48 protein-coding genes and 1 riboswitch (2 of these 49 only partly in view) are annotated in these 57,671 nt (G+C 54.7%); of the genes, 14 read left to right on the forward strand and 34 right to left on the reverse strand.

The features are described from left to right. Positions 1–235, reverse strand: the 5' portion of a protein-coding gene (locus LOS79_RS18065; RefSeq protein ID WP_315411449.1) for an amino acid ABC transporter permease. Its footprint begins 431 nt before the window's first position; the window shows 235 of its 666 coding nt (coding positions 1–235); it begins with the start codon at positions 233–235; the stop codon falls past the left edge of the window. Between the two features lie 325 nt (positions 236–560). Here LOS79_RS18065 and LOS79_RS18070 point away from each other — a divergent pair, with 325 nt between their 5' ends. The 4 genes from LOS79_RS18070 to LOS79_RS18085 are packed head-to-tail and all read left to right on the forward strand — an operon-like array spanning position 561 to position 3,885. Then, complete coding sequence (locus LOS79_RS18070; RefSeq protein WP_315411450.1) at positions 561–1,085, forward strand: hypothetical protein; 525 nt, start codon at positions 561–563, stop codon at positions 1,083–1,085. A 23-nt stretch (positions 1,086–1,108) separates the two neighbouring features. Continuing rightward, entirely contained in the window at positions 1,109–1,510 is a 402-nt protein-coding gene (locus LOS79_RS18075) for a hypothetical protein (protein WP_315411451.1), read from the forward strand. 60 nt (positions 1,511–1,570) lie between these two features. Continuing rightward, positions 1,571–2,140: a TetR-like C-terminal domain-containing protein gene (locus LOS79_RS18080; protein ID WP_315411452.1), complete on the forward strand. Its 570-nt coding sequence runs from the start codon at positions 1,571–1,573 to the stop codon at positions 2,138–2,140. Further along, positions 2,137–3,885 carry an oleate hydratase gene (locus LOS79_RS18085; RefSeq protein WP_315411453.1) on the forward strand — a complete coding sequence of 583 codons (1,749 nt, stop codon included), beginning with the start codon at positions 2,137–2,139 and terminating at the stop codon, positions 3,883–3,885. Before LOS79_RS18080 ends, LOS79_RS18085 begins: the two co-directional genes overlap by 4 nt. A 104-nt stretch (positions 3,886–3,989) precedes the next feature. Here LOS79_RS18085 and LOS79_RS18090 read toward each other — a convergent pair whose 3' ends face one another. The 3 genes from LOS79_RS18090 to LOS79_RS18100 form a co-directional block, all read right to left on the reverse strand. Then, entirely contained in the window at positions 3,990–4,541 is a 552-nt protein-coding gene (locus tag LOS79_RS18090) for a dihydrofolate reductase family protein (protein WP_315411454.1), read from the reverse strand. Between the two features lie 305 nt (positions 4,542–4,846). Then, complete coding sequence (locus LOS79_RS18095) at positions 4,847–5,569, reverse strand: DsbA family oxidoreductase (protein ID WP_315411455.1); 723 nt, start codon at positions 5,567–5,569, stop codon at positions 4,847–4,849. A 342-nt stretch (positions 5,570–5,911) separates the two neighbouring features. Next, positions 5,912–7,195 (reverse strand): glycosyltransferase family 4 protein, encoded by a 1,284-nt coding sequence (locus tag LOS79_RS18100; RefSeq protein WP_315411456.1) that lies wholly within the window; start codon positions 7,193–7,195, stop codon positions 5,912–5,914. A gap of 233 nt (positions 7,196–7,428) precedes the next feature. Between LOS79_RS18100 and LOS79_RS18105 the strand changes: the two genes are divergently transcribed. After that, on the forward strand, positions 7,429–8,361 hold the full coding sequence (locus LOS79_RS18105) for a glycosyltransferase family 2 protein (RefSeq protein ID WP_315411457.1): 933 nt from the start codon (positions 7,429–7,431) through the stop codon (positions 8,359–8,361). A gap of 113 nt (positions 8,362–8,474) precedes the next feature. Here the strand turns inward: LOS79_RS18105 and LOS79_RS18110 are convergent, their stop codons facing one another. The 3 genes from LOS79_RS18110 to LOS79_RS33075 form a co-directional block, all read right to left on the reverse strand. Further along, a complete protein-coding gene (locus tag LOS79_RS18110; RefSeq protein ID WP_315411458.1) occupies positions 8,475–10,571 on the reverse strand; it encodes a YhgE/Pip domain-containing protein in 2,097 nt (698 codons plus the stop codon). 98 nt (positions 10,572–10,669) lie between these two features. After that, positions 10,670–11,266, reverse strand: a complete 597-nt coding sequence (locus LOS79_RS18115; RefSeq protein WP_315411459.1) for a TetR/AcrR family transcriptional regulator — start codon at positions 11,264–11,266, stop codon at positions 10,670–10,672. Positions 11,267–11,473: 207 nt separating this feature from the next. Further along, positions 11,474–12,400 carry a collagen-like triple helix repeat-containing protein gene (locus tag LOS79_RS33075; protein WP_397386660.1) on the reverse strand — a complete coding sequence of 309 codons (927 nt, stop codon included), beginning with the start codon at positions 12,398–12,400 and terminating at the stop codon, positions 11,474–11,476. A gap of 447 nt (positions 12,401–12,847) precedes the next feature. Between LOS79_RS33075 and LOS79_RS18125 the strand changes: the two genes are divergently transcribed. Further along, positions 12,848–13,966 carry an FAD:protein FMN transferase gene (locus LOS79_RS18125; protein WP_315411460.1) on the forward strand — a complete coding sequence of 373 codons (1,119 nt, stop codon included), beginning with the start codon at positions 12,848–12,850 and terminating at the stop codon, positions 13,964–13,966. A 694-nt stretch (positions 13,967–14,660) separates the two neighbouring features. Here the strand turns inward: LOS79_RS18125 and LOS79_RS18130 are convergent. From LOS79_RS18130 to LOS79_RS18165, 8 genes are all read right to left on the reverse strand, one after another. Then, positions 14,661–15,371: an HAD family hydrolase gene (locus LOS79_RS18130; protein WP_315411461.1), complete on the reverse strand. Its 711-nt coding sequence runs from the start codon at positions 15,369–15,371 to the stop codon at positions 14,661–14,663. Positions 15,372–15,381: 10 nt separating this feature from the next. Beyond that, positions 15,382–15,855 carry a GNAT family N-acetyltransferase gene (locus tag LOS79_RS18135; protein ID WP_315411462.1) on the reverse strand — a complete coding sequence of 158 codons (474 nt, stop codon included), beginning with the start codon at positions 15,853–15,855 and terminating at the stop codon, positions 15,382–15,384. 117 nt (positions 15,856–15,972) lie between these two features. After that, a complete protein-coding gene (locus LOS79_RS18140) occupies positions 15,973–16,479 on the reverse strand; it encodes a metallophosphoesterase family protein (protein WP_315411463.1) in 507 nt (168 codons plus the stop codon). Between the two features lie 104 nt (positions 16,480–16,583). Beyond that, positions 16,584–17,780, reverse strand: a complete 1,197-nt coding sequence (locus tag LOS79_RS18145) for an anti-sigma factor (protein ID WP_315411464.1) — start codon at positions 17,778–17,780, stop codon at positions 16,584–16,586. Continuing rightward, a complete protein-coding gene (locus tag LOS79_RS18150; protein ID WP_315411465.1) occupies positions 17,773–18,276 on the reverse strand; it encodes a sigma-70 family RNA polymerase sigma factor in 504 nt (167 codons plus the stop codon). Before LOS79_RS18150 ends, LOS79_RS18145 begins: the two co-directional genes overlap by 8 nt. 252 nt (positions 18,277–18,528) lie before the next feature. Beyond that, a complete protein-coding gene (locus LOS79_RS18155) occupies positions 18,529–19,815 on the reverse strand; it encodes an AAA family ATPase (RefSeq protein WP_315411466.1) in 1,287 nt (428 codons plus the stop codon). A gap of 2 nt (positions 19,816–19,817) precedes the next feature. Then, the gene (locus LOS79_RS18160; RefSeq protein WP_315411467.1) at positions 19,818–21,266 is read right to left on the reverse strand and encodes an RtcB family protein; all 1,449 of its coding nucleotides are present in this window, start codon (positions 21,264–21,266) and stop codon (positions 19,818–19,820) included. Between the two features lie 360 nt (positions 21,267–21,626). Next, positions 21,627–21,887 (reverse strand): YqkE family protein, encoded by a 261-nt coding sequence (locus LOS79_RS18165; protein WP_315411468.1) that lies wholly within the window; start codon positions 21,885–21,887, stop codon positions 21,627–21,629. A gap of 90 nt (positions 21,888–21,977) precedes the next feature. Here LOS79_RS18165 and LOS79_RS18170 point away from each other — a divergent pair, with 90 nt between their 5' ends. Beyond that, positions 21,978–22,322, forward strand: coding sequence for a winged helix-turn-helix transcriptional regulator (locus LOS79_RS18170; RefSeq protein WP_315411469.1), 345 nt, complete (start codon positions 21,978–21,980; stop codon positions 22,320–22,322). 44 nt (positions 22,323–22,366) lie between these two features. On the opposite strand, the gene LOS79_RS18175 is transcribed toward LOS79_RS18170, so the two are convergent. Next, positions 22,367–22,870, reverse strand: coding sequence for a GNAT family N-acetyltransferase (locus tag LOS79_RS18175; RefSeq protein WP_315411470.1), 504 nt, complete (start codon positions 22,868–22,870; stop codon positions 22,367–22,369). A gap of 27 nt (positions 22,871–22,897) precedes the next feature. Next, positions 22,898–23,740, reverse strand: a complete 843-nt coding sequence (locus LOS79_RS18180) for an SDR family oxidoreductase (protein ID WP_315411471.1) — start codon at positions 23,738–23,740, stop codon at positions 22,898–22,900. A gap of 207 nt (positions 23,741–23,947) precedes the next feature. Here LOS79_RS18180 and LOS79_RS18185 point away from each other — a divergent pair, with 207 nt between their 5' ends. Next, positions 23,948–24,679: an MBL fold metallo-hydrolase gene (locus LOS79_RS18185; protein WP_315411472.1), complete on the forward strand. Its 732-nt coding sequence runs from the start codon at positions 23,948–23,950 to the stop codon at positions 24,677–24,679. 296 nt (positions 24,680–24,975) lie between these two features. Here the strand turns inward: LOS79_RS18185 and LOS79_RS18190 are convergent, their stop codons facing one another. Further along, positions 24,976–26,292: a PQQ-dependent sugar dehydrogenase gene (locus LOS79_RS18190; RefSeq protein ID WP_315411473.1), complete on the reverse strand. Its 1,317-nt coding sequence runs from the start codon at positions 26,290–26,292 to the stop codon at positions 24,976–24,978. A 186-nt stretch (positions 26,293–26,478) separates the two neighbouring features. Between LOS79_RS18190 and LOS79_RS18195 the strand changes: the two genes are divergently transcribed. Continuing rightward, positions 26,479–27,573: a M24 family metallopeptidase gene (locus LOS79_RS18195; protein ID WP_315411474.1), complete on the forward strand. Its 1,095-nt coding sequence runs from the start codon at positions 26,479–26,481 to the stop codon at positions 27,571–27,573. A 76-nt stretch (positions 27,574–27,649) separates the two neighbouring features. Here the strand turns inward: LOS79_RS18195 and LOS79_RS18200 are convergent, their stop codons facing one another. After that, positions 27,650–28,375 (reverse strand): queuosine precursor transporter, encoded by a 726-nt coding sequence (locus tag LOS79_RS18200; protein WP_315411475.1) that lies wholly within the window; start codon positions 28,373–28,375, stop codon positions 27,650–27,652. A gap of 11 nt (positions 28,376–28,386) precedes the next feature. After that, a riboswitch (PreQ1 riboswitch) is annotated at positions 28,387–28,432 on the reverse strand. A gap of 330 nt (positions 28,433–28,762) precedes the next feature. On the opposite strand from LOS79_RS18200, the gene LOS79_RS18205 reads away from it, so the two are divergent. Continuing rightward, on the forward strand, positions 28,763–30,451 hold the full coding sequence (locus LOS79_RS18205) for a methyl-accepting chemotaxis protein (protein ID WP_315411476.1): 1,689 nt from the start codon (positions 28,763–28,765) through the stop codon (positions 30,449–30,451). A gap of 138 nt (positions 30,452–30,589) precedes the next feature. Here the strand turns inward: LOS79_RS18205 and LOS79_RS18210 are convergent, their stop codons facing one another. From LOS79_RS18210 to cobD, 13 genes are all read right to left on the reverse strand, one after another. Further along, positions 30,590–30,916, reverse strand: a complete 327-nt coding sequence (locus LOS79_RS18210; protein ID WP_315411477.1) for a YnfA family protein — start codon at positions 30,914–30,916, stop codon at positions 30,590–30,592. A gap of 2 nt (positions 30,917–30,918) precedes the next feature. Next, positions 30,919–32,457 (reverse strand): cobyric acid synthase, encoded by a 1,539-nt coding sequence (locus tag LOS79_RS18215; protein ID WP_315422311.1) that lies wholly within the window; start codon positions 32,455–32,457, stop codon positions 30,919–30,921. 249 nt (positions 32,458–32,706) lie between these two features. Beyond that, a complete protein-coding gene (gene cobS, locus LOS79_RS18220) occupies positions 32,707–33,519 on the reverse strand; it encodes an adenosylcobinamide-GDP ribazoletransferase (protein WP_315411478.1) in 813 nt (270 codons plus the stop codon). Beyond that, entirely contained in the window at positions 33,516–34,073 is a 558-nt protein-coding gene (cobU, locus tag LOS79_RS18225) for a bifunctional adenosylcobinamide kinase/adenosylcobinamide-phosphate guanylyltransferase (RefSeq protein WP_315411479.1), read from the reverse strand. Before cobU ends, cobS begins: the two co-directional genes overlap by 4 nt. Further along, positions 34,070–35,131, reverse strand: a complete 1,062-nt coding sequence (cobT, locus tag LOS79_RS18230) for a nicotinate-nucleotide--dimethylbenzimidazole phosphoribosyltransferase (protein ID WP_315411480.1) — start codon at positions 35,129–35,131, stop codon at positions 34,070–34,072. The genes cobU and cobT overlap by 4 nt, the downstream gene beginning before the upstream one ends. A gap of 232 nt (positions 35,132–35,363) precedes the next feature. After that, positions 35,364–36,596 carry an aminotransferase class I/II-fold pyridoxal phosphate-dependent enzyme gene (locus LOS79_RS18235; RefSeq protein WP_315411481.1) on the reverse strand — a complete coding sequence of 411 codons (1,233 nt, stop codon included), beginning with the start codon at positions 36,594–36,596 and terminating at the stop codon, positions 35,364–35,366. Beyond that, positions 36,593–37,561, reverse strand: a complete 969-nt coding sequence (locus LOS79_RS18240; protein ID WP_315411482.1) for a D-alanine--D-alanine ligase — start codon at positions 37,559–37,561, stop codon at positions 36,593–36,595. Before LOS79_RS18240 ends, LOS79_RS18235 begins: the two co-directional genes overlap by 4 nt. 13 nt (positions 37,562–37,574) lie before the next feature. Next, positions 37,575–39,035, reverse strand: coding sequence for an aminotransferase-like domain-containing protein (locus tag LOS79_RS18245; protein WP_315411483.1), 1,461 nt, complete (start codon positions 39,033–39,035; stop codon positions 37,575–37,577). Between the two features lie 1,096 nt (positions 39,036–40,131). Continuing rightward, positions 40,132–41,037 (reverse strand): histidine phosphatase family protein, encoded by a 906-nt coding sequence (locus LOS79_RS18250; RefSeq protein WP_315411484.1) that lies wholly within the window; start codon positions 41,035–41,037, stop codon positions 40,132–40,134. A gap of 625 nt (positions 41,038–41,662) precedes the next feature. Further along, on the reverse strand, positions 41,663–42,628 hold the full coding sequence (gene cbiB, locus LOS79_RS18255; RefSeq protein WP_315411485.1) for an adenosylcobinamide-phosphate synthase CbiB: 966 nt from the start codon (positions 42,626–42,628) through the stop codon (positions 41,663–41,665). Continuing rightward, complete coding sequence (locus LOS79_RS18260) at positions 42,625–43,374, reverse strand: adenosylcobinamide amidohydrolase (RefSeq protein WP_315411486.1); 750 nt, start codon at positions 43,372–43,374, stop codon at positions 42,625–42,627. The genes cbiB and LOS79_RS18260 overlap by 4 nt, the downstream gene beginning before the upstream one ends. Before the next feature lie 197 nt (positions 43,375–43,571). Further along, positions 43,572–48,542 carry an S-layer homology domain-containing protein gene (locus tag LOS79_RS18265; protein ID WP_315411487.1) on the reverse strand — a complete coding sequence of 1,657 codons (4,971 nt, stop codon included), beginning with the start codon at positions 48,540–48,542 and terminating at the stop codon, positions 43,572–43,574. 1,085 nt (positions 48,543–49,627) lie between these two features. Beyond that, positions 49,628–50,719 (reverse strand): threonine-phosphate decarboxylase CobD, encoded by a 1,092-nt coding sequence (cobD, locus tag LOS79_RS18270; RefSeq protein WP_315411488.1) that lies wholly within the window; start codon positions 50,717–50,719, stop codon positions 49,628–49,630. 619 nt (positions 50,720–51,338) lie between these two features. On the opposite strand from cobD, the gene LOS79_RS18275 reads away from it, so the two are divergent. After that, on the forward strand, positions 51,339–52,343 hold the full coding sequence (locus LOS79_RS18275) for a lipoate--protein ligase (RefSeq protein WP_315411489.1): 1,005 nt from the start codon (positions 51,339–51,341) through the stop codon (positions 52,341–52,343). A gap of 295 nt (positions 52,344–52,638) precedes the next feature. Here LOS79_RS18275 and LOS79_RS18280 read toward each other — a convergent pair whose 3' ends face one another. Continuing rightward, entirely contained in the window at positions 52,639–53,361 is a 723-nt protein-coding gene (locus tag LOS79_RS18280) for a metal-dependent hydrolase (protein WP_315411490.1), read from the reverse strand. Positions 53,362–53,592: 231 nt separating this feature from the next. Between LOS79_RS18280 and LOS79_RS18285 the strand changes: the two genes are divergently transcribed. From LOS79_RS18285 to LOS79_RS18295, 3 genes are all read left to right on the forward strand, one after another. Next, positions 53,593–54,504: a DMT family transporter gene (locus LOS79_RS18285; protein ID WP_315411491.1), complete on the forward strand. Its 912-nt coding sequence runs from the start codon at positions 53,593–53,595 to the stop codon at positions 54,502–54,504. A 122-nt stretch (positions 54,505–54,626) separates the two neighbouring features. Next, positions 54,627–55,436, forward strand: a complete 810-nt coding sequence (locus tag LOS79_RS18290) for a Cof-type HAD-IIB family hydrolase (protein WP_315411492.1) — start codon at positions 54,627–54,629, stop codon at positions 55,434–55,436. A gap of 210 nt (positions 55,437–55,646) precedes the next feature. Then, positions 55,647–56,003 carry a hypothetical protein gene (locus LOS79_RS18295; protein ID WP_315411493.1) on the forward strand — a complete coding sequence of 119 codons (357 nt, stop codon included), beginning with the start codon at positions 55,647–55,649 and terminating at the stop codon, positions 56,001–56,003. On the opposite strand, the gene LOS79_RS18300 is transcribed toward LOS79_RS18295, so the two are convergent. After that, positions 56,000–57,671, reverse strand: the 3' portion of a protein-coding gene (locus tag LOS79_RS18300) for an ABC transporter ATP-binding protein (protein WP_315411494.1). 56 nt of this gene lie beyond the right edge of the window; 1,672 of the gene's 1,728 nt are visible here — the last part of the coding sequence; its start codon lies off the right edge, out of view; it ends in the stop codon at positions 56,000–56,002. The two genes, LOS79_RS18295 and LOS79_RS18300, sit on opposite strands and share 4 nt — an antisense overlap.

Consider the following 57,671-nt stretch of genomic DNA (forward strand, 5'->3'; position numbering starts at 1 on the left):
GCAGACCATAGTATAGGAAAAATAACTGCACCAGCAGAGGCGTATTTCTCGACAGCTCGATGTAAGCCTGAATAATCAAGCTAAGCCCGCGCACCTTATAGTACAGAACAATACTGAAGATCAGGCCCAGCACAAGCGAGAACACAATCGCCCAGAACGCCAGCTTTACCGTCAGCCACATTGCATCACCGTAGAGGGGCAGGCTCTCCGCGATAAACTCCCAATCCAAATTCATTCCGGTTCACAATCCTTTGCCTGTAAATAAATATCGCTCACACATATGCAATACTAATAATTCGCATACGATAACCCCGTTTAACAAATGACAAATCCCCTTTTGCTTGTGCGCCTGGTTCATGCTCATGGTTATAGAAACAAGCAACAGCAGTATAGGTTTATGTACGATTGTCTAAGAGAATTATTAAAATTCTTACAAAAACCTCACATACTGTGGTAATCATCTTATTCACATAATACCTAGTTGTCAACTATGTTTTATTAAATTTCACACTTTTCGGAGGCATGGTACAATACAAGTAAACATAAGTAAACGTGAGAAGGTGCCGCTATTGTTCCATCCTACTGTCTTTGACAATATCAAAATTGCTTTGGAGAACCAGATTTACGACTACGATAACCTGGATGGAATACTTATGGTGACAGACCGCAGCGATGTGCTGGACCTCGCGCTGATGTCCCGGGAATTCAGCCTCGCGTTCAAGCTGACTGAAGGCCATAATGTGACTTCCGAGATTGTGCTGAAATCCTCCGTGAAGGAGCTGAGCGAGGAGATTCTGGCAGCACCGGGCGCGAATCCCGGCTGTATTCTTTTGTTACGCTTTTATATGGAGATTGAGGATGTCAATGAGCAGTGCCCGGCCATTGAGAAGCTGCTGATCTCTATATGGGGACCGGATTTCCAGCCTGTGCAATCCCTCAGCTTCCGCTACGGGCAAGGCAATGATACTTATAACTGCTGCATAGAACTGCAGTTCAAACGGCAAATTACCGAAGACCAAATGGAGGATCTTCCGAATCTCCTGCAGTTTCTGCTGCAGAGTGCCGGGGAGCTCGAAGAGGTCTAAATCACAAACGGGGTGAATGGTTCATGAACTTCCTGCCTCCTGCCCGGAACAGCCGCTGGTTCGCGTGGTATCCCGGTTATGCGTTGATTGTATGGCTGCTGCTGGTGCTGCACCGGTTCGTACTGCTTGGAAGTCCCTTCAGTCTTACACTCCTGGTACGCTGGGCTGTCCTTGCTCTCGTATTCTCCGGGATCATCAGCTGCTTCGGCTGGCTCGGCGCCCGGCTCGTGTGGATGTTCTCAACTGCCGGGCTTGTCCTGGGCATCATTCTGATGTACATCTATACTTACCGCGATATGTCGGGCTGGGAGGATCTCGCGGGCTTTCTTACTTTTGCCCTATTCACGGCGGGCGGCTTCGTTCTCGGATTAATCGTGGAAGCTGTCCTCCGGCTGGTAAGGTATTTACGCAAACACCGGGTCTGAATGTATACACTGCATACACTGCCCCCGCCGCCCGGGCTTACAAGAGGAGCTGATGATCCAATGTCCAATTCTCTTCTGACCAAAAATGCGCTGGCCCGTTCCCTGAAAGACCTGATGGCGCATACCCCGCTGAACAAAATCTCCGTCAAGCATCTGGTGGACGACTGCGGAGTGAACAGGCAGACCTTTTATTATCATTTCCAGGATATCTTTGAGCTGCTGGGCTGGATCTATAAGACTGAAGCGGTGGAGAGTATTGCCGAGTACCGCAGCTACAGCACATGGACGGACGGATTCTACCGGATATTCTGCTATATTGAGCGAAATAAGGCGTTCTGCTTCAACACCCTGGATTCCCTCGGACGGGCGCATCTCGATGCGTATCTGTACGAAGTGACCAATGATCTGATCATGGGGGTGCTTCAAGAACTGGCTGCCGGGATGGAGGTCAGTATGGAGGATAAGCGGTTTATCGCAGGCTTCTATACGCTGGCCTTCACCGGACTTGTAATCCAGTGGATGCGGGACGGCATGAAGGAGCAGCCGAAGCATATGATTGAGAAGCTCAGCGTACTGATTGAGGGAAATTTCCTGAGGGCGCTGCACCAATACGAACGCAAACTGTCGTGATCCTCCGGGGTCATGGCTTTTTTAATTTGTGGTTTTTTTTACACATTGCCGTAAGTGACCAAATTTCATACACTCGCGGACTTTTGATTATACCCTTCAGATCCGGGCTAGATTACACTCGGTTCAGGTACAGCAATCAAGCAAACCTATGGAGGCGACCATCAGTGAAAAAAGAGTACGGTAACGAGCAGGTGTATTTTGTCGGCGGAGGAATTGCGTCCCTTGCAGGTGCGGCATACCTCGTCAGAGACTGCGGTTTTCCCGGACAGAACATTCACATTATCGAAGAGATGAAGATTCTCGGCGGCAGCAATGACGGTGCAGGCAATGAGGAGCATGGCTATGTGATCCGCGGCGGCCGGATGCTCAATGACGAAACTTATGAGAACCTGTGGGAGCTTTTAAATACAATACCGTCCATTGATCAGCCGGGGCTGACGCTGCGGGAGGAAATTACCCAGTTTGATGATGCCAATCCAACCCGCTCCAAGGCCCGTCTTGTTGACAGCAAGGGTGAGATTCAGGATGTCAATTCAATGGGCTTCGATATGGCAGACCGGCTCGCTCTAGGCAAGCTGATCATTACTCCTGAGGCCAAAATGGGCAAAGCACGGATCAATGACTGGTTCGGGCCGCATTTTTTCACCACGAATTTCTGGTACATGTGGGCAACCACCTTCGCCTTCCAGCCTTGGCACAGCGCGGTTGAGCTGAAACGTTATATGCTGCGCTTCATTCATGAATTCCCTAGAATTCAGACGCTCGAAGGCGTAACCCGCACACCATACAATCAATATGACTCGATTATTATGCCGCTGCATCAGTATCTGGAGCCGCTTGGCGTAGATTTCACCTTGAAATGTACGGTTACCGATCTGGAGTTCAAGGAAGGCGACGGCATTACGGTAACGAAGCTGAAGGTTCTGCGCCAAGGCGTGGAAGATGTAATTGAGGTAAAAGAAGGCGACCGCGTCATCATCACCAATGGCTCGATGACCGAAGGCTCAAGCCTCGGCTCGATGACCTCCGCACCGCGCCTGAACGGCAAGGGCAGCTCGTGGAAGCTCTGGGAGAATATCGCCGCGAAGAAGCCGGGTCTCGGCAATCCTTCCTCCTTCGACGATCATGTGGATGAATCCAAGTGGGAATCCTTCACAGTGACATTCCAGGACTCGAAGTTCTTCGACCTCATGGAGAACTTTACCCGCAACCGGGCCGGAACCGGCGCCCTGGTCACCTTCAAGGATTCCAGCTGGCTGATGTCTGTCGTGCTGGCCTTCCAGCCGCATTTCCGCAACCAGCCGGAGCATGTCAAAGTGTTCTGGGGCTACGGACTATACCCGGATAAGATCGGAGATTATGTGCACAAGAGAATGTGCGACTGTACCGGCGAAGAGATTATGGAGGAGCTGCTAGGCCATCTGCATTTCGAAGCGCATAAGGAAGAAATTATGGCGACCGCCAACTGTATCCCGTGCATGATGCCGTACATCACCTCCCAGTTCATGCCGCGGCTGAACAGCGACCGGCCGCAGGTCGTGCCTGAAGGCTCCACCAACCTGGCATTTATCGGCCAGTACTGCGAGATTCCGGATGATGTCGTCTTCACGGAAGAATATTCGGTCCGCGCAGCGCGGATTGCTGTCTATACGCTCTTCGGCATTAACCGTCCGGTGGAGCCGATCAAGGAATACCAGCATGATGTACGTACGCTGTTCTCAAGTCTTGTGACTTCTTTCAGATAATATTGTAATATGCCCTTTAGTCAAAGAAAGCAGCCGGTCTCCAGACCAGCTGCTTTCTTTACAGTGCAGAGCTATGGAATCCTTTCAAGCGGACAGGCGCCCGGTTAACGGACAGCCCTGTAGCGGAGCACCACCACACCGGAGCCAAACGTCTTAGTTCCGCTCAGCTGCAAATTCAGCCGGTCACGGATTCCCCCCAGCAACCGCGGGCCGCTTCCGGCTAAGATTGGCTGTACCAGGAAATGATATTCATCCACCAAGCCCAGCTCTGCCAGAGTGGAACCAAGTCCGGGACCGCCGTTAACGATCAGCTTCTTGCCTTCTGCCGTGAGCTGCTGCACTTCCTCTGATACAGGCCCCTTTAACAAAAAAGAGTTCTGCCATGACACATGATCCAGCGTCCGCGAGAAAACGTACTTCGGCTTCCGGTCGAGCTTGCGTGCGAAGTCAACCATGAATTGCGGTCCGCTCCCGCTGCCGGCAATGGCCGGCCAGGCACTCTCCATCAGCTGGTAAATCTTGCGTCCAAAGAGCAGGCCGTCAGCCTGATCCATCAGCTCCTCCGTATACTGGTGGAGTTCCTCATCTGCTATTACCTGCGTGTGGTCACAATAACCGTCCAGTGTCACATTCATCTGCAGGATTACATGTCCCATGAGCAGCCTCCTCAGATCTAGTCTAATCATCCCAGAGCAGGACCAGTTTCTCATGAATTACTAATGCTAATGTGCTCTACCCGGCCCTGCTGAATTCAACCTCAGTTTAGCGGAGGAATGCGGAATAAACAAATCTGAATGGCTCCTCCCGCCACTGCACGATTAGTTATCAGCGCAAAAACACCCCCGCCGCATGGAGTATGTCCATGCAGTCAGGGGTATCTGTGTCCTGCTCAGCAATATATTGTTTCTTCTCACCAGACTCCGGCGGCCTTATCCAGCGGATATGCCGGGAGACAGCTGAATCAGATGCTGCAGGAGCCGTCATCGCAGCCGTCAGCTTTGTCAGCCGCAGCCTGCGTTTTGCCTACGACCTGAAGTGCAGGCTTGCTCTGCTCCTCGGCCCACACCGTATCCAGCACTTCAGTGAATACCGGACCCGGCTGTGCGCCGGACACCGCGTATTTATTATTAAAGACGAAGAACGGCACACCGGTGACATTCAGCTGCCGGGCTGCTTCAATGTCCGCGTCCACCTGGGCACTATAAGCGTCACTCTCCAGCATTGCTGTGACAGCTTCCTGATCCAGTCCCGCTTCGGCGGCCAGCTCCGCCAGCACCTTGCGGTCACCGAGATTCTGCGTATCCGTGAAGTAGGCGCGCAGCAGACGCTCCGTCATTTGCGGGGCCTTGCCCTCACTGGCTGCGTAGTGGCTCAGACGGTGTCCGTCAAACGTATTCGTGGACTGAACCGTATCGAAGTTAAATTCCAGCCCCACACCCTGGGCCTGTTCAGCCAGCTGGGCATTCATCGCCTGGGCCTTCTCGCGGGTCATCCCGTATTTGGCGGCCAGAATCTCATGGATATCCCGCGTCTCATCGGTACGGGCATTCGGATCAAGCTGGAAGCTGCGGAATACCACCTCCACCTGATCCCGGTCCGGGAATTGGCTCAGCGCGTGCTCCAGCCGTCTTTTGCCGATATAGCAGAAGGGGCAGGCATAATCAGACCATATATCAATTCTCATGGAAATTCCTCCTGAACTGTAGTATTCGCAGTCTTTGAAACTGCACATCCATTGATCATAATTTCAATTCTCATACGTCACTTACTATTATATAGTTAAAAACCGAAAATTACAAACAAACTTTCCGGCATCGTGATTGCGTCACCCGCAATGCTTGCAGCCTTACGCTGCGGTGCAGACGAGCCTCTCTCCGGCAAAGGAAATGACCGTGCTTCTGCAGATAACAGACTCTCTGCTGCTGCACGGCCTCCGCCGGTACCTCTCTACCCTGTAATGCTGCTCTGCTGTGCCGGGTCCGGGTGCAAGCTCCGGACAATAGCCGCACATGCTGCGCCCAGATGCTTACAGCCGGGCGCTGGCTTCCGGCGCATACCCGTCACTATAGACCGGCGGAGATACCGCAAGCCCCAGGCTCTCCTGCAGCAGATTGTAGAGTCTCGCTCCGATGATCTCCTCGGAATACTCGGAGCGGACAATCCGCAGTGCAGCTTCCCCCATCTCCCGGCATAGTGCCGGGTTCTCCAGCAGCATCTCCAGCGCGGCAGCAAGCTTCCCGGGTGCAAGATCCTCGGCCAGCAGTCCGCTCACCCCGTGGCGCACCAGCCCTCTGACTCCCATTACATTGAATGCGACCGTCGGAAGACCGCAGGCTCCCGCCTCCAGAATGACCAGCGGCAGCCCTTCGTAACGTGAAGGCAGCACGAATAACTCGGATGCATTATAATAACGGGCCAGCATCTCCTTATCACGGATCGTTCCCAGCAGGATAATCCGGTCCTCCAGCCCCTTCTCCTTAATGAGCTCCTTAAGGCTGTGTTCATCCGGACCGCCGCCGGCGATGAGAATTCTCAGCTCCGAATACCGCTTCAATTGCTCCGCAGCTTCAACCAGCAGGGAATGGCCCTTCTGATGCTCGAACAGCCGGCCGACCGTAATCAGATATCTGCATTCAGGATCCAGACCGGCTGCAGCCACCGCTTCTGTCCGCTCACGCGGATAAAAAACCGCCGAATTCACGAAATTCGGCAGCAGACGGATCCGTTCCGCAAGCCGCGGGAAATGCTGCACCATGCTTCGCTGCTCATCCTCGTTGAGCGTGGTCATGAATGCCGCCCTGTGCAGAGTGCGCTTCTTGATCGGCAGAATCCATTTGTGGATGCTGCCTCCGTGATACGCAGCAATAATCGGGATACCAAGCTTCCTCGCCGCACCAGCCAGCCGTTCAAAGCGCCCGGAAGCATATTCCTGCGCATAAATCACGCTGATTCCATCACTGCGCAGAATGTCAGTCAAGTCGCTGTTGACGGTGGATATATATTGGGAAATGAATTTGCCGATTGGTGTCCGGTGTGAAAAGGGAATTGCTAAATACCCTTTATACAGCAGGCCGACCGGAATAAACTTGATGGTACAGTCCACTACCCCGTGCTGGTAGGTGCGGACCGTATTGCCGGTTCTCGTAAAATTATAGATGGTTGTGCGGATTCCTTTGGTCTGCAGCAGGCGCGCATAGTCGAAAGAAAAATCATTATGATACGAATTTACGTATTCCTCTTCATTCAAACCCAGACCTTTTACGAAGAAATCTTCAAAGTAATTGGTATGCATAAAGATTCCGACATGCATTTGAGCCGCCTCCTTAGTATCTGCAGAACAACCCTGAATAACTATAAACGGTAGAAAAACGTGCTTGATTTTATCCATATTATATTCGCAATCGTATTAAATAAAAGTAAACGAAAGTGGTATATACGGCCTACTTACGGGGGAGTAAAATTAGAGCAACATGTACTATTCGTGCCTTGGAATCGTAACAACAACGGACGGGTTAAGAAGACGTCCCGGAAGGAGCCAGCGTCATGCATGATCTGTCTATAGTAATTCCCACGCGCAACCGGGTGGGCGATTTGACCTTGTGCATTGAGTCCATCGGCAGGCAGACTGGGCTGGAGGAAATCTCGATTGAACTTCTGATTGTAGATGACGGCGGGCTTGAAGCGCATGAGCTGGAGCATTTCCGCAAGGAACTGGGACGTCTGCCCCAGGCTGATCTCCGCTACTACCGCAAAACCAAACCGGGTGTCTGGCTCTCCCGCTATGAAGCGCTGGGACTGGTAGACGGGGAGATTCTCCTCAGCTTCGATGATGATGCCGAGCTGGATGATCCGCGCTATATCCGCCGGCTGCTGGATACCTATGACTCCGATCCTTCTATTGTCGGGGTAGGCGGTATCGCCAAGGGCCTCACCACCAGCAAATCCGGCAGGCTGCTCGGCAGGCTGACCTGCCAGATGTCGGCTTCACCAGGCAGATTATCGGCAAGCACCCTGGCCGGCTCACTGCTGCTGTGGGGTGACACGGAGCAGACGTTTGAGACCGATTTTTTCCATGGCTGCAATATGTCCTTCCGCCGTTTCGCACTGCAGGATATGAAGCCCTACCCCTGGATGACCAGCTACGCGGTAGCTGACGATATTTATATGTGCCAACTGGCCGGCAAATATGGCAAGCTGGTCATTAACCCTGAGCTGAGAATTACCCATCACGAATCCCCCAGCTCACGTGACAAGGCAGGCCGGGTAGCCCGGGCTACTGCCGTCAATCATTATTACCTGCTTAATCTGCGCAAGGCCCCGGTTATTAATTATGCCGCACTGCTCTGGACCCTGAGCTATTTAACCGTAAAGTCGACCCTGAAACGAAACTTCAATGCCGTCTCCGGCTACACCAGCGGTATTCTCTTCGTACTGAACCCCCGCAAGAACAAATACAGGGAATTCATGCTGGACTAAGCTGCCGCCAGATACTCCCATGCAAATAGAAAGAAGCCGCAAGCCAGCTCCTGCGCTGTCCTGCGGCTTCTTTTTGTGTAAACTGAATTGCTGCTAAAGCGGATAATAACAGCTCACACCAGTTGCTCCTTTGGCGGGGCGGGTCTGGCCTGTTCGGTCTGACGCAGGAAATACAGGAACGTCAGGAACAGGAAGATCACCGCATAACCCAGCAGATAGAGAATCTGTTGTCCCATTAAGCTGTAATCCCCGCTGGCGATGATCGCTTTGAAGCCCACAATACTATGTGTCATAGGCAGCCAAGGGTTCACCTTCTGCATCCACTGCGGAAGCAGCTCAAGCGGGAAGGTGCCTGCACTCGAAGTAAGCTGGAAGATCATCAGTACAATCGCGAGGAAGCGCCCCGGATTATCCAGCCAGGTTACCAGCGCCTGGACAATCAGCGTAAAGGTGAGGCTGGCAATCAGCGTGAACAGATAGAAGAGCGGTATGCTCTGCACCGTAAGCTTAAGGCCATACAATAATACAAGGTCGGCAAGGACCGACTGGATGATGCTGACCATTACAAAGGTCAGCGTACGGCTGGCGAATCTGCCCATCGGCGAAGCCCCGGGCACATTCGATTCACGCAGGGAGAACACTGTAGTAAATACTAGAGCGCCCATAAACAAGGCCAGTGACAGGAAGTAAGGCGCAATGCCCAGCCCGTAATGGTCCAGTTTATAGTCCGTCTTCTCGACCAGCTTCACCGGCTCGGCGAACATATTCACCGTGCCATCCCCGGAGGCCACATCAGAGGTCTCAGCGGCAGCATTGCTCAGCTTCTGCGCCAGCTCCCCGCTGCCGTCCGTGAGCTTGCCGGCTCCGTCCTTCAGCTCCACGGCTCCCGCGGTCAGCTTCCCGGCTCCATCCGAGAGTCCGTCCAGACCTCCGGACAGCTTCGTCAAGCCTTGCTCCAGCTGCGCGGCCCCCTTATTCAGAGCAGCTGCTCCGGCAGCCAGCTTGCCGCCTCCGGCCGAGGCCTCGTTCAGCTTGCTGCCGAACTCGTCCAGTCCGGCGGCCAGCTTCGTGCCGCCTGCCGCCAGCGCAGCTGCACCATCATGCAGCTGCGCCTGCCCTTCAGCGAGCTTAGTGCTGCCGGCGAGCAGCTGCGCCTGCCCGCTATGCAGCTGCTCGCTGCCTGCCGCAACCTGCTGGCTGGCCGCCAGCAGCTGCTGGAACTGCTCGCTCTCCGCCAGGCCCGGCGTCTGCGCGAGCAGCTGCTCAAGCCCCCCGGCCACCTGCTGCGCCCCGGCGGCCAGCTGGCCGCTGGCTGCCTCGGAGGCCGTCAGCCCGTCCTTCAGCTGGCTGCTGCCGGCCTCGGCAGCCAGCAGCCCCTGCTCCAGCTGCGCGGCCCCGCTCTGCGACTTCACAGCGCCGTCCTGCAGCTGCTGTCCGGCCTGCACCAGCCGGCCCAGGCCCCCGGCCAAGTCCGCAGTGCTCTGCGTCAGTGTGCCTGTGCCCTGATTCAGGCTGTCCGCGCCGCTGTACAGCAGCTTCAGGCCGCTCTTCAGCTCCGTGGTTCTGCCGGCCAGCTTATTCAGATTGGTCTTCAGGGTAGCCAGCCCGTCCGTTAGCTTGCCGGCCCCATCCGTGAGCTTGGTTGCCCCGCTGCTGGCATCGCCAAGACCGGCGGAGATCGTATCCACCTGCTCGAACATGCTGCGCGTATAGGCTTCAGTGATCTGCGCGGACAGCTTGGACTTCAGCTTATTCACTGCACTGCTGCCGATCTGTCCGGCCACAAAGTTATAACCGCTGTTCGGCTCATACAGGATTTCCGCCTGCACCGGCTGCGCCTGGGCCAAGGTAGTAGCGTTCTCCGAGAAGTCAGCGGGAATCGTAATTGTCATGTAGTAATGATTGTGGGACATTCCTTCCTGGGCCGCAGCGGCATCCACGAACTCCCATTTGAAATCACTGTTATCCTTCAGCTCCTCGACGAAATCCTTGCCTGCCTGCATCGATTTGCCTTCATACTCTGCGCCTTTATCGAGATTGACCACTGCTACAGGCAGCTTGCCTGTATTGCCGTAAGGGTCCCAGGAGCCTTCCACAAGGAAGCCGCTGTACAGCATAGGCAGCGCCGCAACACCGAGCAAAGTGAGCAGCAGCATCGGCTTACTCACCAATATTTTCAAATCCTTCAGGAACACTGTAATGGCTCTCATTGCTGCACCTTCCCTCTCTTGTTGTAAATGCATGAAAACTTTCAATATCCAATCATAAATGCCGGAAAAAAATAGCCTTTTCAGGCTTGAACCCTCACTTACAGCAAAATCCCCGCTGAAATGAACAGAATCATATGCTCCTTAATCCGGTTTTTGTCCAGCGGCTCATGGGATTTATTCCATTCCGTAGTCAGTGCCAGGTACAGCCGCAGGATCATAAACGCCGCAACATCCGGATCACAGGGCTTAACTTCCCCGTCCGCTATAGCCCCTTCAATCTGCTGCCGCAGGAAGTCCAGCGCATACGCCTCCATCCGCTTCACACCCTCCAGCGCCTGGACCGTCCCGATATCCCGCACTTCCTGGGCCAGCTTCACGAACAGCTCATGGTCGCTGCGGAATTCCAGAATCGAATCCAGCAGATCAAACAGCTTATGCATAAAGGTTGTTTGCTGCGCAGCCACATGGTTCATCACAGACATCAGCTCCTGCGTAGCCTTGTCCAGAATTTCCTCGAACAGCTCTTCCTTCGTTTTGAAAAAGGTATAAATCGTTCCTTTGCCTACATTGGCAATCCGGGACACCTGATCCATGGTCGTAGCTTTATAGCCGAATTGCACAAATGACAGGGTTGCCGCCTGCAGAATCAACGCCTTGCGGTCAATGGACACGGACAACACTCCTTTCTTGCTCATCCCATAATTGACTAAATTATGTTTTCGGTCACTCGGTCACAAATCAATTTAACATGTCTGCAGGAAGAAGACAATATTTTAATGAAAATTTTATCTATTTTTAAGCTGTTGCAGATATAAATACATTTTATTTCTGTTCTTTCATCAAAAAAAATATTTCCGCCTCCTGAAGAAACAATGAATCGCGGAGGCGGTAAGAGATCGTTCTTATCTCATAGCGCTGAGCCACGGTGTCCTTTGCAGACTGACATCACTGATATTAATGATTTGGCCGATTGTAAACCCGGCAGGCAGATTTTGTACTCTGAAATTAATCGGCGGGGCATCTGCAACAGTACCGATTCCAGCAATCTTTGCTCCCAGCAGGGAGGCGTTCACCTGATTCCACACAACCAGATAATAGATGACGCCGGCTAAAATATTTACCGAATTTACAAGGGGCAGGCTAAACAATCCTCCTGTAATCGTAGTTGCAATATTGGTCACTGCAACCACCTCTGCGGTAGATACGGTTAAATTTTCTAAAACAGCCATTTGAAACTGTCCGGTCCCTGCTCCAACCTGTATTACGTATGCTGCGACATTTTGCAGCGCCTCCACATCCAAGTCACCGCCAAAAGCAATGGCTCCTAACGCCTGATTGTTCCCGCTGCCTTCATTTGGACTAATAACCGTTTCTATGTTTCCCAGACTGGTAGTCATAATAACACTTGCGGACGAACTCTGCGCTCCGGTTGCCCCGGTGGCTCCAGTTGCTCCGGTAAAACCTTGCAGACCCGGCGCTCCAGTTGCCCCGGTGGCTCCGGTAAAACCTTGCAGACCCGGCGTTCCGGTCGCCCCGGTGGCTCCGGTAAAACCTTGCAGACCCGGCGTTCCGGTCGCCCCGGTGGCTCCGGTAAAACCTTGCGGACCCGGCGCTCCGGTTGCCCCGGTGGCTCCGGTAAAACCTTGCAGACCTGGCGCTCCAGTTGCCCCGGTGGCTCCGGTAAAACCTTGCAGACCCGGCGTTCCGGTCACCCCGGTGGCTCCGGTTACCCCCTGTACGCCTTGTGCTCCCGTCGCTCCGGCCAATCCCTGCAGGCCTTGCGCTCCCGTCGCTCCGGTGAACCCCGGCAGGCCTTGCGCTCCAGCCATTCCATTAGCGTCCAATAATACCTTTAAAGATATAGATCCACGGGGCCCTGGCCCAAGATATACTTTTCGCAGCTTTCTTTTTTTGTACTTATACTTATGGTCATGCACGTTATACCGGTTGAATTTTCCAGAGACTTGCTTTCTTTTCATCCGGATCGGGCCCTTATCACATTCACTCTTCTTCAGCTTGAGCACCTCCCTATGCTGTTGATATATTACGGCGGAATGCCTAAACTTGTGTGTGATTGCTAACTTTTACTGCAACGTTCCTCCATCTAGTCATGCATGCCTTTCAGCACAGTAAACCAAACCTTCTGAATTGGAGTTCTACAGCTTGACCCGCCGCTCTTCTGCATAAAATGTCATGAAATTAGTATCCATTGCCATTCTTTCTGGGGTATGATAATAAGGATGTGATTAAGAAACTAACTTTATGGATGGTGGAACATGTTTAAGAACAAGAAAACGACACTTATTCTGGCCGCTCTCGTCATTGTGATCGTTGCTGCAGCATTAATCTGGATGCTCACCGGCAACAAGGGCGATGGCAGCACGACTGCTACTGAAACTCCCGGCGGTGCAACCGTCTCGAAGGATGGCGATACGAAGTCCTTGGAACAGACGTTTTATATTTATGATACCGTTGTTAACATCAAGGTCTTCGGCAATACCGTAGAACAGAAGAATATGGATGATATCCAGGCCATGCTCGAACGGATGGATGTCGAGTTCAGCCGCACGAAGGAAAATGGCGAATTGTATGCTGTGAACCAGGCAGCCGGCAAGGAAGCTGTTGCCGTATCCGATGAAACGCTGGATATTGTGAAGCTGTCCCTGAAGTATGCCGAAGAAATGGACGGGCTGTATGACCCGACAGTCGGGCCGCTTGTAGATCTCTGGGCGATCGGTGAAGGCGGAGAGCATGTACCCGACCAGGCCGATATTGATAAGGCGCGGAGTCTGACCAACTATAAGGATGTAATAGTGGATGATGCTGCCAAGACGGTTAAGCTCGCAAAAGAAGGTATGGTGCTGGACATGGGCGGGATCGGCAAAGGATACGCTGCTGACCGGATCGCCGACTATCTCAAGGCTCAGGGCCTGGACAGCGCAATGATTAACCTCGGGGGCAGCAGTATCATCGCTCTTGGCAACAAGCCGAACGGCTCGCCGTGGAACATCGGCCTGCAGGACCCGGATCAGAGCCGCGGCACCCAGCTCGGTACAATCAAAATCTCCGACGAGGTCATTGACGCCTCCGGGGTATATGAGCGCTACTTCATGCAGGATGGTGTGCGTTACCACCACATTCTTGATCCGCGTACAGGCTACCCTTCGCAGAATGGGCTGAAGAGCATTACAATCATGAGCCCGAACGCAACCGATGCGGATGCCTTGTCCACCGGTGTATTCCTGATGGGACTGGAAGAAGGCATGAAGTATCTTGAAGCACTGCCGGAGGATGTTGAAGCCTTCTTCATTACGGACGACAACAAGATTTATGCAACCTCTGCCCTAAAAGAAAGATTGAACCTCACGGACCCTACTTATAGCTTTGCTGAGTAATGTGTTGTAACGTTGTAGAGCAACATAGTAATAAGTGATGCTACCGCAGAGTAATTAGACAAAAGAACGGCTGAAGCAGGTGCCTTCCCTTATGGAGGGCATCTTTTTTGTTGTGGAATTTAGTGTGCGTGTGTGGGTGGGTGTACCTGTGTCATTGAGTGGGTACGTGTGCAAGTACGTGAGTTCGTGTAGGTGCGTGAGATACTTAATGTAGAACAAGTAATTACTTATGCGATTAAATGCTCATCATTTATGCAAAGAGTAAAGTCTGTAATTCTCTTATATAGAACCAGTACCCTTGATTTGTGCTTGGCAGGCATTTTGGAGTACATTAGTGGGATTTTTACCTTTAATTCCGCGCTCGGCAGGCATTTTGGAGTATATTAGTGGGATTTTTACCTTTAATTCCGCACTAGGCAGGCATTTCGGAGTATATTAGTGGGTTTTTTACCTTTAATTCCGTACTCGGCAGGCATTTCAGAGGAATTAGTGGGACTTTTAACTTTATTTCCACACTCGGCAGGCTTTTCAGCGAAATCAGGGGCAGAAGTGCCCCTAGTTCCGCGTCCTGTGGCCGCTTCAGCGCCGGCAAACTTTTCCGCACCCGGCCGCATTTCAGCCACAAATCTATGGTTACTTCTACATCCAACAGTTTTTTTACAGCCGGCTCATCCCGGCATTCTGCCATCCCGTCTTACAGAATCGGCAGCTCACCGAACTCCTTATAGTTAGAAAAAGTGTAGCTCGGCGTATGATCCGTGCCGGGCTCCCGTCCGCGCGGATTGTACCAGCAGACCTTCCAGCCTGCCGCGAGCGCACCCACCACATCGTTGGCCCAGGTGTCACCCACGTAGAGGCTGTTCCCGGGAGCAGTCCCCGACACTTGGTTGACATGGGCGAAGATTGCCGGGTCCGGCTTGGCCAGACCGACGGCATCCGAGATGAAGATCATCTCCGGCGGAATGATCCGGTCGATGCCCAGTCCGCGCAGCTTGGCCGTCTGATGTGCAAGCGGGCCGTTCGTGATAATGCCTACCGGATGGCCGAGCGAAATGAACCGCTGAAGCTGCTCCGCAACACCTTCGATCAGTTCGATCGTGTACTGGCGGGCAATATAGGATGCCTGCACCCTGGCCGCCTGCTCCCGGCTTAGGGGCAAGCCATATTCGGCAAAAGCCAGCTCCAGCCGCATCACCCGCGTCTCCTCCAGCTCCAGCTCTCCTGACAAATACTTCGGCCAGAGCAAATCGCTGTGATGCCTCACTGTATAGAACAGCTCAGCATAATCCAGCTTGTCCTCATCAGGGGCCAGCACCTCGCGCACCGCTTCCCTGAACGGGACCAAATGGTCATACAGCGTATCATCCAGATCAAAAAATATAGCCAGCTTATTGCTTGTTTCCACGTAAACGCTCCTAACTGTTACTGCTGAAATATAGATTATAAGTATAAAAGCTCTCGTCCCGGACATACCCATGCGCTTCATACAAACGTTGTGCGCCGGTATTATCCGTCATCGTTGACAGTGTGAGGCCCTTGGCGCCTGTACCCTGCGCAAATCCGCGAACTCCCTCAAGCAGCAGGGAACCAAGTCCCTGGCCGCGCTGCTCCCTCGTCACAAACAGATCGTTCAGAATCCAGACCGGCTGAACCGTAATTGAAGAGAAGGAGGGATACAGCTGTGCCAGGCCGTACGTCTGCTTCTCCTCCCCCTCACCGGCGGCAGCTACGAAGATAACAGACTCCTCACCCTGAAGTCTCGCTGTCAGGAATACCCGCGCAGCCTCCGGATCAGAGACCTGGCCGTAATAGCAGCGGTATTCATCAAAGAGCGGGATAAGCTCCTCTACATCCTCAAGACCCGCCCGTTCAAACCGGTAATTCAACATTGCTGTCCCCTCTTTCCGGCATCCGCCTACAGTTATATTCCCATTCTAAGTCCTAACTGTTCACGCAGACCATGGAGTGAACTGCTCAATATTTAGACAATATCCTCTCTGCTGGCTTTATTCCTTCGAATCATAAAAGACATGGCGGGCCGTAATCTTGCCGTCTGCGATCTCCAACAGGCCGAAGGAGTATTGCTTCTCACGGCGCTTATCTGTAGGTGATCCGGGATTGAACAGCAGAATACCGTTCTCTCTGCGCATCAGCGGCTGATGGGAGTGGCCGAAGAGAATACAATCGACATCCTGGCCTTCAAAAGCAAGCAGGGCATTCCCGTCCGTTCCCTTGCGCGAATACGGCGCATGGCCGTGAATCATCCCGATCTTCATACCCTCCAGCGTAACAATCTTACTCTCACCGAAACGCTTAATGATCTCGGCTCCATCGTTATTACCGGCAATCCCCTCTACCGGGGCAAGCTCGGACAGCATATCGTAGATTTCCAGAGCCACCCAGTCCCCCAGATGCAAAATGATATCCACATGGCGAAACTCTTCAACAAGTGCACGGGGTAATCCCCTGGCTGTCCGGGACATATGTGTATCCGATACTACTCCAATTTTCATCTGCTTCAGCTCCTAATGCCCAAATCGGCCCATTTGATACTAAGAATTGTACGATTCTCAGAACACAGAAGCAAGCACTGCAGCAACCTGACTCCCCCTGTTCCTTAATCCCGCCAATTCCAGAGCCGCACTTCTCCTACCCGCAGATTACTGACCCAGGATGCCTCGCGCAGCTTGAGCAGTTCCTTGACCGGCCCGGTGGCGACGGCGCCGTAAATCCGGACCCCGTGTTCCGCCAAATAGGCTACGGAACCATCAAGCTCAATAAACGGAACAGCTTTTCTGGCCAATGTCCGATGCTCCTCCAGCAGCTTAAGCGTCTTGAGGAAGTTCGCATCACGCAAATCACCACTCCCGTAGGATTCAACCGAAGGTGACATGCTGCTGTAGGAGGATACCGAGCTGAACCAGCCTGTTTTTTGTGTGGTTACTTCAGATTTCAGCATATCATCGTCATGCCAGATCGGCTGGTAGGGGAAACCAAGCGGGCTTGTAACGACTCCATTCCTGTTATTAGCAGACCCCGTATCCACGCCAAACCATACAGGCAATATATTCAGCGGTTCAAACTCCTTAAGCAGTTCATCTGTAGTGTATAAATGATCGAACGACAGATAAGCTTCGGCTACAGTGCCTTCGGGAAGCTTCGTAAGTTTGCTCCACTCCGCGCTGTCATCCCCGCCGCTGACGGAACCGTCTGCGGCCGGATAATAAAAGAAATAGTTGCCGGCATTCCGTTCATCCGTCCAGTTAAAATTACCGAGGCCAGACAGACCCAGCCGGAACTGCTGTGAATAATCGCCGACATCCGAGCTCTCGCCACCGATCTGTTTCATCAAATTGCCTGTAAGATCCATACGGAAGAAAAAGTGCGCATCGGAAGAAAGTCTTACCGTAGTATTGGGACGGGCAACGGCAATTGCCGAGGACACAACATCTCTGTAAATATCCCCGCGGTTCCCCGTGCTGTAGAACACAGCAGTAATGATACTGCTGATAACTGCGAAGATCAGGAATGCCGATAGGACGGTAAAAGTATTGGTGATCCTCGCCTTCCACTTGCCGCGGCGGATAATCCTTTTCTCACGCTTATCCGCTTTCTTAAGTCCGGGAGCTTTGCCATTGCCCTGTGGCGCCTTTTTCCAGGCACCTGCTGCCAGCTCCTCCCGCTCCATCAGCTCCTCCAGGTAGGCCTGGTAAGCCTCCAGCTTCGCAAGCTCGCTCTCCAGCTCGCCGCGCTCCTCTTCAGGCAGTGTACCTTCACTGTATTTCTGCAGCTTTGCTTTGAACTCCTCACTCATGATCGTTCCTCCTCCGCTCCGCTTCACGCAGCTTCTGCCTCGCGCGGAATACCAGTATCTTGTATTGGGACAGTCCCACGTTCATAACATCTGCGGCTTCCTTGTAAGTCAGCCCGTGATAATCATGCAGCAGCAGGGCATGACGCTGCCCCTCCGGCAGACGGCTAAGGGCAAGTGCCGCTTCTTCCCAGCGTTCCTGGCGCAGCAGGATCCCCTCCGTTGTCTCAGGGTGGGGCAAGCTGCTGAAATACCCTTCCTCCCTGGACACACTCCGCTTTTCTTTACGTTTGTAATCGACGAAGGCATTGTAAGCTACGCGGAACAGCCATGGCTTAATCTTCTCTTCCTTACAGTCCTCCAGATACAGATAAGCACGGTAGAAGGTCTCCTGCGTTAAATCTTCAGCTGCATGGTGGTCATGGCAGAGGGAGCACAGATAACGGTAGATATCTGCAATATAACTTTCGTATAGATCATCCAGCGAATTCGGCCCCATCTCCTCCCCCCTCACTCCATCCACGTCTGAACACGGCAAAAGTTACACTTTCCAGGCAATTCACTTCCGCAATTATCCATTCTACTATAGCAAAGTTCGAAGAGTGTGGGGCAGAGTTCAAGCAGCGCGGGGCTACAGCGTAAATCAGATGATTCAGGTGCTCGGCGCGGACCTCCGTAATCATGCAAAACAGGGAGCCTCGCGGCTCCCTGTTTATAACCTGTGATCTGTTGTTATCTCTTACACTAACATTCAGTAAAATCCGATGCTGGACGAAGCATCCTTCATCCATTCCCGCTTGCGGCCTTTATCCAGCTCGCCGCGCATACCGCGCACCAGCGTCTCCACATCAGCTGTACCATTCTCATGCCACTCCAGCGCCGCGCTGACATACAGCTCGCCGAGCTGGGTCAGGGAGAAATCTGCGGTCAGGCGCGCAGCCGTGGCCGTACCCTCTTCACCCGCGAAGGCGGAGAAGCCGCGCAGCTGCAGATATTCGAGCCGCAGCGCCTCGCTGGGCATCTTAATCTCATAAGCCCGGTCGAAGCGCCCGGCGCGGTTCATGAGACCGGGGTCGATTTTATCCGGATAATTGGTGGTGCCGATCAGGAAGATGCCTTCCTTGGAAGTCGCCCCGTCCAGCGTGTTCAGGAAGAAGGAACGGACCTCCTGCGGCATGGAGTCGATATCCTCAATGACCAGCACCATCGGCGCCAGCCGGGCTGCAGCCTCGAACACCTCGTTCACTGATTCGCTGCTCGTATACTCCGTAATCTGCCAGTAGAGCACCGGTCCCGGAACACTGCCGGCAATCGATTTGACGAGCGTGGTCTTGCCGTTGCCCGGATGCCCGTAGAGCAGAATTCCCCGTTTGTAAGGGATGTCATAGGTGACATAGAAGCTGCGGTCGTTATCGAAGAACTGGTCGAGTGAGCGGTAGATCTCTTTTTTGATTGCAGCGTCCAGAACAACTTCCTCCCGCTTGACGGCCCGCGTAATCGGTTCATCCTCCCGGAAAATTCCGTTGCGCCGGTCGGTGAATACCGTCACCTTGTTGATATTCTGCTCACGCTGGCGTGTGCGCACATTGCCGAGGAAGAACTGCAGCTGCGCATCCGATGCGGCGAACACATAATCCTGAAAGTTAATGCCGTTCTCCTGAAATACCGGTACGCGCGCCAGGGCAATGCCCATCGCCGGATAAGCCAGCACATTGTTGCGGACCGACAGATGGATATGATACTCCGGCTGCTCCTTCTCATCATCGAACACGAAGGTCCGGTCCTCGAGCCGGTCAAAAATCCGCGCCACATGCTCCACACCGGCGTCTCCGCTCTGCACATCATTCTCCAGCAGCTTCCAGTATTCACTGTTGGGATCATCACTGGCATACAGCTCATAGCGGACACCATAACGGGCATAGAGTGCTTCAAGGATCCCGTCAACCAGGCGCGCGTACACATCGTAGCCTTTAATGATTCCGGCTCTGTCTTCATCGTACTCATAGATTACAGCAGGTTTCTTGTTCTCCAGCTCCATTTTTATTTCGTCCCCTTTATCGCTGCGAGCGGCGTGCATCTGGCCACAACGGCAGCCAGTCCGGCGCCCGTAACGCTTTCTATAATCTCATCTACATTCTTATAGGCCTGGGGGGATTCGTCAATGATAGATTCCAGGGAATGCTGATTCACCACAATCTCATCGGGCGTCCCCACCTTCAGCGACCGGGCGAAATCATGCACAGACACCAGCCGCTTCGTCGCTGTACGGGAACGGATACGCCCAGCCCCATGGCAGATCGAGTAATAATTCTCTTCCCCACCGGGCTGCCCTACCATGATGTAGGAGGCAGTACCCATGGAACCCGGGATCAGCGCCGGATGTCCAGTCGCCTTATAGGGTGACGGATTATCCTCATGACCCGCCGGCAAGGCGCGCGTTGCTCCTTTGCGGTGCACGAACTTGGTACCGGAGGCTGTCTCCTCTTCCCAGGCATAATTATGCATCAGGTCGTACAGGGTGCGCAGCTCACATTTCGTGCCGAACACCTCACGGAAAGCCTCACGGACTCCGTAAGCGATCAGATGGCGGTTCACCACCGCATAGTTCAGTGCGGAATACATCAGATTAACATACCGCCGGCCTTGCGGATGATTCAGCGGAGCATACATGAGCCGCGGATCGGCGCTGCCGAGTCCCAGCTGGCCCATGGCCTTGGCGAAGGCCGGTGTGCAGAACTGGTTGACCATGCCGCCCCAGGCCCGGGAGCCGGAATGGATCATGACGGCGATCTGTCCGTCTTGAAGCCCCCAGGCTTCCGCTACTTCCCGCTGCTCCTCGGCGATTTCAATCGCCTGGATCTCGACGAAATGGTTGCCTCCGCCGAGGGTGCCAAGCTGGCGGTGCCCCCGGTGCCAGGCCATGTCCGGAAGCTCGTTAAGAATCTCTTCATCAAAGCTAAGCTTGCTGATCTCCACATGAGACAGCGCACTTGATTTCTTCGGCGTATAGCTGTCCGGAACATATTTGTTCGGCAGGCCGTGCAGCCCTTTGCGCACGATATTCTCCAGCCGGATATCACTGTAATGGCCGCGCTGCTGCGCCTCCATCGGCAAATACTGCTCGATCCGGCGCACCAGCTTCCGGCGCAGCTTCACATCGCGCAGATCATCCGCATGCAGATTGGTCAAATGCACGCGCATGCCGCAGCCGATGTCACTGCCCACAATGGACGGGGATACATAGCCTGAAGCCGCATCCCAGACTGCCGTTGTGCCTATACAGGTTCCGACGCCTACATGCACATCCGGAGTATAACTCATGTATTCTATATTCGGAATCTGCAGATTGTTGTTAGCCATTTCCATGACCTTGTAATCCAGTGTGCCAAACAATTGCTCACTGGCGTATACCTTAAGGTCGCCGGCCGGAAGGGCTACCTCATGTTTATAACGGGGCTCGTAGCCTCCAAGCTGCTCAATGCTATTCATAAATTTTTTCATTTCCTCTCAGGTTGGTAAAGTATTTCTTGATTTCAAATAACACAAAAAGAGCCGCAGATCAGTTCTGATCCACGGCTCCGGAGCGCTGGGTGCAGCTTCAAATGCAAGCTACCGCCAGTTCAAAGCACACCCGTATAGAATTGTGACGTAATGAGCAGGCTGCGCATTATGTCTTCCGGACGAAGGCGATGAGATCAGATGGTTCATATGCGGTTGTAATGCGGCTACGATACGTTCTCAATCCATTTGTTCCAATCATGACCCATCGGCCTCCCTTCTGTTAATGATAAACCCAATATTAAATGGCGCTGCTGCCCATTGTCAACCCTGAAACTGGTAAAGTTTAATTTATTTAAATTTATGCCAGTCCTGATTGCTGTTCTCCAGCAGATGCCCAAAATCATTCTCCAGACGCTTCTGCTCTGCCTTGCGCTTGTCCTCTGCTTCCTTCAGGACAGCCTCCTTTTTACTTTGCTCTTCGGCCTTCAGCGCATCCGACTGCGCCTTCAGCTTATCGAGCACCTCCCGGCTGAGCATGTCCTTCAGTGTTGCCGGAGCATCCGCTGCCGCAGGGCGGGAAGCCGGGATATTTTTGTTCTTTTTAGCCAAGTGAATCATCCTTTCAAGTAGTCCATTTAGTTCAAATTTGTTTTAGTTATAGGTCTTTTCGTTTATAATGTACAGTAAGAGGTGAGCCTAATGAAATCCACAGAGTTATGTCCAAGGTTACAAAAAAGCATGGATATTATCGGCAGACGCTGGACGGGCTTAATCATCTATCAGCTGCTGCAGGGACCTCAGCGCTTCGGCGCAATCGAGGCTTCACTGCCGGTCAGCGGCAGACTTTTGTCCGAACGGCTGAAGGAACTGGAGCAGGAAGGAATTGTCCTGCGCGAGGTTTTTCCCGAAACGCCTGTTAGGATTCAATATTCACTTACCGACAAGGGCCGGGCGCTGGAATCCGTCATCCGTGATCTGGAGGTCTGGTCGGAATCCTGGATTACGGAAGAGGAATGCCGGAAGGAATCACCCGCTCCGCAATAAATACTCAAGCACTGCAACACGTCCATGGTATGCGATATATACATTTACAGCTTGCGGCCGATAATTACCAGGTCACGCGGGATGCCGTCCATAACGGCTACACCCGGCAGCAGGCCCCACTGCTCGAACCCGAACTTCCGCAGCAGCGAGAGGCTTGGCCCGTTATGGCCAAACACAAAGCCGACAAGGTTCTGCAGGCCAAGCCGCGGACATTCCTCGACTGCCTTGGCCAGCAGAAGGCTCCCGGCACCAGTGCCGCGGAATTTCTCATTTACATAGACGCTGATCTCCGCCGTTCCATTATACGCCGGACGTCCGTAGAACGACTGGAAGCTGAACCACGCCGCAATCTCGCTGCCTTGTCTTAGTACCCACAGCGGTCGGTGATGGCTGTTATGCTCATGGAACCACTTCACTCTGTCCTCCACGCCCACCGGCTCAAGATCTGCTGTCACCATTCTCCCGGCAACCGTCGAATTATAAATTTCCACAATCGCCCCCAAATCCTCAAAAACTGCATCCTCTATGCTGTAGGCCTGCCAATTCATGCTGCTATTCCTCCTCAAAGTTGTGTGTTACTTAAGTCCAGTATGTTCCAGACTCCATTGCCACAGACGAGCAGCTTCTTCAGCATTTGCAGCACGCGGGGAAAGTTCCTGGATCTTGCGGCGGTAATAGTATTGCCCGCTTACCTTACTCAGCTCCGGTGCAGTTGCCAGATAGATCGCCGTATCTGCCCCCTTCTCTGGAGTCAGGAAGAAATAGGACAGCAGCTTCAGCAGCGAGCGCCCGAAGCCTGTCTCCCGGTTCACCCCGATGCTTGTCCCCACCGCGCCAGGATGGACGGAGTTCACAGTAACTCTTGTACCCTGCAGAAGCACGGCGAGTTCGCGGGTGAAGAGAATGTTAGCCAGCTTGGAACGGGCATACGCCTTAGCCGGGTTGAAACCGCGTGACAGCGTATGATCCTCCAGATACAGCTTGCCAATCTTGTAAGCACCGGAGGCCACAACTACAATCCTTCCTTGTTCCGCAGCCTTGAGCGTATCCAGCAGCAGATTCGTCAGCAGAAAATGACCCAGATGATTCACACCGAAATCCTGCTCATAGCCGTCTTCCGTAAGCTCACGTTTGACAGCCACCACGCCCGCATTATTAATCAGCACATCAAGCACCGGATAGCTGGCTGTAAATTCCCCGGCAAAAGCACGGATGCTTGCAAATGAACCCAGATCGCAAAGCATTAGCCGGATCTGTTCCGAGCCGCTCTGACGTTTTGCTTCGGAAAGTGCTTCCTCCCCGCGTTTGCGGCTGCGGCAGGCCATAATTACAGCAGCTCCTCTGCGCGCCATATCTATTGCCGTAGCCAGTCCCATTCCGGAATTCGCCCCCGTGACCAGCACGGTTTTTCCTTTCATGGTCATCTTCCCTTCTCTCGCGGACCTGCCCGGCGGGGCCTGGCATGGCCTTTTCAGAGTACATGTTTTATGATTATGTTACATCATTTCACCAAGGGGAACTAGCCCCCGGGCAGGCAATCGCTGCTTAAAGCTGCTTATTTCTGCTTCAAATGAACAATCCTATTTCAAAATGCGGGAGGTGGATCCGGAGTCTATCCGGAAATAATGAATAATTTTGGACCGAATATTATTGTACTGACCGTACCTATGATGTCCCCTGTGCTGGGACCAACTCTGATCTACCCTGTGCTCTTAAAAGATGACGATGGACTGACGCTGATCGACACCGGCATGTTCGGCCAATACGATTCGCTGATTCAGGCCATTGAGCAAGCAGGTGAGAACCTCTCCAGCATCAAGCGTATAATTCTGACCCATCAGGATATCGATCACATCGGCAATCTTCCGGTGCTGGTCCGGGAACTTCCCGGTGTGCAGCTGTTTGCGCATCCCGGTGATATTCCGGTAATCTCCGGCCGGCAAACGATGCTCAAGATGACACCTGAGCGGATCAGTAAGATGCCGCCAGTTTTTCAAGAACAGATCAACGCATTCCTGTCGCAGCTGGCGCAGCTCGGGAAAATCACAGAGCTGCATGACGGCCAGCAGCTCCCTTGGGGCGGTGGTGCCGAAGTGATCCATACCCCCGGCCACACGCCAGGGCATATCTGCCTCTACCTCCCGCAGGAAAAGCTGCTGCTCGCTGCCGATGAGCTGCGGGTCGTAGAGGGCAAGCTGGCCGGGCCGGCTGAATCCGCTACACCGGATATGCCGCTTGCGCTCCGCAGCCTGCATAAGCTGGAGGGGTTAGCGGTCCAGAGTATCCTCTGCTACCACGGCGGATATTATGACGGCAGCCCGCAGGAACTCATTGCGGAGCTTACAGCCGGACTCTGAGCCGGAGCTTCGCAGTCTCCTGTCACATAGAAAGGCTGCCCGCCTGCAGAGCATGATCTGCGGGCGGGCAGCCTTTTGTAATTGGCAAACGGCAAATGTATGCGGAAAACCGAATACATTTGGCTACTATAAGGGCATACGGGCCAATTGTATGTGAAAATCCGAATACAATGTGATGCCGTGACAGCAACCGTTCTGGCAAGCCCGGCACCGGCGCGTTGCTGAGTAATGCCAAACAGGCAGTGATCAACATCGGGTTAGTTAACATCAAGACAGTATAGCAAACGCCGGAACACTCACTTCCAGTTAGGATGCAGCGCAATCAGCTTATCATCCCCGGCGCGCGGGCTGCCTCTGCCGTCCCGGTTGTTCGTCATGAGGTACAGCGTGCCGTCCGGCCCTTCTGCTACGTTGCGGATCCGTCCGTACTCCTCCTGGAACAGGCCTGTTACAACAGGAGTTCCGCCGCTGCTGGACAGTGACACCCGCAGCAGCTGCTCTCCGGCCAGACCGGCGACCAGCAGTTCACCCTTCCAAGGCCCTTGCGTGATAAAGGTCATACCGGACGGCGCCCAGGTCTCCTCTCCGCTGTGCACCAGCGGAGCGGCCAGCTTCAGTCTGGCAGCTCCGGTCTCATCGCCTTCGATCAGCGGCCAGCCATAATTAGCACCAGCCTGAATGATGTTGATCTCGTCGTGGCTTGACTGGCCATGCTCCGAGCTGTACAGCACTCCGGTTCCCGGCTGCCAAGCCAGGCCCTGCGGGTTGCGGTGTCCCATGCTGTAAATCGGTGATCCCGGCCGCGGGTTATCTTTCGGGATGGCACCGCTGGTGGTAATACGCAGGATTTTTCCGCCCAGACTATTCCGGTCCTGGGCCAGATCCGGCTCATACCGCTCGCCTGTGGTGATGTACAAGTAACCGTCCGGGCCAATTTTAATCCGGCCCCCATTATGATTCGTGTCGCCTGGAATGTTATCCATGAGCACCTTATTAATTGCTGCTGTACTGCTGCCGATCTTAATTTGAAGTACCCGGTTCGCCACCCCGCCCTCCTTGCTGCGGTAAGAATGATAGACATAAGCTAAGCCGTTGCTCTTAAATGCCGGATCCAGCGCAAGACCCAGTAATCCGCCCTCCCCCCTGCTGACAAAAGGTGCTTTCAATTCCAGCAGCGGAGTACTGCGGAGCTTCCCGTTCTCAATCACGCGCAGGCTGCCCGGGCGCTCGGTGAAAAAAATCCGCCCGTCCGGGGCAAACGCCATCTCCCAGGGAACATTCAGCCCGCTTGCCAAAGTATGCGCAGTATAAGGAAAAGCTGAGGTTACCGGCTGCTTCGGCCCGACCGTAGCACTTCCCGGCTTTGTCCCTTGACCGGTCTCCCCCGCCCCGGCAGACACTCCTGGCGTTTCCGCCGCAGTTCCTTGCGGCCCTTCCCCCGGCGGGGACTGGTTCTTAGCAGGCTGTGCATCAAACTGCGGATTCCGGCCTTCCAGTTTCCCTTGCACCTCATTGCCACCGGAAGATGTGCTACAGGCTGACAGAAGTCCCGTCAGCAGAATTAAAGCTCCGCACAACAGAAAGCTGCGGGAGCGGATGGATGTTCCGGACATTTGCATTACCTCCTGCTCAAATAAGTGGGAACAGCCCACGTTAAGGATTTTGGCAACTATTACCCGGCATTATCCTTCACTAATCTCCGCCCGGCGCAAGTTCCGGGTACGTGCAGCCTCCCAAATTATGCACTATAATGAGAACATTGCTGTTCTAGTGTGCAGATGAAAGGGGAACTACTCTAAATGAATCAAGCTTTATTAAAACTGGAGCAGAAGCTTGCGGCCGGCGGCCTCGATGCTCTGCTCGTAACTGATCCCAAGCATGTATATTACTTGACCGGCTTCGCCAGCAACCCGCATGAGCGCTTCCTCGGCCTGCTGCTGATCCGCGGCGAGGAGCCTGTGCTGATTGTCCCGGCGCTGGACGCCGAAGCAGCGCATGCCGCCTCCTCCGTCAAGACGATTCTGACGCACAGCGACACGGATAACCCGTACGAGCTGCTTAAATCACGCTTCGGCGGTGTTAATCCGGGCAGCTTCGGCATTGAGAAGGAGCATTTCTCCGTCAGCCGTTATGAACTCCTAACTGAAGCGGTCAAGGCCGGCTCCTTCAGCGACATCGGCCACCTGCTCCGGGCGATGCGCGTGATTAAGACGCCTGAGGAAGTTGCCATCATGAAGCATGCCGCTGAGCTTGTGGAGGAGGTTCTCCGCCGCGGCCTGGCACATGTCAAATCCGGTGTCAGCGAGATCGAGCTGGTAGCCGAGCTTGAATATCTGATGAAAAAGACCGGTGCCGCAGGCCCCTCCTTCGACACCATGGTGCTCTCCGGACCCAAAACCGCGCTGCCGCACGGGGTGCCGGGGGAACGCATCATCCAGAATGGCGATCTGCTCATGTTCGATCTTGGCGTCTACGCTGGAGGATATGCCTCTGACATTACCCGCACCTTCGCTGTAGGCGAAGTAGACCCTAAGTTAAAAGAGATCTACAATACCGTGCTTGCTGCCAATGAAGCCGGGATTGCCGCTTCCGTTGCCGGGGCTACTTACGGTTCCGTCGATAAGGCCGCACGCGATGTGATTGAAGCCGCCGGCTACGGTGAATACTTCATGCACCGGGTCGGACACGGCCTTGGCATGGATACACATGAATATCCCTCCCTTCACGGACTGAATACCGATTTGATCAGTAACGGCAATGTGTTCACCGTAGAGCCGGGGATTTACGTGCCGGGACTCGGCGGTGTGCGGATTGAGGATGATGTGCTGGTAACAGCCGAAGGCCCGCAGACGCTGACCAGTTTCCCGAAAGAGCTGACTGTGCTGAGCCTGTAATTCACAAAACACAGCAATAAAGCCCCAATCTCCGGATTATAACGCGGAGGTTGGGGCTTTTTGCTATACGGGTTATCTATGAGATGTTGCGTGTAGCTGCCGGTGTGCCGCCCTGCTGCTCTTCTTCAGCAAACCTGAAGGAACGGGCAAGATAGAGGACAGGTGTGCCGGCAGCGGTGAGAATGAATTTAGCCAGATAGGTGGTCAGGAGGATCTCTGTCCATACCATCCAGTCATACTGTCCGGCAAAAGCAATGGTGCAGAAGATCAGCGTATCGACAAAAGAGCTGACCATCGTACTGCCGTTGGAGCGGATCCACAGCTGACGCGAGCTGCCATAATACTTGCGGATCCAGGCGTACAGCCGCACATCCAGGAACTGGCTGATGAAATACGCGGTAAGGCTGCCCAGGGCAAGCCGCGGCATCAGGCCGAAAATCGTCTGCAGCGAGGATTGGGCAATATCCGTTTCCTGCGGCTTAAACACCAGCACCATCTGCATAATGACTGTCGTCATCAGCAGCGTGAAGAATCCGAACCAGACAGCGCCGCGCGCTTCCTTCCGCCCGTAGCGTTCATTCAGCAGATCGCTGGTCATATACAGTGTGACATACATCGTATTCCCCAAGGTCATGACAATATCGAAAGGCATCGCGATCGTCTTGGCTACTTGAATATTGGCGACCACGGTTGCCATGCCGACCCAGGCATAAAGCCCTTTTTTACCGAATAAACGGTAGCAGAGCAGAAAGAACACAAAATTAACAACTACAAACAGAATACCCCATAACAAGTTGAACATAAATCAACTAACTCCTCCTAGTTTTGTTTACGCGGGATGGTTACGAACCGCGGCCAGCAAGTTTTAGACACAAAACATTAATACTTTATCACATCGTCAGCTAACAATCTATAAAATTTCAAATTTTCATGAAAACTATATTATACTAACATTTCTCCGAAAATTGATGATAGACTCAATAAATATTCATTCTTTTCAGAAAATTATATGACATATAGCTAACTTTCACTATTCAACCGGGGGTTAATTCTATAGAATAGTTATCAATTACATTCCCGCTTACGATAGCTTCATATATGACCTACACCTATGGAATATATTGCAGCTTGCCTGGCTTTTGGTCCGGCTTGGGAGAAGAATGCAATTAACAGAAAAGGAGAGAATGAAATGTTAAGCTTCAAAAAATCGATCAGCCGTAAGTTTATCCTTTTGTTGTTCGTCGTTCTGCTGCTTACTTCGCTTTTACTAAGCATCAGTTTCTACTTCATATCCATTAATACCATCGACAGCTACGTTATGCCGCAGATCAACAAGCAGCTGACTGCCTCAGCACAGGATGTATATAAAAGTCTGAACGCGACCAGCGCCCAGCAGACCCTTAATAAAAATGAGCAGGCCAGGACGAATGTCGAATTCTATTTTGAAGAAAAAAGAAAACAGCATAATGTGGAGACCATATTCCTCATCGATCTGCGGGAGGGCAAAGCCACAGTCCTGACTGCAGACCACGTTGCCAAACTTAAGCCGGAGGAATCGATTCAGGTATGGCCAGCCATGGAGCAAGCCGCCAAAGGTAAAGCGGGACTAAGTGAAATTTATGCCGATAGCCACGGTGTACATAAGACTGCATATGTCGGGGTTCCTGGTACCACGATGATTGTAGGTGTAAGCTCGGATGTAGGATTTGTACAGGATAAAATGAACAGTATACTCTGGACCAGTGCGGGTATTACCCTGCTGGCGCTTATTATCGGATTGTCCGCAGCCGCATTTATGAGCCGCAGAATTACCCGCCCGATAACGCAGCTTGCCGCTTACAGCAATAAGCTCGCCGGAGGCGACTTCACTGAGACCCTCACCATAAAAGGCAGTGATGAGGTAGGCCAGCTCTCTGAGAGCTTCCGGATCATGAGCGAACGGCTTAAGGAGATGATCGGACATGTGCTTGATACCTCCGGTACAGTCGTTACTGATTCCAATGACCTCAAGGAACGTGTACAGGTGCTGAACACGATGGCTGAGCATTCAGCTTCCTCTGTGGAGGAGATCGGTAAAGGCAGCACGATGATTGCCAGCAGCGCACTGGACAATTCCCGGGCCATGGATGAGATTAACATCGGTATCCAGCATATCGCTTCCGCTGCCGGAGAGGTTACCGAACAGATCAGCGAAGCTTCCGCAGAAGCCATGGGCGGCAATGAAATTGCCCAGAGTGCTGTCCAGCAGATGCGCCAGGTGGAGCAGGCCTCCATTCAGTCCATGGAGCAGTTCCGCATTATGAATGAACGCTCCCTTATGATCGGGGAAGTTGTGCAGGGCATTACCGAAATTACAAAACAGATCCAGATGCTGTCGCTTAACGCCTCCATCGAAGCTGCGCGTGCCGGAGAACACGGCCGGGGATTCGCTGTTGTTGCCGGTGAAGTGCGCAAGCTCTCTGAGCAGTCTAAGGAATCCAATGAACAAATCCGTGAATTCCTGCTCGGCCTGCAAGAAGATATGAACCACTCCGTATCTGAAATGAATCATGTGAATGCGGAAGTGGCTTCAGGGATGAACAAGGTTGTCGAAGCGGGGAATGCCTTTAACCACCTGCTGATTCTGATCCAGAGCATCAATCACAGCATCCAGTCTGTCTCTGCCGCTACCCAGCAGATCTCCGCAGGCACCGAAGAGGTTAGCGCCTCCGTGGAGGAAACTGCGCAGATTACAGCCAAATCTCAGCAAAGCGCGGCTACATTGACAGACAATTCCGCACGGCAGCACCAGGAGCTGGAAGGGCATGCGCTGACCGTCGAGCATCTGCATCAGCAGGCCGTAAAGCTGCAGAAGGCTGTCGGGCAGTTCAAAATTTAAGCTTGGTGTTTCAGCGGAAAATAGAAGGACAAGTTATTCTGTATGCATATAAATTCTTATAATGTTACACAAAAAAGCAGTTCCTAAGGCCTCGTGGCTGTTGGAACTGCTTTTTTATATACCCGGAGTTTCGCCTGTTCAGTGTCTTGGCGCCCACAGAATAACCGAGACGCCGATCACACAGATACCGGCTCCAATCCAGTCGTAGAGATCCGGGGTTTTGCGGTCTACCAGCCAGCCCCACAGTACGGCAAGGACAATGAATACTCCGCCATAAGCGGCGTAAACCCGCCCGAAGGAAGGGAATTTCTGCAGCGTCGGGATAATCCCGTAAGCGATCAGAATGAATGACCCCAGCAGGCCGTACCACAGCGGGCGTGATTCCCGCAGCCAGAGCCAGACCAGATAACCGCCGCCGATCTCAGCCAGACCCGCCACAATGAACAACAGCACCGCAATAGCCATTGTTATTCCTCTCTTCCCGGCAAGCCCATAATATTGTAAACAGCATGCATATCCAGATGCTTCCTGACAGTATCCGCCAGCCGGTCAAACTCCTGCTCACGCAGCGCTGCCGCTGAATAGGTCACAGACAGCTGCGCCAGTCCTTTGGACCGGCGCAGCCCGTTCAGCCAGCCCCGGCGGAATTCGTCATTATGGAACAGCCCGTGCAGATAGCTGCCCCAGATTCTCCCGTCCGTTGTTCCCCAGCCTTCCGGCACTGCCTGGCCTTCCGGCCCGTTCAGGCTGAACAGGCCGGATACGGAAGCTGTGTCCAGATTTGTAGTCTTTCCCATATGTATCTCGTAACCGGAAACAGCTCCGTGATGCTCCCCGCTTAATTGCAGCGGATGCCCGTCCGCCAGCTTTCCGCTAACGCGGACGGTAGTCTTCTGCGGCAGAAACGTAGTTGAGAGCGGCAAATACCCGAGCCCCTCACTCTCTCCCGGCTCAGCACTCTCGATCGCATCAGGGTCAAGCAGCTTCTGGCCAAGCATCTGGTATCCTCCGCAAATCCCTGCAAGCTGCTGGCATCCCTCGCCCAGCGCACGCCCGATTGCCTCCGGGAATCCCTGCTCCCGCAAGTACTGCAGATCAGCCGCGGTATTCTTCGTCCCCGGAAGAATGATGGCATCCGGCGTTCCCAGCTCATCTGCCGATGCCACATAACGCACCGCTGTATCCGGCTCGTCCTCCAGCGGATCGAAATCGGTAAAGTTGGAAATACGCGGATAACGGATAACGGCGATGTCCAGCTCCCTCTCTGAATCCGTACGCTGGCGGCCGGATGCGCTGTCCAGGACTACGGAGTCTTCCGCTTCAATCCGCAGCTGCGGCAGAAACGGCAAGACGCCGAGCACCGGAATGCCGGTACGCTCCTCCAGCCAGTCCAGCCCGGGCTGCAGCAGCGAGACGTCACCGCGGAATTTATTGATAATGAAGCCTTTGACCCTGGCCCGCTCATGCGGCTCCAGCAGCTCAAGCGTACCGACGATGAAGGCAAAAACGCCGCCCCGGTCGATATCGGCCACCAGCACCACCGGCGCATCCGCCCAGCCGGCCAGATTCATATTGACGATATCCCGGGCTTTGAGATTAATCTCCGCCGGGCTGCCTGCCCCTTCCATCAGGACAACCTCATAAGCCTCCCGCAGCCGGTTCAGCGCAGCCATCACGGTACCTTTTGCTTCAGGCAGAAATTTCTCGCGGTATTCTCTCGCACTAAGCGCCGCATGCGGCACTCCGTGCACCACAATCTGTGCACTCATCTCCCCGGAGGGCTTCAGCAGAATCGGGTTCATATCGCTGGTGGCTGTGATGCCGAAGGCCTCCGCCTGCATGCCCTGAGCCCGGCCGATCTCTAAGCCGCCCTCTGTTACGTAGGAATTCAGCGCCATATTCTGCGACTTGAACGGCGCGGTGCGGTATCCGTCCTGCATCATAATCCGTCCGATGGCAGCAGTGACGAGACTTTTGCCGACATCGGAGGCTGTTCCCTGCACCATCAGCACAGCGCCGGGCAGCAGCTGATCAGGTTGACCAGCCGCTGCCCGGGAGCCGGCCGGGGCAGAAGCGAATGCAGCCTGAGCTGCAGCTGTATCTTCCATGTTCGTCCTCCTCGGTTTCTTGCTGCTGCCGGGGTTCCCGGCGGTGCAGCTCAGTTCGTGCCGCAGCGGCGCTGTGTTAAGTGTACGGCGATTAGCCCGTTAGGGCAGTGGGCCGCTGCGCGTTAAGGGCAACAGCAGGTGCTGACGCTACTGGAGATTGTGCTGCAGCAGCACCAGCACAAGCAGGACCACCGCCTCCAGCAGCTCGTTCAGCGCGCCGTAGACGTCGCCGGTGAGCCCGCCGAGCCGGCTGCTGATCCGCCGCGCAGCGAGCCTGCCGCAGGCTGCCGCTGCCGCCGGCGCCAGGATGGCCGCTGCCGCTAGCCGCGGCCAGGCCCCTGTGCCCGCGCCGAGCGCCAGCGGTGCTGCGGCTGCGGCCAGGGTGAGCAGCGCGGCGGTGAGACGCGCGCGCCGCTCCTGCCGGGCAGGCAGCCCGCCGAAGCTGGCGGCCAGCCCTTCATTGCCGCGGGCCAGCGGATAGCGGGCCATGGCCCGCACCATGTACCAGCGGCTCCACACCGGCGGCAGCAGGAGCAGCGGCAGCATGCTGTATGCGCCGCCTTCGATGAATGCCGCCAGCAGCGAGGCCTTCAGCAGCAGCAGCAGCACACAGGCCAGCACACCCATAGCGCCGACACGGCTGTCCTTCATAATCTCCAGCATCCGCTCCCTCGAGCGGTAGCTGAGCAGTGCATCGGCGCTGTCCATCCAGCCGTCCAGATGCAGCCCGCCGGTCAGCCCCGTCCACAGGATAAGGGTGATGACAGCGGCAGGCCAGGCCGGCAGCAGCCAGGCTGCGGCTGCCGCACCCAGCGCGGCGCTGAGGCCGATCGCCGCACCGACCAGCGGATAATAGACTACGCTCCGCCGCAGCAGCTCCGCCGAGAAGTCCGGGCTGTACTTTACCGGGAAGCGTGACAGAAACTGAAAAGCGGCAGAAGCATCCCCCCGCGCGCTCACAGCAGGTACTCCCGGCTCTTCAGCTCTACCGGAATTCCGGCTGTGACCAGGAATACCTGGCTGCACTGCCGGGCAAGACCTGCATTCATCCGTCCGGCCAGATCACGGTAGAGCCGGCCGAGTGAATATTCAGGCACAATGCCGTCGCCTACTTCATTAGTCACGAGAATAAGCGTCCCCTGGAACGAGGCTACACTCCGTGCAAGCCGCGCAATTTCGTCTTCTACCAGCTGCTGCCTGTCCTTATGCTCCTCCACCGACAGCAGCCTGTTCGACAGCCACAGTGTCAGGCAGTCCACAAGCACCGCCCGGCCGCCGCCGGACAGCTTGTCCAGCAACGCCGCGAGTTCGAGCGGCTCTTCTACCGTCTCCCACAGTCCGCCGCCCTCACCGCGCTGCTGCCGGTGCAGGTCGATCCGCGCCTGCATCTCTTCATCGAAGGCCTGGCCGGTCGCCACATATACCGCCTGCTGCGGATGCGCAAGCTTCCGGGTCAGGGTCTCGGCGAAGCCGCTTTTGCCGCTGCGGGCGCCTCCGGTTACAAGAATGCTCATGGCTTCTCCGATCCGGAGACCCCCGCGCTTTCAAAGGTTGCCATCTCCCGCATAATCCGGCAGACCGCCTCAATGAAATGCAGGCACAGCACCCCGCCGGTTCCTTCGCCGAGCCGCAGCCCGAGATCAAGCAGCGCTTCAAGGCCCAGCCGCTCCAGCATCAGCTTGTGGCCCTGCTCACCGGAGACATGGGAAGCTATCATATACGCTGTTGCTTCCGGGGCCAGCGCTTTGGCAATCAAGGCTGCCGCTCCGGAGATGAAGCCGTCCAGGATAACCGGAATCCTCAGGGCCGCCGCCCCCAGAATCAGCCCGGCCAGGCCGGCAATCTCCAGTCCCCCCACCTTGGCGAGCACATCCACCGGATCTGCAGAATCCGGCTTATTAACCTGGAGCGAGCGCTCTACAACCGAGATTTTGTGACGCAGACGTTCATCATCAATTCCGGTGCCCCGTCCAACTGCCGCTTCCGCAGGAATACCCTCCAGTGCACACAGCACCGCAGCGCTAGCCGTCGTATTGCCGATCCCCATCTCGCCCGTAATAAAAATCTCCGTCCCGTTCTTCGCCGCCTCCTGGGCTACATGTACGCCGGCCAGAATGGCCCGCAGCGCTTCATCACGGCTCATCGACGGGCCGGCCGCCATATTGTCCGTGCCCCGGCGCACCTTACGGTCAATCAGCTGCGGATGGATGATATCGCCATTAATGCCGATATCCACGAACTGCACCTCTGCCCCGCCTTGCCGGGCCAGTACATTGACTGCCGCACCGCCGCTAAGGAAGTTATAGGCCATCTGCATTGTAACCTCTTGCGGGAATGCGCTTACGCCTTCACTGCATACCCCGTGATCCGCGGCCATTACCACTACTGTCCGTTTGTCATAACGGGGCTGCTCCACTTTGGAGATACCGGCAAGGCGGACGGCGAGCGCCTCCAGCCGCCCGAGGCTTCCCGGCGGCTTGGTCAGACTGTTCAGGCGGAGCACCGCCTGCAGTGTAGCTTTTTCATCAGGCGGAGATATGCGTCCGGTTACTTCTTGAATGGCTGTGATCATGATATTACCTCCTGTTATATGATTGCGGGCGAGAGTCCCGCTGCAGAACATCAATGAATCCCTTTAAGCAGCTCTGATTCATAGCCGGCCTGCGCAGACACTGGAAAACGCCAAAAAGCCCCCTGCGAAGAAGGGAGCTTCCACTGTCTGGCCGCAGACGCAGGCCGATAAACTGCTGTATATCCCTAAATCTTCCTTAAAGGATTATAGGTGATCCAGGATGATCTTACAATTAGATTTTTACCTTCATGAAGCTTCCCAGCCGCTCCAGCGCTTCGGTTAATTTCGCTGTCGAGGCTGCGTAGGAGCAGCGGATATAGCCTTCCCCAACGGCTCCGAATACATGGCCCGGGACCACAGCAACGCCCGCCTCCTTCAGCAGCCTTAAGGCAAATTCCTCCGAGCTCATCCCGGTGTGGGCAATGGACGGGAAGGCGTAGAAGGCCCCCTCCGGCAGATGGCAATGCAGGCCGGCCGCCCGCAGCCCCTCAACCAGCAGAGTCCGGCGTTCCTTGAAGATGCCCTTCATCCGGTCCTTATCCGGCAGCGCACTGCGCAGTGCTTCAATCGCGGCAACCTGGCTCATCACCGGGGCGCACATGGCGGTGTATTGATGAATCTTCAGCATAGCTGCCAGCAGCCCGCTGTTGCCGCAGGCATAACCGATCCGCCACCCCGTCATGGCAAAAGCCTTCGAGAAGCCGCTGATTAAGATCGTGCGGTCCTTCATGTCCGGAAGTGAAGCCAGACTTACATGCCTGCTGTCATATGTCAGCTCGGCGTAGACTTCATCGGTAATCACAAGCAGCCCGTGCTCCTTCACTACCTCCGCTACCGGCAGCCAGTCCTCATAAGTCATGACCGCTCCGGTCGGGTTATTCGGAAAATTAACAATCAGCAGCTTGGAGCGCGGCGTAATCGCCTGGCGCAGTGCTTCAGCAGTGAGCTTAAAGCCCTGCCCGGCTGCAGTCTCCACCGGCACGACCGTTCCGCCGTTCAGATGGGCGATCGGTGCGTAAGCAACATATCCCGGTGAAGGGATCAGAATCTCATCGCCCGGAACAATGAAAGCCCGCAACGCCAAATCCAAGGCTTCACTGCTCCCCACAGTAACCAGAATTTCCTCCTGCGGATCATACGGCAGCCCAAAGCCTGCCGCTAAATATCCGGCAATCTCCTCCCGCAGCTCCATCAAACCGCTGTTGGGCGTATATCCCGTTTCTCCCCGGTCCAGGGCGCGGATACAGGCTGCCCGGACCTGCTCAGGGGTTGCGAAGTCCGGTTCGCCTACTCCGAGTGATATTATATCGTTGTTACCCGCAGCAAGATCAAAAAAAGCCCGGATGCCCGAAGGCGGAATCTCCCTGACCCGGGGAGCGACCGGGTCACTGCTGCGCGGGAAGGCACCAGGCGCGGCAAAGGGCAGGGGCCTCAGGCGCGGCTGCGCAGATTGATGTCTGCTCATGATCGGCCGCCCCCTTGCCCTGCATACTCCGGCTCCGGCTCCGATTCAGCCGCTATTCCTCCGCGCTCCTGCAGCGATCTGCTGATGATCTCATCCAGCAGCCTGCTGAAGGAAAGCCCTGCTGCTCCGGCACTCTGCGGCAGCAGGCTGGTTGCCGTCATCCCGGGCAGTGTATTCACTTCCAGCACATAGGGAATTCCGTCCGCCAGCAGCATATCCACCCGGGCATACACCGTACATTTCAGTGCCCGGTAGCAGGCCAGCGCCGCTGCTCGTACCTGTTCCTCCACTCCGGCAGGCAGCCGGATAATCTGCTCCTCTGCCCCGCCCTGCTCGTATTTGGCCGTATAATCGAACCAGTCGCTGCCCAGCGACTGAATCCCGATCACGGGCAGCATTTCTCCCCCCAGAATGGAGCAGGTAATCTCCTGTCCTGCGGTGTAGCGCTCAATCAGCACCGACCGGTCAGCGGCAAAAGCCTTCTCCACCGCCCCCCTTAGCTCCTGCGGATGATTTACCTTCGTCATGCCGATGCTCGAGCCGCCGGAATTCGGCTTGACCATCACCGGATAACCGAGCCGCTGCACGGCTTCCGGGTCATATTCACTGATATGCTCCCAGCACAGCCAGTCGGGTGTGGGGATATTTTGGCTGCGGATCACCGTCTTGGCCAGTGCTTTATCCATACAGAGACTGCTGGAGAGCACCCCGCTCCCGGAATAGGGGATGCCCAGCGTTTCAAGCGTTCCCTGAACAGTGCCGTCCTCACCGTAAGTCCCGTGCAGGGCGAGCAGCGCGAAGTCCAGCCCATTAACTCCTGCCAGCAGCTCTTCCCGTGAAGTGATGGGAACAGGAATCCCGATATATTTTGCCGGATCCAGCGCCTTCAGCATCTCCCTGCCCGTATTCAGCGACACCTCATATTCGGACGATACGCCGCCCATAATAACACCCACTCTGATCATATCCGTACACTCCTCATCCCATTAGTTGCCGTGCTGCTGCGCCGATAATCTCGATCCCTTTGCGAATATCCTCATCCGCCACTCTGGAGAAGCCCAGCCGCAGCGTATTTTTTCCTGTACCGTCAGTGAAGAAGATGTCGCCCGCCGTAAAAATAACCCCCTGCCTGTGGCACGCCGCAAGCAATTCCCTTGTATTGAAACCTTCCGCAAACGTTATGAACAGATGCAGTCCCCCGTCCCCCGACAATGAGGCATACGGAATATGCTCCTTGCAGCAGGCCAGCGTCAGCTCGTATTTGCGTTTATACTCCAGCCGGGCTTTCTTCAGGTACTTCTCCAGATTGCCGCCCAGCAGATACTGGTACAGAATGGACTGGTCGAGCGTCGACGTATGGATCGTTTGGGCTCTTTTCACACTTTCGAGGTAGTAGATCAGCTCCTGATCCGCCAGCACCCAGCCTACCCGCAGTCCCGGAAAAAGCACCTTGGAAAAGCTGCCGAGATAGACCACGCTGTTCCCGCCGCCTGCCGCAGCAATTAACGGAGCCGTATGGGCCCCCGAATAACGCAGCTCCTCGTTGAAACCGTCCTCGATGACCGGCACCTTGTACTCTGACATGAGCTGCATCAGCCGGTGTCTTTTCTCGGGGGACATGACGATCCCGGTAGGATTGTGGTAAGAAGGCACCAGATACGCACAGTCGTACTCCTGCTCTCCGAGCGCCCGCTTCAGTTCACCGAGATCCATGCCGTCCCGCTCCATCGCCACCCCGCGGATCCCGAAGCCGTGCAGCTTCAGATTCTTAATCGCCGTGTGATGCGTAGGATTCTCGCAGAGCACTCTGCCATGCCGCTTGCCGAGCGCAGAGAGTACCAGGTTGAACCCTTCGGTGAATCCGTTCGTAATCAGCAGATCCTTTCCGCGCAGGTCCACGCCTTTATGCTCCATATATCGCTTCAAATATTCTATTAATGGCTTATAGCCCTTGGCATAGCCGTAGTTCAGCAGAACATTGCCCTCCACAGACATCCGCTCGAGAAAAGCCCGTTTGACATGATCCAGCTCGAAAAGGCTCTCATCCGGTGCGATACTGGTAAAAGAAATCGTGCCTCTCTCCGCGCGTATCCCCCGCTTCATAATGTCCAGCTCTTCCGCCAGCAGCGCATGACTGCTTAAGCGTTCTTTCCAGTCCGTGCTCCAGCTGGCGGCTTCCTGTCCCGCCTGGCCCGCCGCTGCGCCTTGGGAGACATAACTCCCCTGCCCCTGCACCGTATAGGCGAAGCCGTCATCCTCAAGCCCCTCATACGCTGAGATAACGGAGTTGCGGCTAACCTTGAGCAGCGTGCTTAGTTCCCGTGTAGAGGGGAGCTTCTGTCCGCCCTGGAGCGCGCTTTTGATAATGAGATGCTTCATGTAATCCTTCACCTGGATATATACCGGACGTCCGGCAATGAGCTTGAAATCCTTGAACATACCGTTATCGCCCCCATAGCTATCATGGCACAGACTCCGCCGTAAAAAAAGAACCACAGCCCCGGGATTTTCTTCCGGCTGTGGTTCTTTGCGGGGACGGGAGGGATTAGACAGGGGAAAAGTGGTGGACGGATGAGGGGGTGGTGACGAGGTTGAGCATCGGAGAGCGGTGGTGACGGGCGGCGACACAGGGAGCGGCGGGCGGTGACGCGGGGAGCGGCGGGCGGCGACGCAGGGAGCGGCGGGCGGCGACGCAGGGAGCGGCGGGCGGCGACGCAGGGAGCGGCGGGCGGCGACGCAGGGAGCGGCGGGCGGTGACGCGGGGAGCGGCGGGCGGCGACGCGGGCAGTGGCGGGCGGCGACGCAGGGAGCGGCGGGCGGTGACGCAGGGAGTGGCGGGCGGCGACGCGGGCAGTGGCGGGCGGCGACGCAGGGAGCGGCGGGCGGTGACGCGGGGAGCGGCGGGCGGCGACGCGGGGAGCGGCGGGCGGCGACGCGGGCTGAGCCATACATCGGCCGTCCGCCCGAGTACGGTGAATTCCCGGGCATTTCTGACCTTATTTTCGGCCATTTGCTCTCGTAGGCTATTTCTCACAGTTTTAATGATGATAGAAAGCTACCCTCACTAATTTCCTTCTATCTCACTTCTAGTCAATTTAAAGGGACTTTTCACTCTATTTCCCTCGTATCTCCCATTTCCGGCCAATTTAAAGGGACTTTTCACTCTATTTCTCTCATATCTCCCATTTCGGGCCAATTTAAAGGGACTTTTCACTCTATTTTCTTCGTATCTCCCATTTTTGGCCAATATAAAGGGACTTTTCACTCTATTCCCTTATTTCCTCTTCCCCCGCACTTTGCACTTTTGCACTTTGGCATCAAAGGTACATTTGCTCCATATTTCTGCCATTTACGATCGATGGCTAAAGATAGGGTACATTTTTGCTACTCATTATCTTGTACAGGACATATTCGGCATTAATGCATAAATAGAATAGATTGCCCATGTTCGCGGCCGGATTAAAAGCTGCGGAGATAATTAACAGCGAGTTTGCCCCTAAGTTAAAACCGAATCAGCACCAGCAGGCTGGGTGTGCTACGTTTCAAACGAAACTGCACGCCAAGCTCCTTCATCACGGCGAAGGGTCAAAACGATGACCTCGCCGGGAGCAGGCGCAGCGGCTGTATAGAATGTTACTCCTTCGTTTAACCGCGCCAACAGCAGACGGATAATGCCACCATGTGTCACGATCAGCACCCGCAGAGGCGAGGGCTGCTTGGAGAGCCCGCCGCGAGACAGAAGATTAGGTGCTGAATCCTGCTGCTGCGGACTAGCATGATGGGAAGCTGGCTGCGATGAACTTACGATGTGTGTGCTATCCTCAAGTCCGGTACTTGTACGACTTGCGTTTATAGCCGCAAGCTCGGCCTCTTGCACCTGTACCTGCCCAAGCTCCCGCTCTAACCCCAGCTCCAGCTCTTGCATCTGCACTTGCACCTGCTCTAGCTCCTGCTCCAGCTGTCCCCAGAACTGGTCCAGTCGGGCCTCAAAGCCCGCCCAGCTTTCCCCTTCGGGCGGTGTCACCGATCCGGGGTCATCAATCCAGCGGCGGTAATTGTTGTTATGCCGGAGCTGATCATAGGTACAGCCTTCCCAGGCACCGAAATTCAGCTCACGCAGCCGTGGATCAAAGGCTGCCTGCTGCTCCAGATGCGGCGCCATAGCAGACAAGGTTTCCCGACACCTGAGCAGGTCACTGCAGTAGACACGCCGGAAATCACCAGCCAGTTCCGGCAGTGGCTGTAACGCAGCCAGCTTGTGCCGCTCCTCTGCCAACAGCGGCAGATCAGTGTGGCCCAGATACCGCCGCTCCTGATTCCACGTCGTATTTCCATGGCGTATAAGCACCAGTTCAAAATCAATCCGCCGCTCCGGATTCATTGTGTCACTGCAATTCTCTAAATCTAAACCCTTCAAATGACCTTCGTTACCTATCTCCACTCTGCCCGCCCCCCTATTTCCTGTCATAACAATGCAATGGAAGCACATAGACGAAGATAGCTAAACCAGGTAAAATCATCCACGAAATAATTTTCACCCGCACTCTCTTGCCTATGAGCACTCCGCTCAGCAACCTATCCGTACCCATAATAAGGGAATAGACATACACGAACAGACTAAGATAGCAAAACTAAGTATCATCATCCGCGAAAAAACTCACACCCGCGCTTCCTTGTCGTCCCGCTCCGCTCAGCCCCCAACCCATGCCACAGCACAGCAATAATTGAGCACACAGACGAAGATGGCAGAACTAACTAAACCTCATCCGCATCCGCGAAAAAACTCACACCCGCGCTTCCTTGCCGTCCCGCTCCGCTCAGCCACCCATCCCATGCCACAGCACAGCAATAATTCAGCACACAGACGAAGATGGCAGAACTAACTAAACCTCATCCGCAAAAAACTTACACCCGCGCTTCCTTGCCGTCCCGCTCCGCTCAGCCCCCCATCCCGTGCCACAGCACAGCAATAATTCAGCACACAGACGAAGATGGCAGAACTAACTAAACCTCATCCGCATCCGCGAAAAAACTTACACCCGCGCTTCCTTGCCGTCCCACTCCGCTCAGCCTCCTATCCCGTGCCACAGAACAGCAATAGCTGCGCACATACAGACAAAGATAGCAGAGCTAAGCATCATCATCCGCGAGGTTACAATAATATCGTCCGGCTCCATTGTCCGCAGCGGCTCTCCCATATATGCGCGGAATGAAGCTACACCATGGTAGACATTCTCGCCGCCCAGTCGGATGCCAAGGGCTCCGGCGACTGCCGACTCGGGATAGCCGCTGTTCGGGCTGGGGTGCAGCCGGGCATCACGGCGCACGGTACGCCAGCATCTGCGCCAGTCCAAACGCAGCAGCCAGGCACATAAAGTTAATAAGAGCGCTGTAATCCGCGCCGGTATGTAGTTAGCGACATCATCCAGCCTGGCGGAAGCCCAGCCGAGGTCGCGGTATTTGTCGTTCTTATAGCCGACCATGGAATCCAGTGTGTTCACGGCGCGGTAAGCCATCGCCAGCGGCGCTCCCCCCAGCAGGGCGAAAAACAGCGGGGAGATGATCGCATCAACGATATTCTCCGCTACCGTCTCCACGGTACCGCGGACAATCTCCGGACTCTCCAGCGCTGCCGTATCCCGGCCGACGATCATCCCCAGTGCCCGGCGGGCAGCAGGGATATCCCCTTTACGCAGCTCGGCGTACACTGCCATCCCCGCATCTTTCAAGCCTTTGGAGGCGATCGTCGTGGAGATCAGCCATACCTCCGCTGCTCCGGCCAGCCATGGAGATACCCTGGCGAGCAGCAGGACGAGCAGGGCTGTCAGCCCCCAGGCCCCGCCTGCTATCAGCAGCGGGAGCAGCAGACCCGCCCGCTTCAAGGCACGGGGCCGGACAGCGAAGCGGCGGATCAGCCGCTCTATTGCAGAGATCGCTTTGCCCATATAGATTACTGGATGCGGAATACTGCGCGGGTCACCTACAATCCGGTCCACCACATAGGCCGCCAGCAGGATTATTGCCAGTTTCATTTCCGCTCAGCCTCCGCTGCCTTCACGGACCGCAGGCTTGCCGTCACCGTGCTGTAGACCAGTCTGCCGATGGCTCCGCCAAGATCCGTGGCGGTTCCGGCATACACATGCTCCGCAGCGTAGCGGCGGCTTCCGCTTACGGCAAGCACAACCGCATCCGTAGTCGTCCCGGTTGCAGGCAGACCATTCTCGGCATCAGAGATGCCGAGATCCGCCAGTGCAGCCGCCTTCGCTTCCGTGGCCGTCATCACAGCATTCACCATCGCAGACGGCGACAGCCATCCGTCAATGGCAAGCATAATGTTAATCGTGCCCGGGCGGTAAGCCGCCAGCACGCTGCGCTGCGATCCGGCGCGGGCGGCATTGCCCGCAGCCGCAGTCACGCAGCAGAAAATACCTGCTGACCCCGTATCCTCCTCGGCAACCGCAGCATGCTCGAGCGGAACAGCCGTCATCAGTCCGGCACAGCCTTCCAGCGGATAGCCCCACTCCACCAGCTTCGCCTCCATGTCACGTACCGGATTGCTGCATTCGTAATCCCGGCTGACAAATTGATTCACTGCCCGCTTCAAGCGGCCCATGCCTCCGCCGTATACCGCGCTCGATATACTGTCCGCTTCAGCCGGCAATTCCAGCAGCAGATGTTCCTTCTGCCATTTCAGCACTAATCCTTGCCAAACCCCGCTCCGGTACTCCGTTTCTCCGGCAGCCAGATTAAAGGGAAGCTTCACCCGTACTTCCTCCATGTTCCATCCGCTCCTTCCATACAGTAAGACTATTCAAGAATCTATCCTATCATTATATGATATCTTGTCGGCATTGTATCACTCCTATTACTGCAGCCGATTATCACGCCGGAGCCATGCCCCCGGTTCATTGTCCAACTATATAAAAACTGGCGCCCGGATTTCCGGACGCCAGCCTGTTATACTCCCCTGTGCTCCTACTCAGTCTTCTCCAGCATTCTAAGAATCACCGTCACTGCCTCTGCCCGCGTAGCCTGCTCCTGCGGAGCCAGCCGGTTATTGCCTCTGCCTTCAATCAGCCCTGCTGCATAGGCGGCTGCTGCATACGGCTGCCCCCAGGCCGGAATGTCCCCCGTATCTGTATATGCTGCCTTAGCTGCCGCATCCGTCTCCACATCCTGCGCCCGGATGATCATGGCAATCATCTCCAGACGTGTGATTTTCCCGTCCGGCCGGAAGGTCTGATCGGAATAGCCTGTAATCCAGCCGGATTGGACGGCAGCGGCAACATAAGGACCCGCCCAGGCAGGAATGCTGCCCTTGTCCTTGAACGTCAGCACGGATGGCTTAAGCTCCACCTGTAACGCACGGCCCAGGATTACCGCAAATTCACTGCGGGTCACCGCTCCGTACGGACGGAAGCTGCCGTCCCCGTATCCTTTTACCAGATTACGTTCTATGGCTGCAAGGATACTCTCTTTGGCCCAATGCTTATCTACATCCTTGAACACAAGCTGGCCGGCACTTGCGCCGTTGCCTGCATTTCCGGTATTCCCTGTATTCCCCATACTGCCGTTATCGCCAGTAGTTCCAGCAGCGCCAGTATTCCCCGCGTTATTGCCCGGATTACCATTATTACCGTTATTTCCGTTATTGCCGCCATCCCCATTACCGCCATTGTTTCCCGGATCCGGATCCGTGCCGCCGTCAGGCTGCTTGTCCGCCTTTATGACCGTCAGCACGAAGCTTTTCTGCGCCTCTGCCCCGTCCTTCCGCAAAGTGGCTGTCAAAGTCACCTCGGTTGTACCGGCCGGACGCTCAACCTCACCTTTGCTTGATATGATCTCCGGGTGGCTTGAGGTCCAGGTAATTTCACTTCCATACTCCCCGGCAGCCGGCAAAATAACATTCTTCGTCACCGAAGTCCTGAGATCTCCAGCAGCGTATCCGATTTCAAGCTTCGCCTGATCCAGATTAACCGCCAGCGGTTTCGGCAGATCCCCCAAAGTTATTGTTACGCTAGCTGTATTTAACGGAACTGTGACGCTGCCTTTTTCGTTATCTGCTATTCCTGCTGAGACATCCGCAATATTGTTCACCATACTTGGCAATTGAACGCTGAAGCTGGCCTGGCCGGCTGCAAGCTTCGCCTGACTCAAATCACTGTTGAAGGTAACAATGAGCTGGTTATCTTGTCTTACAATCTTGTATCCGACTCTGCCGCCCTGCAGTGCAGGATAGTTCTGGACACCAGCCACAATATTATTGTTCTTCGCAGCATCCAGCACCCACTCCTTAGGGATACCGCGGCCTGCAATAATCTCAACCTTCTCATTCTGGTCATAGATTCTCTCCCCGATCAGGGAGTCGACCAGCACCTTGGAGTTAACCGATTGTCCCCACATATGCTGGGCTGATCCGCCGCCGCCCGGGGTATTTTGCAGATTAAGCTGATCATTCGTCTGTGCCCACGGGCTGCCCGATACGGGATAATTGATTCCTTCCCACCAGCTGAACGGCCCGCTCATTGAATTCTCGATCATGAACTCGTAAGCTTTAATCCCCATATCCCGGTATGCTTCCCCGCGCAGCGCAGCACTGCCGTATCCGGCATTATAAGCACTTGAATAAAAGCCGTGCGGATATCCCCCGAAGTTGTACGGAGAATCGGTTGTATCCTCTTGAATCCGCCGGTTGATCCCATAGGTATACGTATCATCCAGCAGCTTCAGGTTAATGTTATCCTCCGGCTGCTCGGCCCCGTACAGGTATCCGTCCCAGTGCCATCTGCCGAACAGGAACATCGACGCCCAGTTCGCATCCCTGGAATCCTTCATCCGGTTCTCATCATTGGTCTCAACAACCGAGGCCGGAATATAATCGAGACCTTCCTCCGTTATCGTCTGCTGGAGCTTAGCTGTGAATTTGGCTAACAGGTCATCATATCTTGCTTTTGCCCATTCCGCTTCCTGCAAATAGGATTCATCATTCTTCAAACGGTATAATTCGCGTGTTACATATTCATAGGCGGTCAGGCCGGTCAGAGCGGAGTAATTGTCGATGGTCCAGTTGCCCTCTGAATCGATTGCGTACGTTTTTTTCATAATGCCGTCAGCGTTGCGGTCGCTTTCAATGGTTCTGGCCCCGAATTTCACCCGTTTCTCAAAAACAGTACCAGTCGTACCGTCATCAGCAGTCATCTGCTCATCAAAGATCGAGGCGTCTCCGGTCTTGCTTAAATACACTGCATAAGCCCAGGGAATCTTCCAGTTGGTATCCCAGTACAGGTTGCTGTCCACTTGGCCCGTCTCAATATTGATCCCGCCTGTCAGCGGAATGCTCTTCAGATAATCCTGCGCATGAGCGAAATCGCCGCTCTGAATCAGGTTCACCAGAATCCCCAGCGTGTCATGGGAAAATAACCGGGCATAACCGTTCTCACCCACATGCAGATAAGTATCATCCTTAATAATCAGCGTATCAATGTAACCTGATTTGAACGCATTCACCAGCTCCTGGTTCGGCAGACTGAGCTCCGCCACTTTGGAGAGTCTCATCAGCCAGTAAGCCTTCATCTCATTATAGTTGGCTTCGAAGGAGCCTAGGCCGGCCACCTGCTCTTTGGTCAGGGAAGTGAACCGGGTAACATTTTTGTCAAAATACTCATACTTATCCGCTTCAATCGCATATTCCCGCACAACGCTCGCGCCAGGCTGGACAGTATACATATTTACAGCAGCCGCATTGACCGGCACCAGATTGCCCGAGACAACCGGCAAAAGCACTATATCACCCGAATGATTCGTAGCCGTAATTCTGGAATAGTTAATGACATAATCCTTATTGTCCACAGTATGCTTGTTTGCGAACGTTTCAATCTTGTAGTCCACTTTATTTTTCGTATATTCACTGATAAATTCGGGCAGATAGCCTTCCCCTTTAGTCCACTTGATGTTGCTTGTATCCGTTACTCCGAAGGTAACCAGCTGCTTGGGGGCAACCGGGCCATGCTGCTCCGGACGGCTTCCGCCGATCTGATACGAGCCATCCAGGAAGGCAAGGGAGGCATTCTTATCCCCCTCAAAACCAAAGGCCGCAGTCATCTGCTCATTCGTTTCATACTTGTATTTGCCCGAGACCTTTAGATTATGAACCGCTTTCAAAACATTGGCGTATGCAGCCAGCTTATCGCTCTCCGGAGCGTTTGCCTCCAGCGCCTTGGCCGCTTTTACCGCTTCATTCAGGTTGTTTAGCGAACTTATAGTATATCCCTTGATCACCGCCCGGCTGATCCTGTCGATCTGGACGGCAATGTCAGACATGTCCATATTGAACTCAAGACCGTCCCTTGACGACTGCAGTGCGCTGTAAGCTGAATTAATCGCCTCCTGCTTGGCATCAAAATCATTCAGCAGCAGCTTCGCGTGATTGATTGCAGCCTCCAGAGCGGACCATGACTGTACGGTGTACAGCTTGCTGTTATAGTTATAATCCTCTATTTCAATGATTATAGCCTGCAAGGCGGTTCTATCCGTATCCGACTTTTTAATGATCCGCAAGATTCCTGTACCGAGATGTGCTTCTGATCGAAAAGCGCCTGAGACACTTTTGCCGAAATACTCGCCTGCCGTGTCCCCGCTTCTCTTCATAACCATCCAGCGGTATTTGCCGGAGAACAGATTCTTCTGCGACAGCACCAGGGCATAACGTGTATTCCCTGCAAGCGTGTAGCTGAGCGGTATGGCAGTCAGAGCGCCGTCCGTAACCTGGTCCCTGCTTACCGTTGCTTCAGCAAGCGGCGCACCTGCCGGCAGGCCTGAGCTGTCTGTCCCATATAATTTTGCCGTCAGATCACTTACGTTGTTGGACATTTTCCGCACATTTACTTGTACATACTGCATTTCAAAGCCGTCACTCACGGTAAAAGTCTGATATCTGTCCTGCTGATCCCCGCTGGCGCCGAACTCATATTCATTCTCAGCGGCACCTGTATAATCGATCATGATATTCGTATCTCTTCTTACCAGCGCAGCCTGAGCGTTATTCAGCCGGGTTAAGGCACTGTCAATGTCAGCCTGGGCGGCATCCTTCTGCTCCAGAACACTCTTGGCGGCTTCTCTTGCCTGCACAAAATCCTGCCAGGATTCATCCGTATACACGCCCTGAAGCCTGTCTTTGACCTGATTGTAGGCAGTCTGCAGTTTGCTCTTGTCCGCAAGCTCCTTGCTGCTCACGGCCAGTCCCGAGAAAGACATATTGCCGTACTGTGACAAGGTTTCTGCCTGCAGACCCTCCACTTTCAACTCCACATGGGCAGGCACCTTGATCTGATACTTGTACACTTCCGAAGTACCGCCAGCGTTGATTTCCTTCGTCTCCATAAGCTGCATATCCGCATATATTCTCACAGCAGCCTTGGCCTGCCACAGCCCGATGCCAAACACGACCGTCGACTCCTGCGGCTGCGGGGCTACCCGGAAGGTCCAGCCTACATTCTCATATTTCCCTGCATCCCTGCTGCTCTTCGGATAAAACACGCCAAACCCTGTATCTTTGACAGCCCTTTCATAACCGGCCATGCCATCATCCCAGGAATACGCAAGATAATTGGCATCACCGCCCCGGTCCGCTTTCCCCTCGGTGCCGGTAGTACCATTACCGTATACGCTGAAGGTTACAGAGCTGGAGACAGCCTTCCTGATCTGGACCATCTGCTCCGGGCCGTTGCCTTTCAGATGCAGCCAGTCCACATTGCCGACCTGGGACAGGTCAAGCGAGTCTTCCCCTTGTACTTTGCTTTGGTTGATATCAAGTGCGGCGGATCCTGTGACGGTATCCGTACCTTCTGCTGCAAAGGCTGCCTCCGGCAGACCCAGCGGGGCAGAAGTCAGAACCAGTGAAGCCATTAAGAGCATGACCGTCATTTTTTTGAGCGGTATTCTGAGCATTATCTAACCTCCATCTCTATTTTGTTTAAGCATATAAAAAACCGGGATATTAAAACATACGAATATCTTTACTTCCCGCCGACTTTTTTTACCTCTTTCTCTTACGGGCGGACGGTTACTGCAAACCATGGAATGCTGGCAGGGAATTAGGCGGTAAAAGGATAGGAAGGCACCGCCTCATCGCGGGCTGTAACCGGCATTTGGGCGGACAACCCGCTTAAGCAAGCAAAAAACGGCTGCGCCTCCTTTGCAGGATACGCAGCCGTTTGGGCGGAAAATAGATTGTTGAAGAGAACAACCAGGGTATAGATTGGTTATTCACGCGAAAGCCGTTTATGTACATTACAGCTATGGGATGCTAGCTGTTGCGGGGCTGGGGGGGCCGGGGGGCTGGGCGACACACCTGTATTCCTGCTCTCCTGCTCTCCTGCTCTCCTGCTCTCCTGCTCCCCTGCTCCCCTGCTCCCCTGCTCTCCTGCGCTCCTGCGCTCCTGCTCTCCTGCTCTCCTGCTCCCCTGCTCCCCTGCTCCCCTGCTCCCCTGCTCCAAAGTTGTACATTGTGCAATTTGCAGTCAATGAATTCCTGTTCCACACACGGATTGTTGCAGGAAATACAAAATTTTCTGCTCAAAAGGAGCTGGTAGAGTAGAATTGCTGCTTTTTGTGCAACATTTTGTTGTTTAGGTGCAGTAAACGGCCCCGAATGTTGTATTTCGTGCAGGATTTCTACTACCTTAACAGTGGGGGAGGCGCAATGTATTCGGTTTTCCGCATACATTTGGTCCGTTAACCTTCTTAGTGGCACAATGTGTTCGGTTTTCCGCATACATTTGGCTCGTTAATCTTCGTGGCAGCACATTGCGATTGTGTTCGGTTTTCCGCATACATTTGGCCCGTTTACCTTCGTAGTGGCACATTGTGTTCGGTTTTCCGCATACATCTGGCCTGTTCACCTTCGTAGTGACACATTGTGTTCGGTTTTCCGCATACATTTGGCCCGTTTACCTTCGTAGTGGCACATTGTGTTCGGTTTTCCGCATACATTTGGCCCGCTTCAGGTTGTCCCACCTTCATAAATTGTGACCTCACACCCTAGCCTGCAGTATCGCCCCCAGCTCCACCAGCAGACGGCTATTGTCTGCGCCGCCCTTGACCGCTACGCGGATATGCCCCGGCGTAAGGCCGGGATACATCGCGCAGCTGCGCACCAGGATGCCGCGGCGGCCCAGCCGCTCCTGTACCGCTGCTGCGGTCCATGGCGCGGGCAGCCGCAGCAGCAGGAAGTTCGCTTCGCCCGGCGGCACCCCGCAGCCGAGCTCAAGCAAGCCCCGCCGCAGCCGCTGCCGCTCGGCTGCGATCAGCGCGCGCGTCTCCTGCCCGTAGCCGTCGCCGCTCTGCAGGCAGGCTTCCCCGGCCAGCAGCGCCAGGCCGTTCACGCTCCAGGTCACCTGCTTGCCGCTCATCGCCGCGGCAAGCTCCGGGCTAGCGGCCGTGAAGCCCAGCCGCAGTCCCGGAATGGCAAAAAACTTCGTCATCGAGCGCACCAGCACCGCATGACGGTAAGCCCCCAGCTCCGGCAGCAGGGATATCCGGTCCGCCTCAGGGATGAAGTCGATGAACGCTTCATCCACCGCCAGCACCGTCCCGCAGGCTTCAGCCTTGCGGGCCAGGAACCGCAGCTCGTCCAGCGGATACTGGACGCCGTTCGGGTTGTTCGGCTGGCCGAGGAACAGCAGATCAGTCTGCTCCAGCAGGCCGGATATGGCCTCCACGGAAGCCCGGTAATCCTTCCCGCTTGTCCCCTGCACGGACAGCACTTCGGCACCGAACTGCTCCGCGAGCTGACGGTACTCGGAGAAACAGGGCTCGACGATACCCACCCGGCGCGGCGCCACCGCGAGCAGCAGCAAGGCCATAGATTCGGCCGCTCCGTTCGCGACGGTAATCCAGTCCGGACCGACCCCCAACTCCTCCGCGAGCAGCGCCTTCAGCCTCCGGTGCCCCGGATCGGGATAAGCGGTAATCGCTGTCACGGCATCCCGCAGAAGCGCCAGCACTCCAGGCGGCGGCCCCAGCGGATTAATATTGGCGCTGAAATCAACAAAGCCGCCGCTGTTTCCCCCGTATAACTCAGCCGCCGTCAGCAGATCACCACCGTGGCCATATTTTTCCAGCATAGATACACTCCCTTTACAATTAATCAGCTAACATTACGTTATATGGCTTGAACTGGAAGCATTAAGGTATATTAGCGATAGGAGAACGCCTATAACAATGAGGCAATTGTATTTTATACATTTGATTCCTTGCTAAATGCGCGAAAAATCCATTCTATTGTATTTCGTACAATGCTTTTCGGGGAAATGACCTTAAACTGCCTACAACACAAGAAACGAGTGTACAAAATACAGTAGATTCTATTTTCGGGCTTATTCTACTGCAATCTAATGTACAAAGTACAATAGAATGAATTCTCTATTTCCTCACTAATCTTAAGTTCAAAATCACAACCTCAAAATAAATAGTTTTAACTTCACCTGTTGCCGCCTATCAGCTATACCTCCACCTGTTGCCGCTCCCCCAAATACCTTATCTCTCACATTCTTCCCAGCCGCAACACTCACAGCGTTCATTCTCCCAATTATCAGCCCGGAGCCTTAAGTACGTCAATGCGCTTGCGGTAGCACGCCGGAGCCCCCGCCCTTTCTCCTCCCTCCCGCTTTTGCTTTTGTGATAATCTCCCTTTTGGTTTAGAATAAATACAGCAGTTTACTATGGTGAAGCGGAGGAATCACTATGCTTTTTATTGATAACACCGGAATTACAGACCCGTCGATCAATCTGGCGATTGAGGAGTTTGCGCTCAAGAACCTGCCGATGGACGACAGCTACCTGCTCTTTTATATCAACAGCCCGTCCATCATCATCGGCAAACATCAGAATACGATCGAAGAGATCAACCAGGAGTACGTGAAAGACAACAATATTCAAGTCGTCCGGCGTCTGTCCGGCGGCGGTGCGGTATATCATGACTTAGGCAACCTGAACTTCAGCTTCATAACTAAGGACGACGGCCAGTCGTTCCATAACTTCCTGAAATTTACCCAGCCGGTCATCGACTACCTGCAATCTATGGGCGTGAATGCGGAGCTGAGCGGACGTAATGACCTTCAGGTCGGGGAGCAGAAAATCTCCGGCAACGCCCAGTTCTCCACCCGCGGACGCATGTTCAGCCATGGCACCCTGATGTTCGACCTTAATCTGGATGATGTACAAGCTTCACTCAATGTGAATCCGGAGAAGTTCAAATCAAAGAGCACGAAATCTGTACGCAGCCGTGTCGCCAATATCAAGGAGCTGCTCGGTAATCCGGATATGACAATTGAGGAATTCCGCGAAGGCCTGCTGCGTTCCATCTTCGGCATGGAGGCCTCTGAGGTTCCGCAGTACAAGCTGACCATGGACGACTGGGTGCGGATCAATGAAATTTCGAAGGAGCACTACCAGAACTGGGATTGGAACTACGGCTTATCGCCGAAGAGCAATGTGAAGCATACCCGCAAATTCCCGGCCGGACTTGTCGATATCCGCATGGATATTGAAGATTCCGTAATCCGCGAGATCAAAATCTACGGGGACTTCTTCGGCGTCGGCGATGTCGCAGATGTCGAGAATGCGCTGCGCGGCAAGCGTTATGAAGAAGCAGAGGTACGCCAGGCGCTGGCCGATCTCGATCTGAAGCATTATTTCGGCCGGATTGAGCCGGAGGATTTCATCGGACTTGTGTTTCTTGAGGAATAGCCGCAGCTCAAATCTCCCCACACTATGAAGCCTGGGCAGGATGTTGACGCAGGTGCTTTGCGGGAGACTCCGAATTCTTCGAAATGCTATAATGGTTAAAAAAAGAACCCCGCTATCCTGCACCCTGTGCAGCATATAGCGGGGTTCTTCCCATACTTGTTACGTCTTTTTTCGCTCATGCCTTAGTTTTCGCTCACGTCCCGGTTTCCGCTCATGTCCGGCCTTCCGTATACGCGGATAACCTGCCGGTCTTCACTTAAAGCCTGCGCTGCCCTGCCCCTGTGCATTCTGTGCTTCATACCAGTGAAGGCGTAAGAACAAATACATAGACAACCAGGAGCAGCGTAAGGATCACGCACACCTTCTCCACCGCATTGCCCTTCTTCGTGCCGGTGCTCATCAGCTTCAGCCGCAGCTTAAGCGGCAGCGGAGGCAGCGGAGTAATTCCGCGCTGGGTCAAGGAATCGGCGAGCAGATGCAGGGCGTAGGACAGGCTACCGGCAACCCAGAGGCTGCCGCCGTCATTCATGCCGCTTGAAACGAAATAGAGCAGCGCTCCCCAGCCGGCAACAGCATACAGCGTATGCGTAATTCCCCGGTGCGGAACAACAGAGGCTACTACCAGCACACAGGCAGCGATGTAGTTCCATGGCTCATATGCACCGGCAAAAGCAAACAAAGCCAGCGCTAGCAGCAGCATCACCAGATGCCGCAGCCGGCGCCCCGGCAGGAAGGATACGCTGCCGACCAGCAAAGACAGCGCAATATTCCACGGCGGAGCAGCAATTCCGGCGAAATACAGATAGATCGCCGCGCCGATTAAAGATACCTGCAGCATGCGCAGGACAAACTCGGGGACCGCTTTACGGACCAGCAAGGAGTTCGGCTCGTCAATATCGGGCAGCAGCGAGCTGACTACAGCTACTGCGACCGCCGGGAGGGTAATTTCCAGCCCCAGCAGGCTCATGGCGGATAAGGTAATCCCGGTGCTGATAACTAAATGGGATTTGCCCATCATGATGAATCCGCTCCTTACAATACAGGTATAATCATTCCGGCTGCTCTTATTATAAGAACAAGTGTACGGTTATCGAAGTATACCAAGGCTTGTCCGGTTTGTCCAGCTTATGGCAGCCCGTGCCTGTTTTCCGCCCTGCCGGCTGCGGCTGCTGTGCAGTTACGGCTTGTCCTGCCCACTGATTTAGGATACAATTTGGACAACTCATTCAGCCCTGAAAGGATGACCTCTGTGGCCCGCTCCCGAATCGCCGATCTAAGTCTGCTGCTGGTGGCGATGATGTGGGGATGTACGTTTCTTCTTGTGCAATCCGCAGTCAGGGTGCTGCCGCCGCTGGCTTTTAACGGCATCCGCTTTACAGGCGCAGCCTTGCTGCTTGCACTGATTACCGGGCTTTTCTACCGGCAGGAGTGGAAGAAGCTGAGCTGGCGCATGGTTCTCCATGCGCTGCTGCTGGGCATCTTCCTGTTCCTCGGCTACGGCTTCCAGACGATGGGGCTGCTGTACACTACCACCTCCAATACCGGCTTCATTACCGGGCTGTCGGTGGTACTTGTCCCGTTCTTGTCGCTGGCACTGCTGAAGCATGCCATTTCCCGGTATACGTGGCTGAGTGCCGGCCTAGCAGCAGCAGGCCTGTACCTGCTGACCTTTACCGGATCAGCGTTGTCCCTGAACATTGGCGATGGCCTGATTCTGCTCTGCGCCGTCGCCTTTGCCCTGCAGATTGCGTATACCGGCATATATGCGCCGCGTTATCCGGCTTTGCCGCTGGCTGCGCTCCAGCTGGCTTTTGTGGGCCTCTTCAGCCTCGCGGCTTCGCTGCTGGTCGACGGAGCGGCACCGCTGATGCACAGCGGAGAGCTGCTCGCGAAGCCCGAGGTGCTCACGGCAATGCTGATCTCCATCGGCCCGACCAGTGCCTTCGCCTTCTGGATTCAGACGGCCTGCCAGAAATACACCACCCCGTCCAGGGTGGCGATTATCTATGCTACAGAGCCGGTATTCGCCGCAGTAACCGGCCTGCTGTTCGGCGGGGAGACCCTTGGAATATCCGCCTTGCTCGGCTGCGGCTGCATCCTGGCCGCTATGCTGCTGGCCGAGCTGAGTCCGGCCCCGGCCAGGACTCAGGCGGAGAGCTGAGCCGCCGGCTTAGCAATGAATTACAGCTTTACTGCAGCACACAGAAAGCCGGGTGCCGCCTTCTTTTATATAGAAAAATCGCGGACAGCCAGGCTAAACCAAACCTTTAGGAGAGAATCCAAATGTACAAATTGATTGCGATTGACATCGACGACACTCTGATTAATGACGACAAGGAAGTCACCCCGGCTACACAAACCGCGCTGGAGCAGGCGGTTGCCGCAGGCGTAGTGGTTACCCTCGCAACGGGACGCGCTTATGCTTCTGCGCAGGCCATCGCCCGCCAGACCGGCCTGAATGTGCCGATCATTACTTACCAGGGAGCACTCATCAAGAACCTCCTGGATGAAGAAGTGCTGTATGAGCGTTATGTACCGCAGGATGCCGTGCGCAAGCTGTTCGAGTACTGCGTAGAGCATAATCTTCACCTGCAGACTTACATCGACGACAAGCTGTATGCCCGTGAGGAGAACCAGAAGCTGATCGATTACACTACCTTAAACAAGACACAATATTACGTTGAGCCTGACTGGGAGAAGCTTGTCCCGCAAAAAACACCAAAACTCCTCATCATCGACGATCCTGATTTCCTTGACGAGCTGTCCCCGATTCTGCGCAGCCTGCTTGGCGATTCGGTCCATATTACGAAATCCAAGCCGCATTTCCTCGAAATCATGCATCATGAAGGCACTAAAGGGCTCGCTCTCGAATTTCTGGCTAAGCATTTCGGCTGCGAGCTGTCCGAGACGATGGCGATGGGCGATTCCTGGAATGATCATGAGATGCTGGAAACCGCAGGTCTTGGTGTAGCCATGGCAAACGCCATTCCTGCCCTGAAGAAGATCGCAGATTTCGTTACCCTCAGCAACAATGAGGACGGCGTGAAGTTTGCCATCGACAAGTTCATTCTTGGTGCAGGCCAAGAAGCATAACACACACCCCACAAAGTGATGTCAAAGCTTCGAGGCGGACTCAGGTACTTTGCGGGGACCCCAAAATCTATGAATTCTTATCTTGTGAAAAAGGGTGGCGTTCCGCCGGTTCATCGCTTGAACTAGCAGTGCGCCACCCTTTTATTTTGCCGGCTGAGCCGTCTGACTTACAATGTTATCCCTATCACTATGAAGAAAGGATGATTATACATGGAGAACATATCCGCAGCAGACCAGCTGGAGTCTATCCAGTCTATGCAATCGACGATCAAGAAACTCGAAAGCGCCTTATCCCAGATGACGCAGAGCGGCACGAATACAACCCTGGTACAGAAACGGCTGAATGCCATGAATATTGGCTTAGCCGTTCTGGAAGGCATCTGGAAGCATACACCACAGCAGTATACCCGTGAAGATGCAGCCGAAGCCCGCAAAGTGATCAGCGGACTGCTCCCTTCTGTGGAACACAGCTTTGCCAAAGCAAAGGAAGGCGGTCCGCAGAAAACGCTTTTGGCACGAAGAATTACCGCCTTGAAGCTGGTGATCCAGGCCATCGACTCCCTCTAGCAGGATACGGCAGCCAGCTGCTCCTCCCCGGACTCCTGCTCCAGCTGGGAATTGTAGAGATCGGAGTACCGTCCTCCGGCCGCAAGCAGCTCCTCATGTCCGCCCCGTTCCACAATCTCCCCGTTCTCCATTACCAGAATGATGTCGGCATTCTGTATGGTTGAGAGGCGGTGGGCGATGACCAGCGTTGTTTTGTCCTTCATCAGCTTGCGGATCGCCTGCTGGACCATCTTCTCCGACTCATTGTCGAGGGCAGCCGTGGCTTCATCAAGCAGCAGAATCGGCGCATTCTTCAGCATCGCTCTGGCAATAGACAGGCGCTGACGCTGCCCGCCCGACAATCTGGAGCCGTGCTCACCGATCTCCGTATGGATGCCGTCCGGCAGCTCCATTACGAACTCATAGGCATTCGCCTGCTTCAGCACCTCTATAATTTCTTCATCCGTCGCTCCCTGCCTGCCGCTCCCGATATTATCCCGGATACTTCCCGTGTACAGTCCTGACTCCTGGGGCACATAAGCGAAATAACTCCGCAGCTGTGTAAGCGGCATTCCGGCAACCGGCTCGCCGTTAATGACAATCTCCCCGGCATCCGCTTCATAGAAACCGAGCAGCAGCTTGAAGAGTGTGGATTTGCCGCCGCCGCTCGGGCCGACCACCGCCATCTGCTTCCCGCGCTCCAGCTCCAGGCTGACCCCGCTCAGACTCTGCTTCTCACTCTCCGGATAGCCGAAGCTCAGCTTGTCAAGCTCCAGCAGCTCGAATTCAGGCGGGTTCTGTTGCTGCTCCGGCAGCACCTCTACCTCCGCAGGAGCATCCATTACCTCGAAGATCCGCTCCGCCGCCCCCAGCGACTGCTGCATGGAAGCGACCAATCCCGGAAGCGCCGAGAACGGCCCCACCAGATAATTCATCAGCTGAATGAAGGCGATCATCGCACCAACCTCCAGCGAGCCTTTGGCTACGAACCAGCCGGCAATCACCAGTGCAAGCAGGAAAGTAAGATTTCCAAGCAGCGCCGACAGTGCCCCGGTTGCTCCTTCAATTCTCGCTTTCTTCCGCTCCCCGAGAGCGATGCTGTCACTATAGCCGGTGTACTGCTTCTGAAGTCTGCGCTCGATGGAGAAGGCCTTGAAGACCATGCTGCTGCCCAGAATATCATTCAGAAAGGCCGTCGCCTTGCTCATATTCTCCTGCACCCGCACACTGTTAACCCGCATCGCATTGCCGAACACTTTGCCGACCAGGAACAGCAAGGGGCCGATGGACAGACAGATCAGCGCCAGCAGCCAGTTAATGTAGACCAGGTAAGCGAAGGAGGCCACAGCCAGCAGCGGATTGCGCAGGAGGTCCAGCATTACATGTCCGCAGGCTTCACCGACCGACTGGTTATCATTCGTGAACCGTGACAAGAGATCACCGGAATGCTTGCGGTCAAAATACGACTGTGGCAGCGCCAGCGTATGTCCCATCAGGTCACGGCGCAGCTCGTTTCTGATTTTGGCGGATATATTCGTTTTGAGATAGGTACCGAAGAAGGTGTTCACTCCGACCACTGCAAGAAAAGCAAGCCCGAACCAGGCCAGCCCTTTGAAGGCTTCCACATCCAGGCGGACCGCCGCATCCGTAATCCGGGCCAGAAACCAGGCCATAGTAAGATCCAGCACG

The organism is Paenibacillus sp. MMS20-IR301 (assembly GCF_032302195.1).
GTDB lineage: Bacteria > Bacillota > Bacilli > Paenibacillales > Paenibacillaceae > Paenibacillus_AQ.

What these genes read in the sequence shown, in the direction of transcription:
- LOS79_RS18075 (WP_315411451.1), top strand. Translation starts at nt 1,109, where the DNA reads ATGAACTTCCTGCCTCCTGCCCGGAACAGCCGCTGGTTCGCGTGGTAT.
- LOS79_RS18080 (WP_315411452.1), top strand. Translation starts at nt 1,571, where the DNA reads ATGTCCAATTCTCTTCTGACCAAAAATGCGCTGGCCCGTTCCCTGAAA.
- LOS79_RS18090 (WP_315411454.1), bottom strand. Translation starts at nt 4,541, where the DNA reads ATGGGACATGTAATCCTGCAGATGAATGTGACACTGGACGGTTATTGT.
- LOS79_RS18095 (WP_315411455.1), bottom strand. Translation starts at nt 5,569, where the DNA reads ATGAGAATTGATATATGGTCTGATTATGCCTGCCCCTTCTGCTATATC.
- LOS79_RS18100 (WP_315411456.1), bottom strand. Translation starts at nt 7,195, where the DNA reads ATGCATGTCGGAATCTTTATGCATACCAATTACTTTGAAGATTTCTTC.
- LOS79_RS18105 (WP_315411457.1), top strand. Translation starts at nt 7,429, where the DNA reads ATGCATGATCTGTCTATAGTAATTCCCACGCGCAACCGGGTGGGCGAT.
- LOS79_RS18110 (WP_315411458.1), bottom strand. Translation starts at nt 10,571, where the DNA reads ATGAGAGCCATTACAGTGTTCCTGAAGGATTTGAAAATATTGGTGAGT.
- LOS79_RS18115 (WP_315411459.1), bottom strand. Translation starts at nt 11,266, where the DNA reads ATGAGCAAGAAAGGAGTGTTGTCCGTGTCCATTGACCGCAAGGCGTTG.
- LOS79_RS33075 (WP_397386660.1), bottom strand. Translation starts at nt 12,400, where the DNA reads ATGGCTGGAGCGCAAGGCCTGCCGGGGTTCACCGGAGCGACGGGAGCG.
- LOS79_RS18125 (WP_315411460.1), top strand. Translation starts at nt 12,848, where the DNA reads ATGTTTAAGAACAAGAAAACGACACTTATTCTGGCCGCTCTCGTCATT.
- LOS79_RS18135 (WP_315411462.1), bottom strand. Translation starts at nt 15,855, where the DNA reads ATGTTGAATTACCGGTTTGAACGGGCGGGTCTTGAGGATGTAGAGGAG.
- LOS79_RS18140 (WP_315411463.1), bottom strand. Translation starts at nt 16,479, where the DNA reads ATGAAAATTGGAGTAGTATCGGATACACATATGTCCCGGACAGCCAGG.
- LOS79_RS18145 (WP_315411464.1), bottom strand. Translation starts at nt 17,780, where the DNA reads ATGAGTGAGGAGTTCAAAGCAAAGCTGCAGAAATACAGTGAAGGTACA.
- LOS79_RS18150 (WP_315411465.1), bottom strand. Translation starts at nt 18,276, where the DNA reads ATGGGGCCGAATTCGCTGGATGATCTATACGAAAGTTATATTGCAGAT.
- LOS79_RS18155 (WP_315411466.1), bottom strand. Translation starts at nt 19,815, where the DNA reads ATGGAGCTGGAGAACAAGAAACCTGCTGTAATCTATGAGTACGATGAA.
- LOS79_RS18160 (WP_315411467.1), bottom strand. Translation starts at nt 21,266, where the DNA reads ATGAATAGCATTGAGCAGCTTGGAGGCTACGAGCCCCGTTATAAACAT.
- LOS79_RS18170 (WP_315411469.1), top strand. Translation starts at nt 21,978, where the DNA reads ATGAAATCCACAGAGTTATGTCCAAGGTTACAAAAAAGCATGGATATT.
- LOS79_RS18175 (WP_315411470.1), bottom strand. Translation starts at nt 22,870, where the DNA reads ATGAATTGGCAGGCCTACAGCATAGAGGATGCAGTTTTTGAGGATTTG.
- LOS79_RS18180 (WP_315411471.1), bottom strand. Translation starts at nt 23,740, where the DNA reads ATGAAAGGAAAAACCGTGCTGGTCACGGGGGCGAATTCCGGAATGGGA.
- LOS79_RS18185 (WP_315411472.1), top strand. Translation starts at nt 23,948, where the DNA reads ATGAATAATTTTGGACCGAATATTATTGTACTGACCGTACCTATGATG.
- LOS79_RS18190 (WP_315411473.1), bottom strand. Translation starts at nt 26,292, where the DNA reads ATGTCCGGAACATCCATCCGCTCCCGCAGCTTTCTGTTGTGCGGAGCT.
- LOS79_RS18195 (WP_315411474.1), top strand. Translation starts at nt 26,479, where the DNA reads ATGAATCAAGCTTTATTAAAACTGGAGCAGAAGCTTGCGGCCGGCGGC.
- LOS79_RS18200 (WP_315411475.1), bottom strand. Translation starts at nt 28,375, where the DNA reads ATGTTCAACTTGTTATGGGGTATTCTGTTTGTAGTTGTTAATTTTGTG.
- LOS79_RS18205 (WP_315411476.1), top strand. Translation starts at nt 28,763, where the DNA reads ATGTTAAGCTTCAAAAAATCGATCAGCCGTAAGTTTATCCTTTTGTTG.
- LOS79_RS18210 (WP_315411477.1), bottom strand. Translation starts at nt 30,916, where the DNA reads ATGGCTATTGCGGTGCTGTTGTTCATTGTGGCGGGTCTGGCTGAGATC.
- LOS79_RS18215 (WP_315422311.1), bottom strand. Translation starts at nt 32,457, where the DNA reads ATGGTGCAGGGAACAGCCTCCGATGTCGGCAAAAGTCTCGTCACTGCT.
- cobU (WP_315411479.1), bottom strand. Translation starts at nt 34,073, where the DNA reads ATGAGCATTCTTGTAACCGGAGGCGCCCGCAGCGGCAAAAGCGGCTTC.
- cobT (WP_315411480.1), bottom strand. Translation starts at nt 35,131, where the DNA reads ATGATCACAGCCATTCAAGAAGTAACCGGACGCATATCTCCGCCTGAT.
- LOS79_RS18235 (WP_315411481.1), bottom strand. Translation starts at nt 36,596, where the DNA reads ATGAGCAGACATCAATCTGCGCAGCCGCGCCTGAGGCCCCTGCCCTTT.
- LOS79_RS18240 (WP_315411482.1), bottom strand. Translation starts at nt 37,561, where the DNA reads ATGATCAGAGTGGGTGTTATTATGGGCGGCGTATCGTCCGAATATGAG.
- LOS79_RS18245 (WP_315411483.1), bottom strand. Translation starts at nt 39,035, where the DNA reads ATGTTCAAGGATTTCAAGCTCATTGCCGGACGTCCGGTATATATCCAG.
- cbiB (WP_315411485.1), bottom strand. Translation starts at nt 42,628, where the DNA reads ATGAAACTGGCAATAATCCTGCTGGCGGCCTATGTGGTGGACCGGATT.
- LOS79_RS18260 (WP_315411486.1), bottom strand. Translation starts at nt 43,374, where the DNA reads ATGGAGGAAGTACGGGTGAAGCTTCCCTTTAATCTGGCTGCCGGAGAA.
- LOS79_RS18265 (WP_315411487.1), bottom strand. Translation starts at nt 48,542, where the DNA reads ATGCTCAGAATACCGCTCAAAAAAATGACGGTCATGCTCTTAATGGCT.
- cobD (WP_315411488.1), bottom strand. Translation starts at nt 50,719, where the DNA reads ATGCTGGAAAAATATGGCCACGGTGGTGATCTGCTGACGGCGGCTGAG.
- LOS79_RS18275 (WP_315411489.1), top strand. Translation starts at nt 51,339, where the DNA reads ATGCTTTTTATTGATAACACCGGAATTACAGACCCGTCGATCAATCTG.
- LOS79_RS18280 (WP_315411490.1), bottom strand. Translation starts at nt 53,361, where the DNA reads ATGATGGGCAAATCCCATTTAGTTATCAGCACCGGGATTACCTTATCC.
- LOS79_RS18290 (WP_315411492.1), top strand. Translation starts at nt 54,627, where the DNA reads ATGTACAAATTGATTGCGATTGACATCGACGACACTCTGATTAATGAC.
- LOS79_RS18295 (WP_315411493.1), top strand. Translation starts at nt 55,647, where the DNA reads ATGGAGAACATATCCGCAGCAGACCAGCTGGAGTCTATCCAGTCTATG.